This is a genomic window from Methylobacterium thuringiense, from assembly GCF_022179645.1.
Taxonomy (GTDB): Bacteria; Pseudomonadota; Alphaproteobacteria; order Rhizobiales; family Beijerinckiaceae; genus Methylobacterium; species Methylobacterium thuringiense.
In genome coordinates this window covers 1-56,090 of sequence record NZ_BPRA01000003.1, presented here as the reverse complement: position 1 = coordinate 56,090, position 56,090 = coordinate 1, and the positions used below count along the sequence as shown (strand labels likewise).

Genomic DNA, 56,090 nt, shown 5'->3' with positions numbered 1-56,090 from the left:
CGGCCCGGCCGGCAAGCAGGTCAACCGGCTCTACATCGAGGAAGGCGCGCAGATCGCCGCCGAGTTCTACCTGTCGATGCTGGTCGATCGCGAGACCGGACAGGTCGCCTTCGTCGTCTCGACGGAAGGCGGTATGGACATCGAGACGGTGGCCCACGACACGCCGGAAAAAATCGTGACCTTCTCGGTCGATCCGGCCACCGGCATCATGCCCCATCACGGCCGCGCGGTCGCCAAGGCGCTGGGCCTCACCGGCCCGCAGGCCAAGGAAGCCGCCGAACTCACCAGCAAGCTCTACGCGGCCTTCACGGCCAAGGACATGAGCATGCTGGAGATCAACCCGCTGGTGCTCACCGGCGACGGCCATCTCAAGTGCCTCGACGCCAAGATCTCCTTCGATTCGAACGCCCTCTACCGTCATCCCGACGTCGTCGCGCTGCGCGACGAGACCGAGGAGGACGCCAAGGAGATCGAAGCCTCCAAATACGACCTCGCCTACATCGCGCTCGACGGCACCATCGGCTGCATGGTCAACGGCGCCGGCCTCGCCATGGCGACGCTGGACATCATCAAGCTCTACGGCGAGGAGCCCGCGAATTTCCTCGACGTCGGCGGCGGTGCCTCGGAAGAAAAGGTCACCGCGGCCTTCAAGATCATCACCGCCGACCCGCAGGTGAAGGGCATCCTCGTCAACATCTTCGGCGGGATCATGAAATGCGACGTCATCGCCCGCGGCGTGATCGCGGCGGTGAAGGCGGTGGGCCTCGAAGTGCCGCTGGTGGTGCGCCTCGAGGGCACCAACGTCGAGCAGGGCAAGGACATCATCCGCAATTCGGGACTTAACGTGATCCCGGCGGACGACCTCGACGACGCCGCCCAGAAAATTGTTGCCGCCGTGAAGAAGGGCTGAGCGAGACCAATGTCCATCCTCATCGATGCGAACACCAAAGTCATCTGCCAGGGCTTCACCGGCAAGAACGGCACCTTCCATTCCGAGCAGGCCATTGCCTACGGGACGAAGATGGTCGGCGGCACCTCGCCGGGTAAGGGCGGGGCGACCCATCTCGGGCTGCCGGTCTTCGACACGGTCGCCGAGGCCCGCGAGGCCACCGGCGCGGAAGCCTCCGTCGTCTACGTGCCGCCGCCCGGCGCTGCCGACGCGATCTGCGAGGCGATTTCGGCCGAGATCCCGCTGATCGTCTGCATCACGGAGGGCATCCCGGTGCTCGACATGGTGCGGGTGAAGCGCGCTCTCGAAGGCTCGAAGTCGCGCCTCATCGGGCCGAACTGCCCGGGCGTCGTCACGGCCGGCGAGTGCAAGATCGGCATCATGCCGGCCAACATCTTCAAGCCGGGCTCGGTCGGCATCGTCTCGCGCTCCGGCACGCTGACCTACGAGGCGGTGTTCCAGACCACCACCGCCGGTCTCGGCCAGACGACGGCCGTCGGCATCGGCGGCGATCCGGTAAAGGGCACCGAGTTCATCTCCATGCTCGAACTGTTCCTCGCCGACGACAGGACCGAGTCGATCGTGATGATCGGCGAGATCGGCGGATCGGCCGAGGAAGAAGCCGCGCAGTTCCTGGCCGACGAGGCCAAGCGCGGCCGCAAGAAGCCGATGGTCGGCTTCATCGCCGGCCGTACCGCGCCTCCGGGCCGCCGCATGGGCCATGCCGGAGCGATCATCTCCGGGGGCAAAGGCGGCGCCGAGGACAAGATCGCGGCGATGGAGCGGGCCGGCATCCGGGTCTCGCCCTCCCCGGCGCGACTCGGATCGACCCTCGTCGAGGTCCTTAAGGGCTGAAGCCTGGCCTGCGCGCCTGTGTTGCAGCGCACGCAGTACCGCAAGGCCCATGTAGGAGACCGGGGATGAGGGCATCCCCGGTTCGAGAGAGAGGCGGTCGCACCGGCGGCCGAGTTTGAGGACACCAAGCGATGGCACGCCAGGACGCGAACGACGCCTTCCTCGAAACCTCGTTTCTGTACGGCGGCAACGCCGCCTACATCGAGGAACTCCAGGCGGCCTACGCCCGCGATCCGAACTCGGTCGATCCCGAGTGGCAGCGCTTCTTCAAGGACCTCGGCGAAGACGACGGCCTCGTCCAGAAGAACGCGGCCGGCGCCTCATGGGAGAAGCCGCACTGGCCGATCGCCCAGAACGGCGAGATCGTCTCGGCGCTGGACGGCGACTGGAGCAGCCTCGAAAAGGCCGTCGGCGACAAGATCCAGGCCCGCGCCGGCAAGCCCGCGGACGCCCCTGCCAAGGGCGCCGAGATCGTCGCCAAGACCGGCGTCTCGGTGGAGCAGGCCACCAAGGATTCCGTGCGCGCGATCATGCTGATCCGCGCCTACCGCATGCGCGGACACCTCCACGCCAAGCTCGACCCGCTGGGTCTCTCGAAGCGCGGCGACCACGAGGAGCTGCATCCGCAGCATTACGGGTTCCAGGAAGCCGACCAGGACCGGCCGATCTTCCTCGACAACGTGCTCGGCATGGAATTTTCGACGATCCGCGAGATCGTGAAGATCCTGGAGCGCACCTACTGCCAGACGCTCGGCGTCGAGTTCATGCACATCTCCGATCCGGAGGAGAAAGCCTGGATCCAGGAGCGCATCGAGGGCAAGGACAAGGAGATCTCCTTCACCCCCGAGGGCCGGCGCGCGATCCTCAACAAGCTGATCGAGGCCGAGGGCTTCGAGAAGTTCCTCGATACGAAGTACACCGGCACCAAGCGCTTCGGACTCGACGGCGGCGAGTCCATCGTTCCGGCATTGGAGCAGATCATCAAGCGCGGCGGCGCGCTCGGGGTCGAGGAGATCGTGCTCGGCATGGCCCATCGCGGCCGGCTGAACATCCTCACCAACGTGATGGCGAAGCCCTTCCGGGCGGTGTTCAACGAGTTCAAGGGCGGCTCGGCCAACCCGGCCGAGGTCGAGGGCTCGGGCGACGTGAAGTACCATCTCGGCGCCTCGTCCGATCGCGCCTTCGACGACAATCACGTCCACCTGTCGCTGACCGCCAACCCGTCCCACCTCGAGATCGTCGATCCGGTGGTGCTTGGTAAGGTGCGCGCCAAGCAGGACCAGCTTGCCAAGCCGAATGTCGAGCGCCGCAAGGTGCTGCCGCTGCTGATCCACGGCGATGCGGCCTTCGCCGGCCAGGGCGTGGTCGCCGAGTGCCTCGGCCTGTCGGGCCTGAAGGGTCACCGCACCGGCGGCTCGATCCACTTCATCATCAACAACCAGATCGGCTTCACCACCGATCCGCGCTACTCGCGCTCCTCGCCCTATCCATCCGACGTGGCGAAGATGGTGGAGGCCCCGATCTTCCACTGCAACGGCGACGACCCGGAAGCCGTGACCTTCGCCGCCAAGGTCGCGACCGAGTACCGCCAGAAGTTCGGCAAGCCCGTCGTCATCGACATGCAGTGCTACCGGCGCTTCGGCCACAACGAGGGCGACGAGCCGGCCTTCACGCAGCCGAAGATGTACCAGCTCATCCGCAAGCACCCGACGGTGCTGGAAACCTACGGCAGGAAGCTCGTGGAGCGGAGCGACCTCACGCAGGAGCAACTCGACGCCCGCAAGGCCGAGTTCCGGGCCATCCTCGACAACGAGCTCGACGTCGCCGGCAGCTACAAGGCCAACAAGGCGGACTGGCTCGACGGACGGTGGTCCGGCTTCAAGTCGGTCCGCGAAGACGTCGACGACCCGCGCCGCGGCCAGACCGGCGTGCCGGAGGCGACGTTGCGCGAGATCGCGCAGAAGATCACCACGCCACCGCCGGGCTTCCACCTCCACCGCACGATCCAGCGCTTCTTCGACAACCGCGCCAAGGCGGTCGACACTGGCCAGGGCATCGATTGGGCCACCGCCGAGGCCCTCGCCCTCGGCTCGATCCTCATCGAGGGAAACCGCATCCGGTTCTCGGGACAGGATGTCGAGCGCGGCACCTTCTCGCAGCGCCACGCCGTGGTGATCGACCAGGAGAACGAGCAGCGCTATACGCCGCTGAACTCCGTGAAGGAGGGCCAGGCCCGCATCGAGGTGATCAACTCGATGTTGTCCGAGGAGGCGGTGCTCGGCTTCGAATACGGCTACTCGGCTGCCGAGCCGAACGCGCTGGTGCTGTGGGAGGCGCAGTTCGGCGACTTCGCCAACGGCGCGCAGGTCGTCATCGACCAGTTCATCTCGAGCGGCGAGCGCAAGTGGCTGCGCATGTCCGGCCTCGTGATGCTGCTGCCGCACGGCTACGAGGGCCAGGGACCGGAGCATTCCTCCGCCCGGCTGGAGCGCTACCTGCAGATGTGCGCCGAGGACAACATGCAGGTCGCCAACTGCACGACGCCCTCGAACTACTTCCACATCCTGCGCCGCCAGCTGAAGCGCGACTTCCGCAAGCCGCTGATCCTGATGACGCCGAAGTCGCTGCTGCGCCACAAGCGCGCCGTCTCGCGCCTTGCCGACATCGCCGACGACTCGACCTTCCACCGCGTGCTCTGGGACGATGCCGAGCACGAGGATAATGGGATCAAGCTCGTCAAGGACGACAAGATCCGCCGCGTCGTGCTGTGCTCGGGCAAGGTCTATTACGACCTGTTCGATGAGCGCGAGAAGCGCGGCGTCAACGACGTCTACTTGATGCGCGTCGAGCAGCTCTATCCGTTCCCGCTCAAGGCGCTCGCCAACGAGATGAGCCGCTTCCGCAACGCGGAGGTGATCTGGTGCCAGGAGGAGCCCAAGAACATGGGCGCCTGGGCCTTCGTCGACGACTATCTCGAATGGGTGCTCGGCCAGGCCGGCTCGTCGGTGAAGCGCGCCCGCTATGTCGGCCGGCCGGCCTCGGCCTCCACCGCCGTCGGCCTGATGTCGAAGCACGTCGCCCAGCTCCAGGCCTTCCTCAACGAGGCCCTGACGGTCTGAGCATGGCCTACTTCCTGCTCAGGCTCTCGCCGCCGCGTCCGAGCTTCCCGTTCGACGCGACGGAGGCGGAGAAAACGCTGTTCGCGGAGCATTCCGGCTACTGGCTCGACAAGGCGAAGACGGGCGAGGCCGTCGCGGTCGGCCCGGTCTTCGATGCCGCGGGTACCTGGGGCCTCGCCCTCGTCGAGGCCGAAGACGAAACCGAAGCCAAACAACTCGGCGATGCGGATCCCGTCATCCGGGCGAATGCCGGCTTCGCCTATACGCTCGCGTCGATCCCATCCCTGATCCTGCGGCAGCCCTGATGCCTGCCCGCACCCTGAATTCCAGAGGAGGTCCCCGCCTAGGGGGCGATTGATCCATGGCCACCGACATTCTCGTCCCGACCCTCGGCGAATCCGTGACCGAGGCCACGATCGGCCGCTGGTTCAAGCAGCCCGGCGACACCGTCGCCGCCGACGAGCCTCTGGTGGAGCTCGAGACCGACAAGGTCACGCTCGAGATCAACGCTCCGGCCGCCGGCGAACTCGGCGAGATCCTGGTCAAGGACGGCGAGACCGTGGAGCCCGGCGCGCTGCTCGGCTCGATCGTCGAGGCCGGCAAGGGCGGCGGCGCGAAGAAGCCGGCGGCTGCCAAGGGCGCCGAGAAGTCCGAGCAGAAGGCCGAGAGCCGCAGCGAGGCGCCGGCGAAGTCAGGGGCGGACAAGGAAGGGACCGAGGCGTCGCCGCCCCAGGAATCCTCCGCCTCCTACGGCAGCCACGGCGACGCCGCGCCGCAATCGCGTCCGAACGACGAGAACGGCCCGGCCGTCGGCAAGATCGCTCGCGAGACGGGCATCGACCCCGCGACGCTGAACGGCAGCGGCAAGGACGGCCGCGTCACCAAGGGCGATATGCTCGCCGCCAAGGACGGAAAGGGCGCGCCGGCCGCGAAGTCCGAGGCGCCGGCTCAGGAGGCCAAGCCCCCGGCCCCGCCGCGCCCGGCCTCCGCACCGGACGATGCCGCACGCGAAGAGCGCGTGAAGATGACGAAGCTCCGGCAGACCATCGCCCGGCGCCTCAAGAGCGCGCAGGACAATGCCGCGATGCTCACCACGTTCAACGACGTGGACATGGGCGCCGTGATGGCGATGCGCACCCAGTACAAGGACATGTTCGAGAAGAAGCACGGCACCAAGCTCGGCTTCATGGGCTTCTTCACCAAGGCGGTGATCGGCGCCCTCAAGGACGTGCCGGCGGTCAACGCCGAGATCGACGGGCAGGACCTCGTCTACAAGAACTACTACCATATCGGAATCGCCGTCGGGACCGATAAGGGCCTCGTCGTTCCGGTGGTGCGCAACGCCGACGACCTCTCCATCGCCGGCATCGAGAAGACGATCTCGGGTTTCGGCAAGAAGGCCCGCGACGGCAAGCTCTCGATCGACGAGATGCAGGGCGGCACCTTCACCATCACCAACGGCGGCATCTACGGCTCGCTGATGTCCACTCCGATCCTCAACGCACCCCAGTCCGGCATCCTCGGCATGCACCGGATCGAAGAACGGCCGGTGGTCCGGGCCGGAAAGATCGAGGCGCGGCCGATGATGTATCTGGCGCTGTCCTACGACCACCGCATCGTGGACGGGAAGGAGGCCGTAACCTTCCTGGTGCGGGTGAAGGAGGCGCTGGAGGACCCGGCGCGGCTCGTGCTGGATTTGTAATCGGACTGGATTGCAGCCCGCATTCTTCCCAATCGAACACGTCTTTCGATGGTGGCGGCACCTGCCATCGCACTCTTGAGCCGAGAACTGAATGTCCTACGATCTCGTCGTCATCGGCACCGGCCCCGGCGGCTACGTCTGTGCGATCCGCGCGGCGCAGCTCGGTCTCAAGACGGCCGTCGTCGAGAAGCGGGCGACGCATGGCGGCACATGCCTCAACGTCGGCTGCATCCCGTCGAAGGCGCTGCTGCACGCCTCCGAGGCCTTCGAGGAGGCGACCAAGCACTTTCCGGATCTCGGCATCCAGGTCGGGACGCCAAAGCTCGATCTCGCGAAGATGCAGGCGTTCAAGCAGAGCGGCGTCGACGGCAACACCAAGGGCGTCGAATTCCTGCTGAAGAAGAACAAGGTCGACGCCTATCACGGCATCGGGCGCATCGCCGGCGCCGGCCGCGTCGAGGTGATCTCCGAGGACGGGGGCAACCAGATGCTGGAGGCCCGCAACATCGTCATCGCAACGGGCTCGGACGTGACCCGACTCCCCGGCGTCGAGATCGACGAAAAGGTCGTCGTCTCATCCACCGGCGCGCTCGAGCTGGCCAAGGTGCCGAAGAAGCTCGTGGTGATCGGCGCCGGCGTGATCGGCCTCGAACTCGGCTCGGTCTGGCGGCGTCTCGGCGCCGAGGTCGTAGTGATCGAGTATCTCGACCGCGTGCTGCCAGGCATGGACGGCGAGGTCGGCAAGCAGTTCCAGAAGATCCTGGCCAAGCAGGGCATCGCATTCAAGCTGTCCTCGAAGGTGACGGGCGTGGAGGCGGCCAAGGGCGGCGCGACCGTCACCGTCGAGCCAGCGGCCGGCGGCGAACCCGAGAAGATCAAGGCCGACGTGGTGCTCGTGGCGATCGGGCGTGTGCCCTACACCCAGGGCCTCGGCCTCGAAGAGGCCGGCGTCCAGATGGACGACAAGGGCCGCGTCCAGACCGACAGCCACTACGCCACCAACGTCACCGGCATCTACGCCATCGGCGACGTGATCGCTGGGCCGATGCTCGCCCACAAGGCCGAGGACGAGGGCGTGGCGCTGGCCGAGATCCTGGCCGGCCAGTCCGGCCACGTAAATTACGGCGTGATCCCGAACGTGGTCTACACCTTCCCCGAGGTCGCCTCGGTCGGCCGCACCGAGGAGGAGTTGAAGAAGGACGGGGTCGCCTACAACACCGGCAAATTCCCGTTCACCGCCAACGGCCGCGCCAAGGCCAACGGCACCACGGACGGTTTCGTGAAGATCCTGGCCGATGCCGAGACCGACAAGGTGCTCGGCGTCCACATCGTCGGCGCGGATGCGGGCAACCTCATCGCCGAGGTCGCGGTGGCCATGGAATTCTCGGCCTCGGCCGAGGACATCGCCCGCACCTGCCACGCCCATCCGACGCTGACCGAGGCGGTGAAGGAAGCGGCGCTCGCGGTGGGCAAGCGCGCGATTCATATCTGAGCGCGGGTCAACAAACGCACCGCCGTCATCGCGAGCGCAGCGAAGCGATCAAGGCTATACCTACGCCGTCGGGAAGTGGCCCTGGATTGCTTCGGCTTCGCCTCGCAATGACAGTTTCAGGTCTCGACGAGACCGCTGCTCGATCCGGAGGCCTCGGAATGTCCGCCGCCATGCGGAAGTCCGAGGTATTCGTTCGACCGCATCTCGATCAGCCGCGAAACGGTACGCTCGAACTCGAAGGCCTCGCGGCCTTCCGTGCCGGTGTAGAGGTCCGGCGCCTCCGCCGCGGCCGAGGCGATCAGCTTCACGTGGGCGTCGTAGAGCGTGTCGACCAGCGTGATGAAGCGCTTGGCCTCATTCCGGGTCTCGGGACTCATCACCGGAATGTCCGAGACGACCAGCGTGTGGAACGTGTTGGCCAGCGCCATGTAGTCGGAGGCCCCGAGCGGCCGCGCGCAGAGATCCTCGAACGAGAACCGTGCCACGCCGCCCGCCTCTTCCGGCACCGGGACCTCGCGCCCCTTCACGCGTACGGAGCCGGGCTTGCCCTTGGCCTTGCCGGTGAGCGCCTTGAAGGCCTCGTCGAGCGCCGCGTTCGCGCTCCCCTCCCCGGTCAGGTGGTAGACCGAGCTGCCGCCGAGTTTCTCCAGCCGGAAATCCGTGCGGGAATCGAGGCGCAGCACGGCGACGCGCTCCTGCAATTCGGCGATGAAGGGCAGGAACAGCGCGCGGTTGAGACCGCCCTCGTAGAGCCGGTCGGGCTCCACGTTGGAGGTGGCGACCACCGTGACGCCGCGCTTGAACAGGGCCGCGAACAGCCGGCCGAGCAGCATCGCGTCGGCGATGTCGGTGACGGTGAATTCGTCGAAGCAGAGCAGCGTGGCTTCCGCCGCCAGCGCGTCGGCCACCGGCGGGATCGGGTCGTCGCCCTTGGCCTGACCCGCCTTGACCGCCTGCCGGTGGGCATGGATGCGCTCGTGCGCGTCGGCCATGAAGCCGTGGAAATGGATACGCCGCTTCGGTGCCGGGGCGGCCTCGTGGAACAGGTCCATCAGCATGGTCTTGCCGCGGCCGACCGAGCCCGAGATGTAGAGCCCCTTCACCGGCCCGGCATCGTCGTCCTTGCGGCCGAACAGCCAGCCGAGCGCGCTGCCCTTGCTGGCGCGCTTGCGCCGCCCGAGATCGACCGCCAGCCGGTCGAGGGCTTTCACCAGCTTGATCTGGGCCGGATCGCTCTCGATCGCGCCGGATCGTGTCAGGGCCTCGTAGCGGTCGAAGACCGGACCCGGGGAGACGGCGCCGGCTCGGGCCTGCTCCGAGGGAGACGCCATCGGGCTCACAGTCTGACTCACGACGAAACGCCCCTGCCCCGCGCGGCGCGATCCCATCCCGCCACGGAGGATCCGTAAGGCCGACGGGATCGAGAGCAACCTGTGCCGCGCGGATCCGGCCGGATCAAGCCCGCGATGGTGCGCAGCCCCTATCCGACGCGGACGCCCGTCGCGGCTTCGGGGTCACGGGTCCGGCGGCGCGTTCGCGTTGCCGTCGCTCCGGTCGCGGTAGGCGGCGGCGCGGCCGAGCAGGATCAGGGTGATCGGCGTCGTCACGGTGAGAAACAGGCCGATCAGCAGGTCGCGCAGGACCGGGCGGCCGTCGGCAGCCGAGAAGTAGACGATCGAGGCCGCCAGGATCATGGCCATGCCGAGCGTCGCCCCCAGGGTCGGGGCGTGGACGCGCTCGTAGAAGGTCTTCAGCCGGATCAGGCCGACGGCGCCGACGAGCGAGATGCCGGCACCGGCGAGGGCCAGCGCCGACACCAGCCACGCGGCCCAATCGGGCAGGTCGCCGGGGCTCACCGGATCACCTCGCCGTGGACCAGGAACTTGGCCAGGGCCACGGTCGCCGCGAAGCCGAGCATGCCGATCACGAGCGCGGCCTCGAAATACAGGCCGCTGCCGGTGCGCATGCCGTGCACGACGATCGCCAGCATGCCGTTGAGGTAGAGCGTGTCGAGGCCGAGCACGCGGTCCTGGGCGCGGGGGCCGCGCAGGATGCGCCATGCCGCGATCGCCATCGCCAGCACCAGCATCGCCTGGGCGAGGCCGAGGCCGTAGGCGAGGACGAGGGCAGCGCTCACGAAAAGACCTCCATCAGCGGGCGCTCGTAACGGTCCTTGATCCGGCGGACCCATTCGTCGCCGTCGACGAGGTCGAGCACGTGCAGGAGCAGGTGCCCGGTATGGGAATCGTACTGGATCCAGAGCGTGCCGGGTGTGGCCGTCACGATGATCGAGAGGACCGCGAGGCCGTAGCGGCTGCGCAGGTCGAGGGGAATCGAGACGAAGCCGGCGCGCCGGTCGCCCCGGCGCAGGCCGAGGATGACTTTCGCGACGTCGCGGTTGGAACGCAGCACGTCGTAGAGCACGAGCACGGCGAGCTTCAGGATCGTGCCGGGCGCGCGGACATGGACAGCCTCCGGCTCCAGGGTCCGCATGACGGAGGGTACGACGAGCCCGACGAGCACTGCCGACAGGGCGGTCGCGGGGGTCACCGGCGCGTTCAGGAGCAGCCACGTCACGGCGAGGCCGAGCGAGAGCAGCGGATGGGGCAAGATCCGTCTCATGATGCCCGGCTCATGACGCGCCTCCGCCGAGCACCGCGTGGATATAGTCGGCGGGGGCTGCCAGCCATTCCACCGTCCTGTCGGCATAGGCGAGGCCCGTGCCGGCCCAGAACGTCAGGGCGAGGCAGGCGGCGAGCAGCCCGGCGAGCGCCGCGAATTCCGGGGTGCCGACCACCGGATCTGGATCGTCGCTCGGGACCCAGAAGCCGAGGATGCCGAGCCGCACCAACGGCATCAGCGTACCGAGGCTGGAGGCGGTGAGCACGCCGACGAGCGCCCAGGCGGAAGCGGACATCGCACCGGCGGCGAGCCCCGAGAATATCGCGAGCTTGCCGACGAAACCGGCGAGCGGCGGCAGCCCTGCCAGCATCAGCGTGCAGAGCAGGAAGCCGCCGCCGAGGATCGCCACGGCGGCCGGGACCACGCGGCCGACCTCGCTCTCGCCCGCATCGTCGAACGGATCGGTGTACTCGTCCTCGAATACCGCCTGCGCCGCGGCGGCCGGGTCGCGGCCGCGGCGCAGGATCTCGGCCAGCAGGAACAGCGCACCGGCCGCCAGCGTGGAGCCGACGAGATAGTACAGCGCACCCGCAAGCGCAGGCCCGCTCCCGGTGCCCAGTGCCGCGAGCACAGTGCCTGACGAGATCATCACGGCGTAGGCGGCCGCCCGCGACAGATCCCGGGCACCGAGGATGCCGATGGTGCCGTAGGCGACGGTCGCCAGCCCGGCGGCGAGCAGCCAGGACAGGCCGAATCCGGCGGACGCGCCCGCGCCGAACAGGAGCGACTCCAGCCGCACCACGACGTAGATTCCGACCTTGCTGAGGATGGCGAGGATGGCTGCCGCCGGCGCGCTCGCGGCCGAATAGGTCGGCGGCAGCCAGAAACCGAGGGGCCAGGCGCTGCACTTGATCAGGAAGGCGATGCCGAGCACCGCGCATCCGACCGCGAAGAGCCCGGCTTCGGGACTGGGCGGACCCGAAAGCCGCCGGGCGAGATCGGCCATGTTGAGCGTGCCCATGGTGCCGTAGATCAGGCTGACGCCGATGAGGAAGAACAGCGACGCGATCAGGTTCACGGCGATGTAGGCGAGGCCCGCCTTGATCCGCGCCGCGCCCGAGCCGTGCAGCACGAGGCCGTAGGACGCCGCAAGCATCACCTCGAAGAATACGAACAGGTTGAACAGGTCCCCGGTGAGGAAAGCGCCGTTCACGCCCATCAGCAGCAGCAGGAACAGGGCATGGAAGCGCGGCCCGGCCCGGTCCCAGCGGGCCAGGGAGAACACCAGGGCGCAGAGACCCAGCACGCCCGTCAGCGCCAGCATCATGGCCGAGAGCCGGTCGACGACGAGGACGATACCGTAGGGCGCGGCCCAGTTCCCGAGCCGGTAGACCTGCGGCTGCACGGCCGCGGCCTGCAGCAGGGCGAAGGCCGCCGCCAGAAGCACCGTGACGGTGGCGAGGCTGATCGCCGCCTTGAGGCCGCTGCGGCGCTCGTCCAGCAGCAGCATCGCCCCGGCCGAGGCAATGGGCAGGACCACCGGCAGGACGACGAGGTGGTCGGTCCAATGGGTCATGGGCCGGGCTCGCCTCCGTCGACATGGTCGCTGCCGGTGATGCCGCGGGCGGCGAGCAGGACGACGAGGAACAGGGCGGTCAGCGCGAAGCTGATCACCAGGGCGGTGAGGACCAGCGCCTGCGGCACCGGGTCGGAGACCTGTGCGCCGACGGCGCCGGCATCCAGCACCGGCGGCGCATCGACCCGCAACCGCCCCATCGCGAAGATGAACAGGTTGACCGCGTAGGTCAGCAGCGACAGCCCGAGCACCACCTGGAAGGTCCGCGGCCGCAGCATCAGCCACACGCCCGAGGCGGCGAACACGCCGATGCCGAGGGACAGCACGATCTCCATCAGGCTTGCGTCTCCGCCGCGGCCTCGGTGGACGCTTCGCGCTGGCGGCGCAGGGATTGCCGCGCCAGGGCGACGAGCATCAGCACAGTCGCCCCGACCACCAGCACCACGACGCCGAGATCGAACGCCACCGCGCTGGCGAGCGGGATCTTTCCGAGGATCGGCAGCTCGGCATACTGGAAGGACGCGGTGAGGAACGGGTTGCCGAACAGCCACGGCACGGCGCCGGACAGCACCGCGACGAGCAGCCCGACCCCAATCCACGCGATCGGCCGGATGCGCAGGCGCTCCTCGACCCATTCGGCCCCGCAGGCCATGTATTGCAGGACGAAGGCGATCGAGAGCGCGATGCCCGCCGCGAAGCCGCCGCCCGGAAGGTCGTGCCCGCGCAGGAACAGGTGCAGCGCGAGCACGACGACGAAGGGAAACAGCCAGGTCATCACCACGCCGGGAATCAGCATGGTATCGGCGGCGGTGTCTCCGACCTCGCGGTGTTCGTGGGCGTGGTCGGCGGCCTCCTGACGGAGCTGCTGCTTCGGCCGTTCCAGGCTGTCGGCGGCCGGACGGAACCGGCGCAGCAATGCGAATACCGTCAGGCCGACCACGCCGAGGACCGAGATCTCGCCGAGCGTGTCGAAGGCGCGGAAATCGACCAGCAGGACGTTGACGACGTTGCGCCCGCCGGCCTGGGGATAGGCCTCGTCGACGAACCAGCGGGCGATGCCCTCGGGCGCCGGGCGGGTCATCACGGCGTAGGCGAGGCCCGCGAGCCCCGCGCCGAAGGCCGTCGCGATGCCGAAATCGGTGATCCGGCGGCGACGCGCCCGCGCCTTCTCGGCGGCGGGGGCCGGAATTTCCTGCTTGCGCTTGGGCAGCCAGCGCAAGCCGAGCAGCAGTAGAACGCCGGTGACGACCTCGACGAGAAGCTGCGTCATCGCGAGGTCGGGTGCCGACAGCCAGACGAAGGTGAGGCTGCCGACGAGGCCTGCCCCGCTCGTGAGCATGACCGCCGAGAGGCGATGATACTTGGCGCGCCGCGCCGCCCCCACGGCACAGGCCGCGCCGACGAACCAGAGCAGCGCGAAGACCGGATCGATGCCGGCGAGAGGCGCCGGCGAGAGCGTCGCGCCGGGCATCGCGAAAAACCCGGCGCCGAACGCGGCCGCGACGGACGCCGCCAGCGCGACGAGGAACAGGGCGCGCAGCTGCCCCTGCAGGCGCGTCGCGCCGAGGACGACTTCGATACGGCGCGCGCCGTGCACGAGGCCGCTCATGCCGCGCTCGAACAGCCAGCCGCCGTCGAGCCGGTCCATCAGCCAGGGGCCGCCGCGCGGATTCGAATTGATGCGCCTGCCGAATGAGACGTAGAGCGCTACGCCTCCGGCCAGCGCCCCGACGCTCATCGCCAGGGGCGCGTTGACGCCGTGCCAGATCGCGAGGTCGTAGGCGGGCGCGGCATCGCCGAACACGGCGCGCACGGCGCTCTCCAGGGCCGGGCCGATGGTGAGGTTCGGGACGAGCCCGATGGCGACGCAGGCGAAGACCAGCAGCTCGATCGGCAGGCGCATGTAGCGCGGCGGCTCGTGCGGCGCCTTCGGCAGGTCGTGCGGCGGGGGCCCGAAGAAGGCCTGCCGGATGAAGCGCAGCGAGTAGAGCACGGTGAAAGCCGAGGCCAGCGTCGCCAGCACCGGCAGGGCGAGGTGCAGCGGGTGTTCGCCCAGGTTGTCGACGGCCTCCGACAGGAACATCTCCTTGGAAAGGAAGCCGTTCAGCAGGGGCACGCCGGCCATCGCGGCCGCCGCGACCATGGCGAGCGTCGCGGTATACGGCATCGCCCGCCACAACCCGCTGAGGCGGCGCATGTCGCGGGTGCCGGTCTCGTGGTCGATGATGCCGGCGGCCATGAACAGCGACGCCTTGAAGGTCGCGTGGTTCACGGTGTGGAAGATCGCGGCCACCACGGCGAGCGGCGAATCGAGCCCGAGCAGCAGCGTGATCAGCCCGAGATGGCTGATGGTGGAATAGGCCAGCAGGCCTTTCAGGTCGTGCTGGAAGATCGCGCTCCAGGCGCCGACCAGCATCGTCGCCATGCCGGCGCTGCCGACGATCCAGTACCAGGCGTCGGTGCCCGACAGCACCGGCCAGAGGCGGATCATCAGGAAGATGCCGGCCTTCACCATGGTGGCCGAGTGCAGGTAGGCGCTGATCGGCGTCGGCGCGGCCATGGCGCGGGGCAGCCAGACGTGGAACGGGAACTGCGCCGACTTGGTCAGCGCGGCCATCAGGATCAGCAGCACGGCCGGCAGGTAGAGCGGGCTCGACCGGATCGCGTCGCCGGAGGCGAGAACCACGGCGAGATCGTAGCTGCCGACGATGCGGCCGAGGATCACCGTGCCGGCGAGCAGGCACAGCCCGCCGAGCGCCGTGATGGTCAGCGCCATGCGCGCGCCGTCGCGGGCCGAAGGGTTGTCGTACCAGTAGCCGATCAGGAGGAACGAGAAGACGCTCGTGAGCTCCCAGAACACCACGAGCTGGATCAGGTTGCCGGACAGGACGATGCCGAGCATCGCGCCGACGAAGCTGAGGAAGAACGCGAACAGCCGTGGCACCGGATCGTCGGGCGCCATGTAGTAGCGGGCGTAGAGCACCACGAGTGCGCCGATCGCGAGCACCAGCACCGCGAACAGCCAGGACAGCCCGTCGAGCCGGAAGACGAAGGCCACGCCGAGCGTGGGCAGCCAGTCGATGCGCTGCACCACGGTGCCGCCCCCGGCGACCTGCGGATAGAGCGCCGCGATGCAGCCGAGGCTCGCCAGGGTGACGACACCGGCCAGGAGGGCGGCGGTGGTGCGCGCGTTCCGCGGCAGGACGGCCGCGACGGCGCTGCCGAAGAAGGGCAGGAGCGCAGCGGCAGCGAGAAGGAACTCGGCGGACATCAAGGGCGGCAAGGCTCGGAGCCGGCGATCATACGCGTCCTGTGCACGCGTTTTCGGCGTTTGTCGCGCCCGCTGCCCCGATGCGGGCGCACGGGTCGGTTGATGCGGGACCATCGGGGGACGGAAAGACGCAATCCTCGCGCGTCGTGACGTCGGAGACCAAAAAACGCAACCGGACCGTCACGGTGCGCCGAGCGCGGCGACCACCTCCGCCATCAGCGGCCGGTCCTTCGGGTCGGGTTGGGTACAGGCCCGCGCCAGCGTGCCGATGTCATCACGCCCGGCCTCGCAGCGCGCCAGAAGCTCGCCGAGCAGCAGGCCCCAGGCCTTCACCTCGATCCGCTGCAGCGCTTCGCCGGCAGGGCCCGGCGGCAGCATCGAGGCGGCGCCGAAATCGCTCAGCACCGCCGCCCCGGCCGTGCCGTCCCATAGCAGGTTGTGGGCGTAGAGGTCGCCGTGAAGCAGGCCGCGTTCATGGAGATGCGCCGCGGCCGACGCCGTGGCATGGGCGATCCGAAGTGCCACGCCCGGATCGAGCCGCAACGCCGGATCGTAGACATCGCGGCTGCACGACGAAAGGCTCGGCGGGCCGGCGAGGACGCGCCAGTGCGACGGCAGCAGGCGCAGCGCCAGCCCCTCCATCCCATCGGGATGGCCGACGAGCCGGCCGAGGCCGCCAGTCAGGTTCGGATGGTCGCCGGCCGCGAGGCAGGCCGCCATCTCGCGCTCGGGCAGGCCGTCGCTGGTCATCGCACCCTTGAACAGCTTGAGCGCCACCGGCCGCGCCTCGCCCCCGCCCCGCCAGAGCGCGCGATGGATGACGCCCGACGCGCCCTCCCCCAAGCGCTCGCCGAGGTCGAGATCGGCCCACGGCACCAGCGCAATGTCCTGGGGCGGAACCTCTCCTTCGAGCGGATTTCCGGCGAAGGACAGCCAGGCGAGGCTAGGCAGCGCCGTCAGCCAGGGCGGCAGCCCCGCGAAGCGGTTGGCGGACAGGCGGATCAGTTCGAGATTCTCGGCGTTTGCGAGGCTCCCCGGCAGGTCCCGCAGCCGGTTGCCGGCCAGCAGCAGTTTCTGGAGATGCGGACGCTCGCCGAGTGCGTTCGGCAGCCGCTCGATGCGGTTATCCGTGAGCGTCAGCCAGCGCAGGCGCGGCGGCAGCGCCTCGCCCGGCACCTCGCGCGTCCCGGTGCCGCGCATGCCGATCTGGCTGAGCGCCGCGCAGTCGCCGAGGGCCGGCGGCATCCGATCGAAGCGGTTGCCGGAACAGAACAGTACGCGGAGGTTCCGCAGCCGGCCGATGTCGTCGGGCAACCTGGTGAGGGTGCCGCCGCTGAGGTCAAGCACCTCCAGGCTGTCCGCCAGCCCGAAGATCTCCTGAGGGAATTCATCGAGGCAGCCGGGCAAGCGCAGTTCCCGCACTCCGGCGAGATCGCCGCGGCGGAGTGCGGTCAGCGTGTCGGTCGATGAGAGACGCATCGTGCCGCAGCCGCTCACGCCAGCGGGCGCCGCCGCGACATCGGGTTGCGGTCGGCCTCGGCCTCGCCGTGGCTCGCCGCCTCGTAGGCGGTGACGATGCGGCGGACGAGGTCGTGCCGCACCACGTCGACGTCGCGGAAGCGGACGCGGCCGATGCCCTCGACGCCGTCCAGGATACTCACCGCCTCGACGAGGCCGGATTTTTGGCCCGGCGGCAGGTCGATCTGGCTCGGATCGCCGGTGATGATCATGCGCGAGTTCTCGCCCAACCGGGTGAGAAACATCTTCATCTGCATGGAGGTGGTGTTTTGAGCTTCGTCGAGCAGCACGACGGCGTTGGTGAGCGTGCGCCCGCGCATGAAGGCGAGCGGCGCGATCTCGATCACGCCGGTCTGCAGGCCGCGATCGACGTGGCGGGCCTCCATGAAGTCGTAGAGCGCGTCGTAGATCGGGCGCAGATACGGATCGACCTTTTCGCGCATGTCGCCCGGTAGGAAGCCGAGGCGCTCGCCGGCTTCCACCGCCGGGCGCGACAGAATCAGCCGCTCGGCGTGGCCCTGCTCCAATAGCGAGACCGCATGGCCCACGGCGAGCCAGGTCTTTCCGGTGCCGGCCGGGCCCTCGGCGAAGACGAGTTCGTTCGAGCGCAGCAGCTTGATATACTCGCTCTGCGCCGCGTTGCGGGCGCGCACGGCCCCACGGCGGCGGGTGGCGATCTGTTCGAAATGCTCGCGTTCCGGCTCGGCGGCGACCTCGGCCGAGGGAAACAGGTTGCCCTGGACCGTAACCTCCTGGATCACCCCGTCGACGTCGCCGAGCGTCAGGGCCGTACCGCCCTTGGCGACGCGGCCGTAGAGCCGTTCGAACACCCGACGGGCCTTCTCGGCGGCATCCGGCGGCCCCTTCAGGACGAGGTGGTTGCCGAGCGCGGTCGCCGTGACCTCGAGCCGGCGCTCGATGTGGGCGACGTTCTGGTCGTATTGGCCGAAGACCAGGCTCGCGAGCCGGTTGTCCTCGAAGGTCAGCGAAACCTCCACCGTTTCGGCGAGGCCGCTGCGGGCGGCCGATCCCCGGGCCTTCAGCCCACGCCCGGCGTCAGTCGGCACGCGATCGATCCTTCAAGCGCTCGTCCTCATGCAGTGGTCACGCGGCGGCCGCCGCATCGGTTTCCAACGCGCCGAACAGGCTGTTGGAGCCGCAACGCACGATCCGCACGCTCTGCAGCGTGCCGATGGTAGAGGTGGGAGCGTCGAACTGCACCATCAGCAGGTGCGGCGTCTTGCCGGCGACCTGACCCGGATGCCGGCCGGCCTTCTCCACCAGCACCTCGACGGTGCTGCCGACGGTCGCGGCGTTGAAGGCGTGGCGCTGCGCGTCGAGGAGGGCCTGAAGCCGTGACAGGCGCTCGCTCATCACGCTCTCGGGCACGGCGTCCGTACGATCGGCGGCCGGCGTGCCGGGGCGGGGGCTGTACTTGAAGGAGAAGGCGCTGGCGAAGGTGAGGTCGGCGACGAGCCGCATCGTCTCCTCGAACTCGGCATCGGTCTCGCCGGGGAAGCCGACAATGAAGTCCGAGGACAGGGCGATGTCGGGCCGCACGGTGCGCACGCGTTCGATGATGCGGCGGTAGTCGTCGGCGGTGTGCTTGCGGTTCATCGCCTGCAGCACACGAGTCGAGCCCGACTGCACGGGCAGGTGCAGGTAGGGCATCACCAGCGGGTTGTCGCCATGGGCGGCGATGAGGTCGTCGCCCATGTCGTTGGGGTGGCTCGTCATGTAGCGCAGGCGCTTGAGGCCCGGCAGGTCGGCGAGCGCGCGCATCAGCCCGGCGAGCGTCGCGGTGGCACCGCCGACCCCCTCGCCGTGATAGGCGTTCACGTTCTGGCCGATCAGGGTGATTTCGCGCACGCCCCCGGCGACCAGCGCCTCGGCCTCGGCCCGGATCGCCGCGACCGAGCGCGAGACCTCGGCGCCGCGGGTGTAGGGCACCACGCAGAAGGCGCAGAACTTGTCGCAGCCTTCCTGGATGGTGAGAAAGCCGGTGACGCCGCGGGTACGGCGGGCCGGCAACCGCGAAAACTTGTCCTCGATCGGGAATTCGGTGTCGACGACGCGGCGGCGATGCGACTCGGCGAGGAGTTCCGGCAGGCGGTGGTAGCTCTGCGGCCCGACCACCACGTCGACGGCCGGGGTGCGCGCCAGGATCTCGCGCCCTTCCGCCTGCGCAACGCAGCCCGCCACGACGATCCGGGTATCTTGGCCCCGCTCGGCCCGCTCGGCCTTGAGCACGCGGAGCCGCCCGACCTCGGAAAACACCTTGTCGGCGGCCTTCTCGCGGATGTGGCAGGTGTTGAGGACGACGACGTCCGCCTCCTCGACCACCTCCGTCGCGGCATAGCCCTCGGCCGCGAGCAGGTCCGCCATGCGGCCCGCATCGTAGGCGTTCATCTGGCAGCCGTAGGATTTGACGAAGGCTTTCTTCAACGTGTCCTGCTTCAGCGCGTCTTGGCCGTGTGGCATTGTTTCAACCGTTCGGCCCGCGCCGACGGTCGCTCGATCAGGCAGCCGCCTTAGCATGCTTTCACGCGCGCGTCGCCGAGGGGAAACGGAGGAGACCGGCATTCCCGACCTGACCACGGACCCGGGCTTTTTCGAGCTCCTGACCGGCAGCCATCGCCGTCTCGTCGGCCGGCCGCTACTTCCGGACGGGGCGGATGCGGACTGGGCTTACCGGCTGGCGCCCTTCGCGCTCCTCGCGCACGACACCGCCCCCGACCCGTGCTTCGTCTATGCCAACCGCATGGCACAGGAGAACTTCGGCTATTCCCGCGACGAACTGATCGGCATGCCCTCGCGGCTCTCGGCGGAAGCGCCCGACCGGGCCGAGCGCGACCGGCTGCTCGCGGCCGTCGCCCGCAATGGCTGCGTCGCCGGCTATTCCGGAATCCGCATCGCGAAGTCGGGCCGGCGCTTCCCGATCGTAGATGTCGTGGTCTGGCAGTTGATCGACGCGGACGGCGTAACGCACGGACAGGCGGCGACGTACCGGCTGCCGCCGGGCGGTTGAAGCGTTCAGACAGCCGCGACCCCCGGGGCCGACACGTCGGCGCCCTCGCGGCCGCTCTCGCGCTCGGCGGCCTCCGCCATGCGTGCACCGTTCCCCGCCGTCGGCCTCCCGGCAATCGCATGCCGCAGCGATTGCCGCACGGCGGCTTCGGCCTGGGCGGTGGCGGCCTTGCGATCGGTGCCGGGCTCGAAGGCGATCGGCGCGCCCCACACCACCTGCAGGTCGATCGGGCCGCGCCGCGCGAACAGGTCGAGATGGGGCGCGAGCTCCATGTCGCCGTACCAGGCGACCTCCGGGCGCTCGATGCGCGTCAGCGGCAGGCCGGCGCGGCCGGTATAGGCCAGGGCCAGGGGCTGCAGGCGGATGCGGGCAAGGCCTCCGGTTCCCTCCGCGAGCGCCTCGCGGGCGGCGCCGACGAGGGAGGAGCGGAACGGCAGCAGGCGCAGGCCGTCGCCGGTGGTGCCCTCCGCGAACAGCACGACGAGCTCGCCGGCGGAGAGGCGTTCGCCGATCATGGAGTTGACGGTGGCCGTGGCGCCGCGGCGGGCGCGGTCGATGAAGACCGTGCGCTGGAGCCGCGCGAAGGTTCCGATCACCGGCCAGCCGGCGATCTCGGATTTCGCCACGAAGGAGAGCGGACGCAGGGAGCCAAGCACGACGATATCGAGCCAGGATACGTGGTTGGAGAGCACCAGCGCCGGCTCGCCGACCTCCGGCGGGGTGCCGCTCTGCGTGACGCGGACCGAGAACAGCCACAGGAAAAGACGGTGCAGCAGCATCGGCAGGCGGCCGGCGAGACGGCCGCGGCCGTAGCGCAGGCTCAGCACGTGCGGCCCGACGATCGCCGCGAAGAACAGCGCGTAGACGACGAGCCGCGCGATGAACACGATGCGCGTCATGGCGCTCAGATCGCGGTGCGCCCGCTCACGCCAGCGTCGCGCGCATGGTGAGCGCCGTGGCGCGGCTACCGTCGGGGCGGGCGTAGTAGCCGGTGCGCTCGCCGGTCTTGGCGAAGCCGTGGCGGGTGTAGAGCTTCAGCGCCGGGGCGTTGCCCTCGTCGACCTCGAGATGGACGTTGCGCACGCCGGCGAAGCTCAGCGCCGTCAGATGCTCGCGCAGCAGGCGATGACTGTGGCCGCCGCCGCGGATCGCGGGCGACAGCACGATGGTCAGGATTTCGGCCTCGTCCTCGACCTTGCGCGAGAGCGCGAAGCCGTGGACGCCGTTGCCGCGCCAGAGCGCATGCGCCTCGGTGGAGCGTTCGCAGAGCATGCGCTCGAATTCGTGTGCGTCCCAGGGCCGGGCGAAGGCGGTGGCGTGGAGGCGCGAGAGCGTGGCCGCCTGGGCGGGATCGCGCAGGGGCGCGACGTAGGGCGTCGGGCCCCAGGCGTCCCACCAGGCGGACCACCAGTCGAGGGCCCAGAAGGGCGACAGGGCGCGCGTCATCGCAGGGCGATCCTCGCATGATCCTGGGGCTGGGCGTCGACGCCACGCAGGTAGAGCGGGCGCGGCAATGCCTGTTCGGGATCGGCCACCAGCCCGAGTTGGGCGACCCAGCCGATCTGCGGCGGGCCGGTCTCGGCGACACGGACGGCGATGCCGCGGGCCTTGGCTACGGCCGCGAGCGCCGGTGCGCCGGATCCGACGAGGGTGACGCCCTCCGAGAGGTCCTCCGCCGAGATGCGATCCACCGCCTGCTCGATCGCGAGGCGGGACGGCGCCACCGCGACGCCCGCGCCGCTGATCGCCTGAAGATAGACGGCGCCGTGGCGCGCATCGATCGCGGCGATCACGAGCCCGTCGGCATTGAGCGCGAGTTGCGGCGCGAGCAGCGCCGACAGGGTCGTGACTCCGACGACGGGGATCTTGGCGGCGAGACCGATGGCGCGGGCGGCGGAAAGGCCGACGCGCAGGCCGGTATAGCTGCCGGGGCCAACGGTGACGGCCACGCGGTCGAGGCTCTCGAAGCCGCCGTCGATCTGCGCCATCACCCGCTCGATCAGCGGCAGCAGCGCCTCGGCATGCCCGCGGGCGAGCGTCATCGTCTCCACGCCGAGAAGCTCCTCGCTCTCGTCGTTGGCAACGCAGGCGCTGCAGGCGTCGAGCGCCGTATCGATGGCCAGGATGCGCACCGTGTCTCCGTTCCGGACCGGCGGTGCTCGCGTTCACCGCCCGTAGCGATCACGTTTAAGACACAAACGGCCGCCCCGTCAGTGCGGGGCGGCCGATGAAGCGTGATTTGTCGGGGCAGTGTTGCCCGACTGCCCGAAAAAAATCAGATCGCCTGGACTTCGCGCACACTCGGCAGGAAGTGGCGGAACAGGTTCTGCACGCCCTGGCGCAGGGTCGCGGTGGAGGACGGGCAGCCGGAACAGGCGCCCTTCATCTCGAGGTAGACCACGCCTTCCTTGTAGCCGCGGAAGGTGATGTCGCCGCCGTCGCTGGCCACGGCCGGGCGCACGCGGGTCTCGAGCAGGTCCTTGATGGTGACGACGGTGTCGTGGTCGGCCTCGTCGTAGAACTCCTCCTCGGAGGTCTCGCTGAGCACCGTGCCCTCGGCCATGACCGGCGCGCCGGACTGGAAATGCTCCATGATCGCGCCGAGCACGGCGGGCTTCACCTGCGGCCACTCGCTCTCGCCCTCGGCCTTGGTCACCGAGATGAAATCATGCCCGAAATAGACGCCGGAGACGCCGGGCACGGCAAACAGCGTGGTCGCAAGCGGCGAGCGCGCGGCGCTCCCGGCATCCTTCGCTTCGAAGGTCGATTCGGACAGCACGACGCGGCCGGGCAGGAACTTGAGGGTGGCCGGATTGGGGGTGGCTTCGGTCTGGATGAACATGGCTCTGCGAAATCCTCGTCCGCTGGCGCCGGTTCAAGGCCGGCCGGGAACGGCACCGGAGCGATCCGGCACCGTACTCCATGTGGACTCGAATCGCGCGTTTCTCAACAGCGGGAGGTGCGCGTCCCGTGCTCCGCGGTGGCATACGGGCGGTCGGGAAGCGCTACGGCGACCCGGTGAGGCGCGGTAGCCCGGCGTGACAACGGCCCCCGCCTCCTGTATGGGCCAGCCCAACTCACAACAGGATGCCGAAATCCTGACGCCCGTCGTCCATCCGGGACGATGCGGCTCAACGGCCGGAGCTATGTCTATGAACATCATCCAGCAGCTCGAGCAGGAAGAAGTTGCTCGTCTCGCCAAGACCATTCCCGACTTCCAGGCAGGCGACACGCTCAGCGTGAACGTGAAGGTCAAGGAAGGCGAGCGCACTCGCGTCCAGGCCTACGAGGGCGTCTGCATCGCGCGCTCCGGCGGCGGGCTCAACGAGAGCTTCACCGTCCGCAAGATCTCCTACGGCGAGGGCGTCGAGCGCGTCTTCCCGGTGCATTCCCCGATGATCGACTCGATCAAGGTGGTCCGTCGCGGCAAGGTCCGCCGCGCCAAGCTCTACTACCTGCGCGACCGCCGCGGTAAGTCCGCCCGCATCGTCGAGCGGGTCGACCGGACGCGGGCCAAGGGCGCTCAGAAGGCTGCAGCCCCCACCGCCGCCGAGTAATTTTTGGAGCTCGCCTTGGCGGGCTTCCTATCGAAAATTCAAAAGCCCGCTCCGATACTTCGGAGCGGGCTTTTGCGTGATCGGAGCTGACATCCGAACAGTAGCCTGGCTGGGCCTCAGCCCCCCAAGGCCTGCAGCACCTTGCCGCCCGGCCGTCCCGTCAACGGCATGCCGAGGCTGCGCTCGACTTCCTTGATCGCCTGCCGCGTCTTCTCGCCGACCTTGCCGTCCGGCTCGCCGACGTCGAAGCCCTTCTGGGTGAGCCGGACCTGCAGGTCGCGGCGCTCGGCGCGCGACAGCGGCGGGTCGTCGGTCGGCCACGCGGCCTGGACGCCGGCCCGGCCACGCAGGCGGTCGGAGAGGACGGCAATGGCCAGCCCATAGGACTCGGCGGCATTGTAGGAATAGATCGAGTCGAAGTTCTTCGTCACCAGGAAGGCCGGCCCGTTGGCGCCGGCCGGCGCCAGGATGCCGACCGGGCCGGAAGCGCTGAGCGCGCTGCCGTCGATCTTGGTCACGCCGAGCGAGCTCCAGTGCCCGACCGGATGCTTGCGGGTGCGGCCGGCGGCGGAGGTGTTGAAGCCGCGCGGCAGCTTCACCTCGTAGCCCCAGCCCATGCCATTGGACCATTTCGCGGCGCGTAAAAAATTGGCGGTGGAGCCGACGGCGTCGGCGGTGGAATCCACCACGTCGCGGCGGCCGTCGCCGTCGAGGTCGACCGCGAGGCGCTGATAGGTCGAGGGCATGAACTGGGTCTGGCCGAAGGCGCCGGCCCAGGAGCCGGTGAGGCGCGAGGGTTCGATGTCGCCGCGCTCGATGATCTTCAGCGTCGCCAACAGCTCGCCGCGAAAGAAGTCGCGGCGGCGGTTGCCCGAGCAGGCGAGCGTCGCAAGCGACTGCACCAGCGGCATCGTGCCGAGGTTCTTGCCGAAATTCGACTCGACGCCCCAGACGGCGGCGATGACGTGGCGGTCGACGCCGTAGCGCTGCTCGGCCGTCGCCAGCGCCTGCGCGTTGCGACGCATGGCGGCCTTGCCGTCCTCGACGCGCTCGTCGTCGACGAGCGCCGCCATGTAGTCCCAGATCGGCGTCTTGAACTCGGGCTGCTTCTGCGAGAGCTCGATGACCTTGTCGTCGTAGACGATGCCATTGGTTGCGGCACGAAACGCCTGTGCCGAGACGCCGGCCGCCGCAGCCTGGCTCTGGATGCCGGCGAGGCAGCTGTCGAAGTCGGCGCGGGCCGCACCGGTGGTGGCGACGCCTGCGAGACAGACGAGGGCGGTGAACGTGGCGCGCGAGGTCATCGGAGCGTCTCCTGCCGGCTCTGCTTTCGCCGCGGCATTCGACGACGAACCGGAACCCAGTTCGTCGGATGATGCGCTGGCGATTTCGCAGATTTAAGGCGCCCGGATGGTAAAGACTTCGTAACGAGGCCTTCGCCTTATGCCCAACCCCGCTCGGCCTGCCGTGCCTCGTAGCCGTCGATCGCCGCACCGCGCTGCATCGTCAGGCCGATCTCGTCGAGGCCGTTGAGCAGGCTGTGCTTGCGGCCTGCGTCGATGTCGAAATGCAGCGTGCCGCCATCCGGCCCCTTGATGGTCTGGGCGGCGAGGTCGACGGTCAGCGTCGCGTTGGAACCGCGCTCGGCATCCTCGAACAGTTTCTCGAGGTCTTCGGGCGAGACCACGATCGCCAGGATGCCGTTCTTGGCGCAATTGTTGAAGAAGATGTCGGCGAAGCTCGTCGAGATCACGCAGCGGATGCCGAAATCGGCCAGCGCCCAGGGCGCATGCTCGCGCGACGAGCCGCAGCCGAAATTGTCGCCGCAGACCAGAATCTTCGACTGCCGATAGGCCGGCTTGTTGAGGACGAAGTCCGGGTTCTCCGAGCCGTCGTCGCGATAGCGCATCTCGGAGAACAGGCCCTTGCCGAGGCCGGTGCGCTTGATCGTCTTCAGGTACTGCTTCGGAATGATGCGGTCGGTGTCGACGTTGATGATCCGCATGGGCGCCGCGACGCCCTCCAGGGTCGTGAATTTGTCCATTGTTTTGCAAGCTTGCCGATGAGCCAGAATTGACGTGGTTCTATCAGCAGCAGCGCTCGCTCGGAAGGCGCGCCTCGCGCTCGTCGCATTGCCCGACTATGGTCGCGCCACCGGAACGGACAGGGCGGCCATGAACGACACGACCAACACCTTCAAGAAGGCGCCCAAGCGCAAGGGCGACAAGGGCCGGAGGGTCACGATGTCGCCGGAAGCCAAGCAGGCCTATGCGGACCTGATCCAGCATCGCCAGGACCAGGAAGAGACCTACAAGCGTCACCTGCCCTCGGATGCCAAGGGCAGGTGAGCGGAGTCGATCAGACCTCGGCCTTCTTCGGCCCGGCCTCGATCACGTCGTCGACGGTGCGCAGGCCCGCCTTCGTCGCGTTGACGAGCACCGCCATGTTGCCGGGCGGATGCTTGTTCTCCCACATCAGGGTATGCGCCGCCGGGATCTTCTCCCAGGGGTAGACCTCGCTCATGCAGGGGTCGACGCGCTGGTCGATCACGAAGCGGTTGGCGGCCGAGGCCTGCTTGAGGTGGGCGAAGTGCGAGCCCTGAATGCGCTTCTGGCGCATCCAGACGTAGCGGGCGTCGAAGGTGATGTTGTAGCCGGTGGTGCCGGCGCAGAACACGACCATGCCGCCGCGCTTCACCACGAGGCAGGAGACCGGGAAGGTCGACTCGCCCGGGTGCTCGAACACCATGTCGACGTCCTTGCCCTTGCCGGTGATCTCCCAGATCGCCTTGCCGAACTTGCGGGCTTCCTTGAGCCAGGTGTTGTACTCGGGCGTGCCGACCTTGGGCATCTGGCCCCAGCAGTCGAAGTCCTTGCGGTTGATCACGCCCTTGGCGCCGAGGCTCATGACGTAGTCGCGCTTCGACTCGTCCGAGATCACGCCGATGGCGTTGCCGCCGGAGGCCGCGATGAGCTGGACGGCGAACACGCCAAGACCGCCGGAAGCGCCCCAGACCAGCACGTTGTCGGAGGGCTTCAGCTGGTGCGGCGGGTGGCCGAACAGCATGCGGTAGGCGGTGGCGAGGGTCAGCGTGTAGCAGGCGGCCTCTTCCCAGGTCAGGTGCTTGGGGCGCGGCATCAGCTGGCGCGACTGCACCCGGCAGAACTGCGCGAAGGAGCCGTCCGGCGTCTCGTAGCCCCAGATGCGCTGGGAGTTCGAGAACATCGGGTCGCCGCCGTTGCACTCTTCGTCGTCGCCGTCGTCCTGGTTGCAGTGGATGACGACCTCGTCACCGACCTTCCACAACTTCACCTTGCGGCCGACCGCCCAGACGATGCCCGACGCGTCCGAGCCGCCGATGTGGATATCGCACTTGTGCGAATCCATCGGCGAGACCGGCTCTCCGAGCGAGCCCCAGACGTGGTTGTAGTTGATGCCGGCGGCCATGACGTAGACCAGCACGTCGTCGTCGCCGATGTCCCAGGTCGGAACGACCTCGACCTTGTTGGCGCTCTCCGGCGGCCCGTGGCGCTCCTTGCGGACCACCCAGGCATACATGTTGGCCGGCACGTGGCCGAGCGGCGGAACCTCGCCGAGGTCGTAGAGGTCCTTGATTTCCACGGTCCCGCCTTTTCCGGCCGGGGTAACCGCTGCGCTCGATGCCATCGTGGCACTCCTTGGTGTGGGTTTTGCGACGCTATAGCGACGTTCCCTGGGGCCTCCAAGTGGGCCGAAAGGCCAAGATCATGCGGTAATCCACGTAAAAAGGCGCCGATGGAGACCGGCGCCCTTCTGCATTCAAAATTATGGTCGAAACCCTACTCGGCGGCGACCCGGCCCGCGTCGATCCCGAGGCCCTTGGCGACGCCCTGACCGAAGTCGGGATGCACCTTGTACCAGTGCGCGATCATGCGATCCTGGATGTGGCGCGGGCTGTCGCCCATCGAATCGACGATGTTGTCGACGAGCCGCTGGCGGCCGCCGTCGTCGAGCACCTTGGTCCAGAAGATCTTGGGCTGCCCGTAGAGATCCTCGTCGTCCCCCGGCCAGCCGTAGCGGCCGGCATCGCCCTTCAGACGCAGCGGCGGTTCGGCGAAGGACGGATCCTGCTTCGGCCCCCCGAAGGAATTCGGCTCGTAATCGACCTGTGCGCCGTGGTTGCCGTCCGTCCGCATGGTGCCGTCGCGATGATAGGTCTGCACGGCGGCTTTCTTGGCCTGGTTCACCGGGATCTGCTGATAATTCACGCCAAGCCGGTAGCGGTGGGCGTCGGCGTAGGAGAGCACCCGGTTCTGCAGCATCTTGTCCGGCGAGAAGCCGATGCCGGGCACGATGTTCGACGGCTCGAAGGCCGACTGTTCGATCTCCGCGAAGTAGTTTTCGGGGTTCCGGTTCAGCTCCATCTCGCCGATCTCGATCAGCGGGTAGTCGCTATGCGGCCAGACCTTGGTGAGGTCGAACGGGTTGATCTGATACGTGTCGGCATCGGCCTCGGGCATGATCTGCACGTCGACCCGCCATTTCGGGAATTCGCTCTTCTCGATCGCGGTCGAGAGATCGGCGGCAGAGTAGTCCGGGTCCTCGCCGGCGATCTTGTCGGCCTCGGCGGACGAAAAGTTCTGGATGCCCTGCTTGGTGTGGAAGTGGAACTTCACCCAGTAGCGCTCGCCCTTGTCGTTCCAGAGCGAATAGGTGTGCGAGCCGTAGCCGTTCATGAAACGGGCGGATTTCGGGGTGCCGCGGTCCGAGTACAGGAACATCACCTGGTGGATCGCCTCGGGGCTCAGGCCCCAAAAGTCCCAGCGGCGCCAATGCGGCTTCAGGTGGGTGCGCGGGTCGCGCTTCTGGGTGCGGATGAAGTCCGAGAACTTGATCGCGTCGCGCACGAAGAAGATCGGCGTGTTGTTGCCGACGAGATCCCAGTTGCCCTCCTCCGTGTAGAACTTGAGGGCGAAGCCGCGTGGGTCGCGGGCCGTGTCGGCAGAGCCGGATTCGCCGCCCACCGTCGAGAAACGGGCGACCATCGGCACCTCCTTGCCGACCTCGGTCAGCACCTTGGCGCGGGTATACTGCTCCAGGCTCTTGGTCAGCCGGAAGGTGCCGTAGGCGCCGTAGCCCTTGGCGTGGACGACGCGCTCCGGAATCCGCTCCCGGTTGAAATGCGCCATCTTCTCGATGAGGTGGTAGTCCTGCATCAGGACCGGCCCGCGCGAGCCCGCCGTGATGGAATTCTGGTTGTCGGAAACCGGGTTTCCGAAGGCCGTCGTCAGTCGCGGGCTTTGGTCTGCCATCGCGTTCCTCTCCGTGCTCATACGTATTCGACCGGTGGCGGCGCGGGTTGCGCACGACACGATCGTCCGCGTGCAACGCACGGGATCGCGTTTGGAGCCGTTCGAAACAGCGGATCTCGTCGCTGATCTCCCGACTCCTCAACCGTGGCTTCCGGTCATGAAGCCGGAGCCCGACACCGCACCTCGGGACACGACCGAAGTCTCCCGCCTGTTCAAGCTTGTGCCGTTGGTGCAAACGGGTCGCATCGTCCGCTCCTGCCGCGCCCTGCCCGTGTCGACACCCGCCATCGAAGATTTCCGCCGCGTCGTCCTGAAGGTCGGTTCGGCCCTGCTCGTCGACCGGGCGCGCGGCCGCCTGCGCCATGCCTGGCTCGCGGCGCTCGCTGAGGACATCGCCGAGCTTCATGCGGGCGGCGTCGACGTCGTCGTGGTCTCCTCCGGCGCGATCGCACTCGGGCGCACCGTGCTCGGCCTGCCGCCCGGCGTGCTGCGGCTGGAGGAGAGCCAGGCCTCGGCCGCCGTCGGGCAGATCGCGCTGGCGCGACACTGGACCGAGGCGCTCGGGCACCACGACATCGTCGCCGGCCAGATCCTGGTCACGCCGAAGGACACCGAGGAGCGCCGCCGCTACCTCAACGCCCGCGCCACCGTGCAAAAACTCTTGGAAGTCCGCGCGGTGCCCGTCGTCAACGAGAACGACACGGTCGCCACCGTCGAGATCCGCTACGGCGACAACGACCGCCTCGCCGCCCGCGTCGCCACCATGATCGGCGCCGACGTGCTGGTGCTGTTTTCCGACATCGACGGGCTCTACACCGCGCCGCCGCACACCGATCCGGCCGCCCGGCACCTCGCCGTGATCGACCGGATCACCCCGGAGATCGAGGCCATGGCCGGCGGCCCGGCCTCGGAGCTGTCGCGCGGCGGCATGCGCACCAAGGTCGAGGCGGCCAAGATCGCGGTCTCGGGCGGCACCCACATGGTCATCGCCGACGGGCGCGGAAAAAATCCGCTGCGTGCGATCCGCGAGGGCGGGCGCTGCTCCTGGTTCCTGTCCGGCTCCACCCCGACGGCTGCGCGAAAAACCTGGATCGCGGGCGCGCTGGAACCGAGCGGCACGCTGGTCATCGACGACGGCGCGGCCCGCGCGCTCCAAAGCGGCGCGAGCCTGCTGCCGGTGGGCGTGACGGCGGTCGAGGGCGCCTTCGGCAAGGGCGACGCGGTGCTGATCCGCGACCGTTCCGGCCGCCTGCTCGGCCGCGGGCTCGTCGGCTTCGACAGCGGCGAGGCCCGGCGCATCATCGGCCGGCCGAGCCGCGAGATCGAAGGACTGCTCGGCTATTCCGGCAGAGCCGAGATCGTCCACCGCGACGACCTCGCCACCGCCGGATCGTTCGATCCGATCTGATCGCGGCGGCCGCCTTATCCGAACCGGGCACGCCGGCGCTTGTTTCGGAATCGCCCGGCATGCGATGAGTCGTCGAGAGTATCCTGCGCCCCGCGCGCATTCCCGATGACGGAAACGGAATCGTGCCTGTCTTGAACCTCCGGTCGGAGTTCTCGGATTCCGACGACCTGCCGACTCTGATGGCCGCGATCGGCCGCCGGGCGCGGGCCGCCGCGCGCGGCATGGCGCTCGCCTCGGCGCACACCAAGGACATCGCGCTGCGCGCCATCTCGGAGCGCATCCGCGCCAACGCCGCCGAGATTCTGCGCGAGAACGCGCGGGACGTCGGCGCCGCCAAGGCCGCCGGGCAGAGCAAGGCGCTGATCGACCGGCTCACCCTCGACGAGCGGCGCGTCGCCGGCATCGCCGAGGCGGTGGCGCAGGTCGGCGCGCTGGCCGATCCGGTCGGGCGCCAACTCGCGGCCTTCGAGCGGCCGAACGGCCTCCTGATCGAGCGCATCTCGGTGCCGCTCGGCGTCGTCGGCGTGATCTTCGAGAGCCGCCCGAACGTCACGGCCGACGCCGGCGCACTCTGCCTCAAGGCCGGCAACGCCGCGATCCTGCGGGCAGGCTCGGATTCGCACCGCACCGCCACCGTCATCGCCCGCGCCATGAGCGAGGGCTTGGCGCAAACCGGCCTGCCGCCCGATGCGATCCAGCTTGTGCCGACCCGCGACCGCGCCGCAGTCGGCCTGATGCTCACCGGTCTCGACGGCTGCCTCGACGTGATCGTGCCCCGCGGCGGGCGCAGCCTCGTCGAGCGGGTCCAGGCCGAGGCGCGCCTCCCGGTCTTCGCCCATCTCGACGGCATCAACCACGTCTATGTCGGAGCGAGCGCCGATCTCGACATGGCCCGCAATCTCCTCCTCAACAGCAAGATGCGCCGCACCGGCGTCTGCGGCGCGGCCGAGACGCTGCTGGTCGATCGTGCGGTCGCCGAAACGCACCTGGCGCCCCTGATCGCGGCGCTGCTCGATGCCGGCTGCGCGGTGCGCGGCGATGCGGCGACGATGGCGGCCGACCCCCGCGTGACCGCCGCGGACGAGGCCGACTGGCGCACCGAATATCTCGATGCGATCATTTCGGCGCGGGTGATCGACGGGCTCGACGCCGCGATCGAGCACATCGAGAACCACGGCTCGCACCACACCGACGCGATCGTCACCGAGGACAAGGAGGCGGCGGCCCGCTTCCTCGCCGAGGTCGATTCCGCCATCGTCACGCACAACGCCTCGACGCAGTTCGCTGACGGCGGCGAGTTCGGCTTCGGCGCCGAGATCGGCATCGCCACCGGGCGGATGCATGCGCGCGGCCCGGTCGGCGTCGAGCAGCTGACGACGTTCAAGTACCGCGTCCACGGCAGCGGACAGACGCGCCCGGTCTGAGCCGCGCCGGACCGGCCGAGGATGGACCCGCCAAAGCTGCCGCCGGCCGCCCCCGGCATGCGGATCGGCCTGTACGGAGGCTCGTTCAACCCGGCCCATGCCGGCCACCTGCATGTCAGCCGCATGGCCCTGAAACGGCTGCGGCTCGACCGGGTCTGGTGGCTGGCGACGCCCGGCAATCCGCTGAAGGATCGTCGTGAACTCGCGCCGTTGTCTGAGCGGCTCGCAATCGCCGGAACCGTGGCCGATAATCCGCGCATCGCGGTGACGGGCTTCGAGGCGGCGATCGGCGCGCGCTACACCGTCGAGACCCTGCGCTGGCTGCGCCTGCGCCGTCCGGCCCTGCGCTTCGTCTGGATCATGGGCGCCGACTCGCTGACGAGCTTCCATCGCTGGGAGCGGTTCCGCGAGATCGCGTCGCTGATGCCGATCGCGGTGATCGACCGCCCCGGCCACACCCTCGCGGCACCCAACGCCCCGGGCGCGCGGGCGCTGGCGCGCTGGCGCATCGACGAGACCGATGCGCCGCTGCTGGCGGAGCATGCGCCGCCGGCCTGGGTCTTCCTGCATGGCCCACGCTCGTCCCTGTCATCGACGGCGCTGCGGAAGCGTGTATGAGAGGGGTCCATCAGTCCGCACCATTGACATCGGCGGACGAACCCTCACGTTTTCGTGTAAGACGAGAGCCGCCTCGGACGAGGCCGCGCCAGAATCAGGAACCGATCCGCTGAGCGATCACGACACCCAGGGAGCCGACGGCTCCGACGCTCTGAAGGCCCTCGCGCTCGGGTGCCTCGACGACATGCAGGCCGAAGAGACCATCGCCATCGATCTCGCGGGCAAGACCTCGCTCGCCGACACGATGATCATCGCCTCGGGCCGCTCCCAGCGCCATGTCGGCGCCATCGCCGACAAGATCCTCCAGGATCTCAAGGCCAAGGGCTACGGCACCGCCCGCGTCGAGGGCATGCCCGCCTGCGACTGGGTGCTGATCGATGCCGGCGACCTCCTGGTCCACATCTTCCGGCCGGAAGTGCGCGGCTTCTACAACCTCGAGAAGATCTGGGGCGAGGACCGTCCCTCGGCGCATCTCGGCGGCTGATTTTTCGCAGGTTCGCGCGGCGCAGGGATCGGCGGCTGCATACGTTCACCTCACCGTCAGTCCGGGGTCGCCAGAGGCGAGAACCCGGAATCCATGCGCGATGCGACCGCCGGCCATCGCGCCGGGGTTCCGCTTCGCGGCCCCGGAAGTACGACGAAGGTCGTTCAGCATCCGGCTCCACCCGAAGCCACGCTGTCCCGGAACTCCGCCTCCTGACGGATCAGCAGGCCGAGCAGCGGGTGGCGCAGGTCGAGGACGAAGCGGAACGTGCCCCCCTCCGTCTCGGCATGGCTGACGCACAACGCGCCCGGCGACAGCCAGCGCGGCAGGTGGAGCCGCACACCCAGACCATCCCAGAAATAGCGGCGGCTGCGAAACACCAGGGCGCCGTCTTCTACCGCGACCGTCAGCGACATGCCGAGCCCCGCGCCGACATGCTCTTCGAGGCCAGTCGGACCGGCGAAGCGCTTGGCCGAGTGGATCATCTGCGGAAAGCCGCGGGGCCGGGCGTAGAGCCGCGTCCAGATCTACCCGCCGCGGCGCGGGTCTTCGGTGACCGAGACGACGCTCGCCATGCCGGCCGCGCGCGAGACTGGCAGCGGCGCGCCGACGCCGCGCGCCGCCTGCGCCAGCAGCCATCCGGCGACGCTCATCCGCGTGGCGACGACATGCCCGGCATAAACGGCGCTGGCGCTCTGCGGCAGGCGCTTCGAGAAGCGGCGGCGCACGGCCGGCGGCAGCGTGTTCCACTGCGCGTCGGAGATCAGGGCCCGGAAGCGCAGGTCGAGGAGGTCGGTCGGCGCGGGCGCGGCGGCGGACGGGAGCGGCCGGGATCTTGCGAGGGCTGTCATCGGGTCAGCCCTCCGGCTTAGAGGGCAGGAACTTCACGATGCGGCTGCCGAGCCGGATCAGCTTGGCCAGCGTCCCGTGCGGCACATGCAGCATCTGCGCGTACCAGCCCTCCATGGTCTGCGTGAAATCGAGCATCGCATTCAGCCGCCGCCGCGCCACGGCGCCGACAGCGGGATCGTCCTCGGCCTGGACCGCGCAGACGCGGAGCGCCGCGATGGCCGGATCGATCTCGCGCTCCTTGCGGCCGGCGGCGATGCGCGTCGCCATCTCCCACAGGTCGGTCTCGGCGACGAAATGATCGCGCCGGTCGCCGGCCACCGGGACCCGCCGGATCAGGTTCCAGCCGGTGAGTTCCTTCAGCGAGTTCGAGACGTTGGAGCGCGCGATGCCGAGCGCGTCGGCGATCTCCTCGGCCGTCAGCGGCTTCTCGGAGAGGTAGAGCAGCGCATGGATCTGCGCGACGGAGCGGTTCACGCCCCATTGCCCACCGAGATTGCCCCAGTGCATCACGAAGCCTTCGATCGCGGCCGGCAGCTTGGATGGGACGTCTGTTATTTCTGTCATGACAGAAATAACAGACCGGATCGAGTGCCATGTCAAGCGGTCGTGCGCCGACCACCCTACCGGTAGATCCGGCCGTCAGCGCGTCTCGCCGACGCCCGCGATTACGAAGCGGATGTAATCGACGGATCGCGCGAACCGGTCGGGCGCCATGCGGTCGAGACGTCCCTCACGTGCCAGCAGGGCGTCCTCGATCACGGGCCGCCAGTCCGGCGGATAGGTCCGCAGGGCCCAGCGGCCGGCCTCGGTCTTCGAGACGATGTCGCCGGTGGCGACGGTGCGCGCGATCCGGGTGACGCCGAGCACGCCCCAGCCGAACGAGGATGCGGCCATGTCCTCGTCCGGGCGCTTGCGCGCCAGGGCTGCTTCGGCCTGCGCGATCCAGCCCATCCAGTAGCTGTTGAGGTTGGCGATCTGGAAGCGCCGCGTCGACTCGGCATCGCTGGCGATGCCGAGCTGTATCGGCTCGGGTCCCCGGACGGTGATCCCGTGCCGGGCGAGACACGTCCAGAGCAACGGATTGATCTCGAAGCAGCGCGCCTGCGCCTGAAGATCTCCCTCGACGACGAAGGTCGCATATTCGATGTCGCCCGGGATCCGGGTGAGCCGGTCCGGCGTCAGATAGATCCCGTCGAAGAACGGCGGCGCCAGCGCCGCCATCTCGGCATGGACGCGCGCGAGGCCATCCAGCTGCTCCAGGCTCGGCCCCGCCGGGACCAGCGCGACAACATCGATGTCGCTGATGCCCTCGCGATAATCGCCGAGGGCTACGGAGCCGACGAGGTACAGCCCCGTGACGAATCCGGGCGCCACCCCGTCGACCCGCGCGAGATAGGCGCGGACCGTGTCGGTGACGGAGCTCGGCAGCCCATCCACGCCTACGCCACCGAGAACCGATAGGTCGAGGTCGACATAAAGGGGGCGCCCGGCCTCAGTACGGCGGAAGGAAATTCCGGGTGGTTCGGGGCGTCGGGGAAACCTTGGGTCTCGAAGCAGACGCCATCGCCGGAGCGGTAGATGCGGCGCGAAGGGCCGGCGAGTGTGCCGTCGAGGGTGTTGCCGGTGTAGAGTTGCAGCGCCGGCTGCGTGGTGGCGACGTCGAGGCGGCGGCCGCTCACCGGGTCGAGGCAGGAGGCGGCGGGGCGCAGGACGCCCGCCTGTCCCCGGACGACGAAATTGTGGTCGTAGCCCTTGGCCCAGACGATCTGCGGGTCATCGTCGCGGATGCGCGCGCCGAGCGCCGTGGCCGTGCGAAAATCGAAGGGCGTGCCCTGCACGGAGCGGATCTCGCCGGTGGGGATCTGGTGCGCGTCGGTCGGCGTGTAGGCGTCGGAGGCGAGTTCGACCACGTGGCCCAACACGTCGCCGGAGCCTTCGCCGGCAAGGTTGAAGTAGCTGTGGTTGGTCAGGTTGAGCGGCGTCGGCTTGTCGGTCCAGGCCCGATAGTCGATGCGCAGCACCCCGTCCTCGGGCAGGCTGTAGACGACTTCGAGGTCGAGGTTGCCGGGAAAGCCCTCCTCCCCGTCGGGGCTGCGCCGCATCAGCACGACGCGCCCCGCATCCGCCGACAGGACCCGGAACAGGCGCTTGGCGAAGCCGGTCACGCCGCCGTGCAGGGTGTTCGGCGGGTCGTTGATCGGCAGTTCGTAGGCCTGCCCGTCGAGGCTGAAGCGCCCCTTGGCGATGCGGTTGGCGTAGCGGCCGGCGAGCGCGCCGAAATGCGGGCTGAGCGTTTCGTAGCCCTCGACCGTCTCAAGCCCGAGCACGACGTTGGCGAGCCGGCCCGCGCGGTCCGGCGTCTCGATCGTGGTGACGATGCCGCCGAGATCGAGGATCTGGACGCGAAAGTTTCCGCGCTCCAGCGTCAGGCGGGTGACGATCTCGCCGCCCTTGGTCTTGCCGAAGATCTCGCCTGCCATCGGTCTCTCCTGGCGCTGAGTGGACGGTCCCCGAAGCTCAGACCGCAGCCGGAACCGGCTCATCCGACAATTGCAGCCGGTGCAGCCGGGCATAGGTCCCGCCAGCTGCGACCAGCGCCTCGTGCGTGCCCGTCTCGATCACCCGGCCGGCCTCCATCACCGCGATCTGCCCGGCATCGCGCACGGTGGAGAGGCGGTGGGCGATGACCAGCGTGGTGCGGCCGCGCATCAGCCGGACGAGGGCCTCCTGCACGAGCTGCTCGGATTCGGAATCGAGGGCGCTGGTCGCCTCGTCGAGCAGCAGGATCGGCGCGTCCTTGAGGAAGGCGCGGGCGAGGGAGATGCGCTGGCGCTCGCCCCCCGAGAGCCGCCCGCCCGCCGGGCCGACGCGAAAGTCGTAGCCCTCGCTTAGGCGCGAGACGAAGCCGTGGGCGGCGGCGGCCTCGGCGGCGGCCTCGATCTCGGTCCGGCTCGCCCCCGGCCGGCCGAAGCCGATATTGGCGGCGATGGTGTCGTCGAACAGCACGACCTCCTGCGAGACCACCGAGACGGCGGCACGCAGCGAACCGATCGTCACGCCGCGGATGTCCTGGCCGTCGATGAGCACGCGGCCGTCGGTGACGTCGTAGAGACGCGGCACCAGGTTGAGCAGCGAGGATTTTCCCGAGCCCGAGCGGCCGACGAGCGCTGTCGTGGATCCGGCCCGCACCGTGAGGTCAATGCCTTCCAGGGCCGGCGCGTCCTCGCGGTAGCGGAAGCGCAGGTTTTCGAATGTGATCTCGCCCTGCGTCACCCGCAGCGGCACGGCGTCCGGCGCCTCCCGGATGGTCGGGTGTTCGTCGAGCAGGGCGAAGTAGCGGGTGAGCGCGGCGGCGGCCTCCTGCAGGATGGCGTTGAGGGTGCCCAGCGCGCGGGCGGGCTGCGCGGCAAGCAGTAGCGCGGCGACGTAGCCGGTGAAATCGCCGACGGTCTTCTCGCCCGACATGACCCGCTGGCCGACGATCACCAGCACGGCCGCGACGGCGAAGCCGCCGCCGATCTCGAGCAGCGGGTCGAGCCGGCCGCGGGCGTTGGCCGCCTTCATCTTGAGCCGGCGGACCTCGTCGAGGGCGTCCGAGGCGCGGCCCTTGAGGTAGCCCTCCAGCGAATAGGTCTTGGCGATGCGCGCGCCCTGCAGGCTCTCGCTGATGAGGCTCGCCATCAGCCCCATCTGCTCCTGCGTGTTGGTAGAGACGTGGCGCAGCTTCTTGCCGACGCGGCCGATCGGCCCGGCGACGAACGGCACGGTGATGCCGGCCACCAGCGTCAGGACCGGGTCCATCCAGACCAGGGCGATCACCAGCGCGATCAGCATGGCGATGTCGCGCAGGAGCACGGTGGAGATGCGGGTCAGCGCCTCCTTGATGAAGGCGAAATCCGTAGTGAAGCGCTGCGTGAACGAGGCGGCGCTCTCGCGCCCGAGCTGGGCCATGTCGGCCTCGATCAGGTGGGCGTAGAGCGCCCCCTGCATATCCGCCTCGACCCGCGTCACCACGCGGTTCGTCAGGATGGTCTGGCCGAACAGGGCGAAACCGCGCACGGAGGTGACCACGATGACGACGAGCGGCCCGTAGGCCAGCGCCCGCTGGTCCTTGGCGTCGAAGGCGTCGAAGGCGGCCTTGATCAGCGCCGGGTAGAGGCCCGTCGCCGCGCCGACGATAGCGATCAGCACCAGCACGACGGCGAGCGTCGCCCGGTGCGGCGAGAGCCACTCGCGCCAGAGCCGTCGCAGGAGAGGGAGGGTGTCGCCCCTCAGGAGCGGGCGCCGCGCCATGCCGGTCCAAAATCTTCCGTCGATCCGCCCCAACGGGAGAAGGGCCAGCGGTGTGTGCAGCCGCCGTCCCGCAGGATCAAGCGAAACCCGAAGAGATCAGTCGTCGTCCCGGCCCCCCGGCCCGTCGCGCTCGCCCTTGCGATGGTGCCAGCCGCCGCCATGCGGGCGCATCGGGCGGGCCAGGATCGCGGCGCGGCGCTTCTGGCCGTCGTCGAGGGTGGCGTAGAGCGGCGCGGTGGCGTCGGCGAGCTTCCGGAGCGCCTCGCCGCGGGCGGTGGCCGCGTCGGCCATGCCGCGCAGGCGCGCCGGGGCGTCCTCGGTCGCCGGGCCGCCTGCGCGGCGGGCCTGCATCCGGGTCTCGCGCTGGCGGGCGAGGTCGCGGATGGCGGTCTCCACCGGCGGCCAGAGCTTGTCCTGGTCGGGGTTGAGTTTCATGCCGGCATGCAGCGCGGCGATGCGCGCGTCGGCGAAGGCCTCGCGATCCTCCGGCGAGAGCGCGCTCCAGCGGCCGTGCCCGTGGCCCGGGCCGCCCCAGCCGTGCAGCTCCCCAGCCCGCGCCGAGGCCACCGCCCCCGCGCCGGCGAGCCCCGCCAGCAGAACCGCAACGATCACACGTCTCGACATGGCCGAACCTCGTCTCACGAGAAGGGACCCCACCCAGGCCCGGATCCTACGCAGGGCCGTGTATCCGGCATGTGTCCGGCGGATTGCCGAGGGTTCACAATCAAACCGGGATACCGCGGCACCGGGATTGGCAGTGTGATAATGTTACATTACAGGGTCACGATGCCACGGGAGCAGAGGGACCGATGACGGCGAACGGACGAACGCGGATCGGGCCGGCTGCGGCGTGGCTGCTCCTGATGCTGGCCGTGCTGGTGCCGGCCGCCGCCTCGGCCGATGACCGGATCAGGGCGGTGGCGACGTTCTCGATCCTCGGCGACCTCGTGCGGCAGGTCGGCGGCGTGCGCGCGGAGGTGACGAGCCTCGTCGGGCCGGACGCGGACGCGCACAGCTTCAGCCCCGCCCCCGAGGATGCCCGGCGGCTCGCCGCCGCCGACATCGTGTTCGTCAACGGCCTCGGCTTCGAGGGCTGGATCGAACGGCTGATCCGGGCGTCCGGCACCAAGGCTCCGGTGGTCGTCGCCTCGCAGGGCGCCAGGACCATCGCCGGCTCGCGCGACCCCCACGACCAAGGCCATGACCACGGGCACGACCACGGCGCGGCGGACGATCACGCCGACCCGCATGCCTGGCAGAGCGTCGCCAACGTCAAGCTCTACGTCGCCGCGATCCGCGACGGGTTCTCGCGGATCGATGCGCCGCATGCCGCGCTCTACGCGGAGAACGCCAGGGCCTATTGCGAAAGGCTCGACGCCCTCGATGCCGAGATCCGCGAGACCATCCGCAGCATTCCCGAGGCACGCCGGCGCATCATCACCAACCACGATTCCTTCGGCTACTACACCGACGCCTACGGCCTGCGCTTCATCGCGCCCCAGGGCGTCTCGACGGAGAGCGAGGCCGGCCCGAAGGACGTCGCCCGCATCATCCGGCAGATCCGCCAGCAGAAGATTCCGGCGGTTTTCCTCGAATCCATCGCCGATCCGCGCCTGATGCAGCAGATCGCCCGCGAAAGCGGGGCAAAGCTCGGCGGCAAGGTGTTTTCGGATGCGCTGAGCGGAGCCGACGGACCTGCCCCGGACTACATCGCGATGATGCGCGCCAACCTGCGGGCGTTCCGCGAGGCGCTGGGGTAGCCGCCTCCGTCATCGCGCGTCCAAGACGTTGCGATTCGCAGTCGAGCGCCGACGATGCGGGTGGAGGCCCGGATGCCTTCGCTGAAAGCGAGTAGAACGATTTCCCTGTCCAGGCAGTATTTTTCCGAGAGGCGGTGAGGATTTGCGTCTCACAGACACATCCACACAAGCAGAAGGTGCATGATTCACCGAAATTTCACGTCTTCGTATCAGATGAAAATAGATAACATCTGAGAACAGACATGACTTTTCTTTCCAAGCTGAGTGTGCGTCTTCCTGCGGCCACGATCGGGCTGGCCCTGTTGAGTGCCACGGCCATGGGCGGGTTCAGCTGGTATTCGGCCAAGAGCGGGCTCGTCGCGGCCGCCGACGAGCGGCTTCAACTGGCGGCGACCTTGCGCAAGGACGGGATCGAGCTCGTCGCGGACCGTCTGCGCGCCGATTTCCTGGCGACGGCCATCCATCCGCAGATTGCATCGAATTTTCCGGATCTCATCGAAAATCTCGATCCGGCCAAGCCCGACTCCGCCAAGATCGTCGACGCGTTGCGGGCCCTGACGACCCCGGAGGCCAGGATCGCGTTCGACCTGGGCACGACCGGGACCATGTACGGGCGCCGGCATGCCAAGGTGCAGGACATGGCGCGCAAGATGATCGGGCAGGTCGGATATGCCGACCTGATGTTCCTCGATGAGAACGGCCGCATCGTCTACACGACGACCAAGGACGAGGATTTCGGGAAATCCGTGGCCGACCCCGCCCTGCAGGGGACCGGCCTCGCCCGTCTCGTCGCGCGCCTGAAGGCCGCAGCCACGGATTCGGACCTGTTCGAGGATTTCGCGGCCTATCCGGTGGGGACCGGGCCGTCCGCCTTCATCGGCATGCCGATGACCAAGCGCGCGAACGTCGCCATGGGGACGGCCCAGGCGGCCGAGCGCATCGGGTTCATCGTGTTGCGCGTCACGCCGGCCCTCTTCGACCAGACCCTGTCGAAGCGTGCCGGCCTCGGCGAGACGGGCCAGGTCCTCGCTACCGGGGCCGATGGGCTCCTGCGCAGCAACCCGCCCTTGGACGAGGGCACGAAGGCCGGCGCACCCCTGACCACGCTCGGCATGCGCGCCTCGCAGATCACGGGCGGCGCCAGCTTCGCCTACGCCGCACCCGACGGCCCGCACCTGGCCGCCACGTCGCCGGTCAGCGTGCTGGGCGCGTCCTGGACCATCGTGGCCGAGCAGAGCCAGGGCGAGGCCGTCAGCGCGGTGGAGACGCTGTCGCGGACCCTGACCATGATCGGCCTGTGCATCCTGTTCGGTACGGCCGTGCTCGGGCTGCTGCTGGCCCGCTCGATCGTCCGTCCCCTCGGGGCGTTGACGCGGGCGCTCGCATCCCTCGCCGCCCGCGAAACCGTGGCGGAGGTGCCGGGAAGCCGCCGCCGGGACGAGATCGGCGACATCGCCCGGGCGGTCGTGACCATCCGCGACGTCTCGCTGGAGGACGCCGCGCAGCAATTGCAGACGACGGAGGCCGTCCGCCTTCGCGAGGAGCAGGCCCGTCGCACCATGCTGCGCGACCTCGCGGATCGGTTCGAAGAGACCGTGGGCGGCATCGTCGGAGAGCTCACCGGCGCGGTCGAGGGGCTGCAATCCTCCTCCGGCATCATGGGCTCGGCGGTCGAGGAGACGTCGCAGCGCTCGACGAACGTCGCCAGCGCAGCGCATCAGACCGCCGGCAACGTGAACGCGGTCGCATCCGCGGCCGAGGAACTCGGGACGACGGTCCAGGAGATCGGACGGCAGGTCGAGCAGGCCGCCGGTCTGTCGGCGAGCGCCGTCCAGGGCGCCCTGAGCACCGAGCAGACGATGGCCGCCCTGGCGACGGCTGCGACCCGCATCGGCGACGTCGTCGGCCTGGTCTCGACCATCGCCGGCCAGACCAACCTGCTGGCCCTGAACGCGACGATCGAGGCCGCGCGTGCCGGCGATGCGGGCCGGGGCTTCGCCGTCGTCGCCGCCGAGGTCAAGGAACTCGCCGGTCAGACGACCCGCGCGACGGACGAGATCGCCCGACAGGTCGCCGCCATCCAGACCGCGACGCATGGGACCTCCGATGCCATCCGGGACATCACCGCGCAGATCGAAGCCATGAACCGCGTCACGACCAGCATCGCCGCCGCGGTCGAGGAGCAGGGTGCCACCACGCAGGAAATCGTCCGAAGCATGGTCCAGGCCTCGAACGGCACGAGTGAGATGACGACCGACATCGCCGAGGTCGCTCGGGTTGCGGACGAGGCCGGATCCGCCGCCGCGTCCGTCGCCCAGGCATCGGACCAGCTCGCGCTCCAGTCCGGCCAGCTTCGATCGGAGGTCGAGCAGTTTCTGGCCAACGTGCGGGCGGCTTGAAGCCGACTGTCTGCGCCGTTCTCGCCGGGATCCGTGAGAGATTCTGGCGACGCGGCACGGGCGAGAGGCGGTCGCGTGGACCGCGACGCCTCTCGGGATCGTGAACCGGATCAGACCAGCTTCGGCTCGCGCTCGCGGGCCGGGGTGCGGCTGAGGTTCTGGATCACGCGCGGCGGACGCCCGGCCTTCTCGGCGATCTCGGCTTCCTGCTCCTCGATCATGGTGCGCGCCGGCTCGTCGCCGTCGAGGCCGCCGAGGATTTCCATCGGGATGCGGCGGTTGGAGGCGAGGCTGCCATCCTCGAAGACGACATCGAACAGAACGAACCCGCGCTCCTGCGGCTTCGACTTCACGCGCTTGGCCATGGTGGGGGTGTGACTCGTACGATCGGTCGCGGCCACGAAAAGGGGCCGGCGACACTGGGACGTCCTGAAGGACCTGAGAGCGCGAGGGACCGGACCGGATCCGGGCCTCGCTTCGGGCGCCTGCATAGCGCCGCCCGCCGCCGCCGCCTACCCCGGAGGACACCGGGTCTGCTAGTCACGCCCGGCCACGCTTCAAACTCGCTCCGAATTGCCCATGCCCGACACGACCGCCTGGACCGAAATCGACGTCGGCGCGGTGCCGGGCACGCCCGACACCATGCGGCTGATGCGGCGCAGCGACGGCTTCACCATCATGGTGGGCAAGTGCGAGCTGATGAGCGACCTGTTCTGCGCCTCCGAGCGGGCGCTGGCGACGATCGCCTGCGACCATCTGCGCGACAGGCCGGAGGCCCGCATGCTCATCGGCGGGCTCGGCATGGGCTTCACCCTCGGCGCCGCCCTCGAAGGGCTCGGGCCGCAGGCGAGCGTCGTCGTCGCCGAGCTGGTGCCCTCCGTCGCGGCCTGGGCGCGCGGCCCGCTGGCGCATCTCTTCGGCGGCAGCCTGGACGATTCGCGCGTCGAGATCCGGGTCGAGGACGTCAACCGCGTGATCCAGGCCGCGCCCGCCGCCTACGATGCGATCCTGCTCGACGTCGACAACGGCCCGGAGGGCGCGACCCGGCGGCAGAACGACCGCCTCTACGACGCATGGGGCCTCAAGCGCGCCCGCTGGGCGCTGCGGCCCGGCGGCATCCTCGCCGTCTGGTCGGGGCACCCCGACCGCAAGTTCAAGGCCCGGCTGCGCCGCACGGGTTTCGCGGTGGAGGAGATCCGCATCCGCTCCAACATCACAGACGGGCGGCGGCACGTCCTGTGGATCGCGACGCGGATCGAGGACCCGAACGCGGCCTGAGACGCCCCTTTTCGCGCTTCAGTGGTCGTGGTGGTCGTGCCCGGCGTGATCGTGATCGTGCGGCTCATGGTGGCCGTGATGCGCATGCCCGTGTGCATCATGGCGATGGCCGTGACTATCCAGGGCAGCATCGTGGGCTTGCCCGTGGTCGTGGTGGTGATGCGCGTGATCGTGGCTGTGGTCGTGCCCGCAGGTGCTGTGGTCGTGGGCCTCCTTCTCGGGCTTGAAGGCGCGGGTGACAGGGCTCGCAGAGCAGCCCGAACCGCGCACCAATTCCGCCGCGCTCTCAGGCACATAGAGGACATCGGGGCCGACCTCCGCCGGCACGTGGCTGCCGCCGAGCTGCCAGGCGAGGCGGACCAGCCGCGCCGGATTGCCGGCGCGCACTTCGAGCAGCGCCTCCTCCGCCGCCTTCACCGCGACGAGCCGGCCGTCGTCGAGGCGGAAGGCGTCGCCGTCCTCGACCTGCACGGTCTTCTCCAGGGCGAGGTCGAAAACCGTTCCGCCCGAGGCACTTAGCCGGCCCGTCGCAGCTTTCCGCGCGGCATGGTCGAGCACCACGGCGTCGACGACCTGCTCCGGCCGGACGGCGGCCTTGCGGACGATCAGGGTGGCTTTCGACATCGGATCCTCGACGATTTCGGTGTGTTTGCGCAACAGCTTGGGCGTCAGATGGCGCGTCGCGCGGGAAATGTCATGCCCCGCGCGCCCGCTGCCCCAATCTTGACCGTATCGCGTGACCTGCCTGCGTGAGAAGGCCGGTGACGGCCTCGAGGTACGCCACGGCGAAAACGGCCGGGCGGGCCGATGCACAAGGGAGTCGTACGACCATGAAGAAGATCACAGCGGCCATCCTGGCCTGCACCCTGGCGCTCTCCGTCGGCGCCTGCAACACCCCCGGCGAACGCGCGCTGGGCGGCGGCGCCCTCGGCGCCGGCCTGGGTGCTGCGGTCGGCGGCTTGGCCACGGGCCGCGCCGGCGGCGCGCTCGCGGGTGCGGCCATCGGCGGCGCTGCCGGCGCCATCGGCGGTGCGGCCACCGCCCCGCGCTGCCCCTACGGCACCTATCGCGACGCCTACGGCGACGTGTACTGCCGCTGACACCACCGACGCTAAACCGTTGTCGGAACTGGAGAAGGCCGGGGCATACGCTCCGGCCTTCTTCGTAGGGGGAGGAGCGGCCAGCCGGGCATTCGGCTTGCGCCCGGCCCGGCATTCGGCTTTAGCAACCGGCCCCGAACCGTGCCGTCCAGCGAATGCCCGTGCTCCATTCTCCCCGCCCCCGGCCCGCCGCCGTGCCGCACAGAAGCCCCGCCCGATGAGCCTCGGCATCTGGGGCAAGATCGGCGGCGCGGGCCTCGGCGCCCTCGTCGGCGGCCCGATCGGGGCACTCGCCGGCTCGGTCGCCGGGCATTTCCTGGTCGACCGCGAGGGCGCGCCCTTCGGCGCGACGCCGCGCGACGTGGTCTTCACCACCGGCCTCGTGGCGCTGGCCGCCAAGATGGCGAAATCCGACGGCGTGGTGACGCCGGCGGAGGTCGAGGCCTTCGGGCAGGTGGTCGAGGTCGAGCCGGGGGCGCGGGCCGGCGTCGAGCGCCTGTTCGACCTCGCTAAAGCGACGACCGACGGGTTCGAGGGCTACGCCGGACAGCTCGCCAGCACGTTTCACGACGAGCCGGCGCTGCTGGAGGACGTGCTCGACGGGCTGTTCCACATCGCCAAGGCGGACGGGGCGATCCACGAGAACGAGGAGCGCTACCTGCGCTCCGTGGCCCGCATCTTCGGCCTCGACGACGCCGCCTTCGCGCGCCTCGCCGCCCGCCACGTCCGGCTCGCCGACGACCCGTACCTGGTGCTCGGCCTCGACCGCGAGACCGACGACGCGGCGTTGAAGGCGCGGCAGCGGGCGCTCGTCATCGAAAACCACCCCGACCGCGCCATCGCCCGCGGCCTGCCACCGGAAGCGGTCGCGATCGCCACGCGCCGGCTCGCCGCGATCAACGCCGCCTGGGACCGGATCGCGGCGGAGCGGGGCCTGAAGTGAGTTTTTCGGCCGACAGCCCGCTCGTCGCGCGCGTCGCGCCCTCGCCGAACCACGGCGAACGGGCCGGCGGCCCGCCGGACATGCTGATCCTGCACTACACCGGCATGGCGACCGCCGAGGTCGCCCTGGAGCGGCTTTGCGACGCCGCGGCGCAGGTCTCGGCGCATTACTTCGTGTTCGAGGACGGCCGCATCGTGCAGCTGGTGCCGGAGCGCCGCCGCGCCTGGCATGCAGGCCTCGGCTGCTGGGGGCCTGAGCGCGACATCAACTCGCGCTCGATCGGCATCGAGATCGCCCATCCCGGCCATGTCGGCGGCCTGCCGCCCTATCCCGACGCGCAGATCGACGCGGTCGTTGCGCTCTCGCGCGACATCCTCGACCGCCATGCGATTCCCGCCGTGCGCGTCCTCGCCCATTCCGACGTGGCGCCGGAACGCAAGGAAGACCCCGGCGAGAATTTTCCGTGGGATCGCCTCGCGGCGGCCGGCATCGGCCATCGCGTCCCGCCGGCCCCGATCCGCGACGGCCGCTTCTTCGCACCGGGCGACAGCGGCGAGCCCATCGAAGCCCTGCAGGCGATGTTCGCGCTCTACGGCTACGATCAGCCGGTGACGGGCGTATTCGATGCCCGCACGCTGGCGGTGGTGACGGCCTTCCAGCGGCATTTCCGGCAAGCGCGGGTCGACGGCGTCGCCGATGCCTCGACGATCACCACCCTGCGGGACCTGATCGCAGCGCAGCCGGCGGGCTGAGCCTCCTCAGGCCCGGTGCGTCGCTTCTTTCGGCTCGCTCGCGACACCCCGCGTCCGCCACAGGCTGTAGACGACGCCCACCGTCAGCAGCGCCAGCGTCACCGCGAGCGATACCCAGGGCGGCAGGTCGACGAGGCCCAGCGTGTCCGCGATCACGATCTTCGCGCCGATGAAGATCAGGATGAAGGCGAGCGCCGTCTTGAGATAGGCGAAGCGGTCGACCATCGCCGCGAGCGCGAAATAGAGCGAGCGCAGGCCGAGGATGGCGAAGATGTTCGACGTGTAGACGATGAACGGGTTGGTGGTGATCGCGAAGATCGCCGGCACGCTGTCGACGGCGAAGATGACGTCGGCGATGTTGACGGCCGTCAACGCCAGTGCGAGCGGCGTCAGCCACAGGACGAGCTTGCCGGTCTTGGGATGAGGCTTGCGCGTGACGAAGCGCTGGCCGTCCGGCTCCTTGGTGATGCGCAGGTGCTTGCGCAGGAAGCGCAGCGAGGCGCTGTTCTCGATGTCTGTCTCGCTCTCCTCCTTGGAGAAGAGCATCTTGAGCCCAGCATAGATCAGGAAGGCGGCGAACAGCGACAGCACCCAATGCGCCTGCTCGACCAGCGCCGCGCCGAGCCCGATCATCAGACCGCGCAGCAGCACGGCGGCGAGGATGCCCCAGACGAGCACGCGGTGCTGGGCCGAGCGCGGCACGCCGAGCGCCGTCAGGATCACCGCGATCACGAAGACGTTGTCCATCGACAGCGAGTATTCGATGACCAATCCGGTCACGAACTCCTCGCCCGCCGTCCGGCCCATGTACCACCAGACCCATCCGCCGAAGGCGAGGCCGAGGACGAGATAGCAGGCGGTGAGGGTCAGGCTCTCCTTCACCCCGATCACGCGACCCTTGTCGCGGTGGAGCAGGCCGAGATCGAAGGCCATCAGGCTCAGGACAAGGACGTGGAAGCCGAGCCACATCCAGACCGGCTGGCCGAGCCATTGAGCGTACAGAAAATCCATCGTTGCGCGGAGCCCACTGCTTCACTGAAGAGAGCATCGGCTCCGACATCACGGAAGCCTGAGAAGGCGTCCCGCCAGAGGGGCCCGCAGCCGATGGCCGCGACGTAGCGAGCGAAGTTCGGCGAATCAAGGGCAGCGCCCCGCGGGAGGGAACGCCGAGCCATGGCTTGACAGCCACCCCCTTGCCGCGGCCTGCCGCTGCGATGGAACGAGACGAGAGCATCGCAGTGGTCGGCGGCGGTCCGACTGGGCTAGCGGCGGCCGAAGTGCTGGCCGAAGCGGGACACCGCGTGACGGTCTACGAGCGGATGCCGTCGGTCGGGCGTAAGCTGCTGATCGCCGGGCGGGGCGGGCTGAACCTCACGCATTCCGAGCCGCTGCCGGCCTTTCTCGACCGCTACCATCCGCAGCACGCTTCCCTGCGCTCCGCCGTCGAGTCTTTTCCGCCCGAGGCCTTGCGCGCCTGGTGCGAAAACCTCGGTCAGCCGACCTTCGTCGGATCGAGCGGCCGGGTGTTTCCGAAGAGCTTCAAGGCCTCACCGCTGCTGCGGGCCTGGCTCGTGCGGCTCGCCACGCTCGGCGTCGCGATCCGCACACGCCATCGTCTGACGGCTTGGGACGGAACAGCGTTGACCTTCGAGGCGCCCGAAGGCGCGGTCACGATTCGACCGCGCGCCTGCCTCCTCGCCCTCGGCGGCGCGAGTTGGCCACGGCTCGGTTCGGACGGGGCCTGGGTCGGGCTGCTCGAAGGCCGCGGCGTAGCGGTCGCACCCCTGAAGGCCGCCAATGTCGGATTCTCGGTGGCTTGGTCGGAGCACTTTTCGGGGCGCTTCGCCGGGGAGCCGGTCAAGCGCATCGGCCTGAGGCTCGGCGACCAGGAGGTGCGCGGCGAAGCGGTGATCACCGCCGAGGGCATCGAGGGTGGCGCGGTCTACGCGCTCTCGCGACACATCCGCGAGGCGATCAGCGCGGGCGACGGGGCGAAGCTCGTTCTCGACCTGCGCCCCGACCTCGACGCCGCAACCCTCGCCCGCCGTCTCGGCGATCCGAAGCCCGGCGCGTCTCTGGCGACGCGGCTGCGGAAGGCCGCCGGACTGAGCCCAGTCGCCGCCGGGCTTCTGCGCGAGGCGCACGGTCTGCAGCTGCCGGACGCTCCCGAAGCACTCGCGGCGATGATCAAGGCTGCGCCCCTTCGGTTCCTGGCGCCGAGACCGATCGCGCGCGCCATCTCGACGGCCGGCGGCGTCTCCTTCGACGGGCTCGACGGGCGCTTCATGCTGCAGGCGCATCCCGGAACCTTCGTGGCCGGCGAGATGCTCGACTGGGAGGCGCCGACCGGCGGCTATCTCCTCCAGGCGGCCTTCGCCGGCGGGCGCGCCGCCGCGACCGGGATGATCGGCTGGCTGCGCGAGACCGGCGGCTGAACCGGCATCAGGGCTTGGTGCAAAACGCCGCCATGCCCTCGCCGCCCGCCGGGCAGGCGGCAGTGGCAGAACCGCCAGTGCCCGCTCGGTAGGTCGGGCTGCCCCTGCCGAGACAATAGGCCGAGACCAGCACCTCGCCGCTGTCGCAAGCGAGCTCGCAGCCCGTCTCGGGGCAGGCGCCGGACCGCAGTGCACGAAGGGACGCGGCCGGGGGGTCGGCCGTACCCTGCGCGCCTGTCTCACCTTTGGGACCGGCGTCACCTTTGGAACCGGGATCCCCCTTGGGACCGGGATCGCCTTTCACACCCGACGCACCGGCTAGCCCCGGCGCTCCTTCGGCGCCCTGTGGGCCGGGCGGCCCCTGAATCCCGGCCATGCCTTGCGGCCCGGTCGGCCCCGGCTCGCCCTTCGAGCCCGCCTCGCCCTCAGGGGCGCAATTGGCGATGACCGCCTCGCGCTCGTCCTCTTCGACCTTCAGCGCCGCGACGCATGTCCGCGGGCGATAGGGCAGCTTGAAGACGAAGCGGCCGCGGCTGTCGGCGGCCGCAGAGATCTCGTCGTCGAGCACGACGACGAGGCCGCCCTTGCGAACGCTTCCGGAGATGCGCAGGTCCCCCGCCTCGATGCGGGCGTCATAGACCATGATCGGCTGCGCCGGCTGCTGCGGCCGGCGAGCGCGAGATTTCGGAGGCGACGCGGCCGGCTGGGCCTGGAGCGCCTGTGCCGACGGCTGCTGAGCGAGGGCGGGAGATCCCGCCAGGAGCACCAGCGCCAGGGCTGCAACCACGCGGTCGATCATGGCATCGAATCCCTCACCCCAATGGGACCGCACCTGCGGCTCGGCTCGCGCCCGGGTCAAGCCTGCAGCGCGGGGTCGGGAGCCCGACGAAACGGCCTCGACTTCGGGCTGGGCCTGCGTAAAGAGTGCGGGCATGATCCGCACTGCCCTCGCCTGCCTCCTTCTCCTGTCGACCGTCGCCCGGGCCGACGAATGCGACGCCCTCGTCGGGCAGATCGCCCAGGCGACCGGCGCCAAGAAGGTCGGGCGGCGGGTCGGACCGAGCGTCGACGTGAAGGCCGCCAGCGGGCTCAAGATCGACATAACCTGCCGGGCCGAGCCGATCGTCCAGGTCGCCTCCTCCGAGCCGAGCCCGTCTGCCGCCTATTATCGCGATCTGTCGATCGCCGGTGGTCTCGCGATCGGCGTGCCGCCGGCCACCGTCGAGGCCGCCCTGGTGCGCGCCTACGAGACGGCGCTCCGCGAGCGGCGCAAATCCTTCATCCAGCAGAGCGGCTGGTCGGCGAGTTGCTACGCCGATCCGGGCTCGTCGTCGCTGCGCACGCTCTGCTCCGTCGGCCGCATCCCGCCGGGCTGACCTTTCGCGAGACTTGAACGCGGCGGAGAACCGCGCCAAGCCGGTCGGCGGGACCTGAAACGCCGGCGACACGCCCATGGCCAATCACCTCTTCGACCTCGTGCGGGCGCATTTGCCGCCGGAGCCGGCCCAAAAGACCGTCATCGCGACGCCCGACGGCACCCGCCACAGCTATGCCGACCTGATCGCGCGCTCGGCCGCCTATGCCTCGGCACTCGTCGCGCGGGGCGTGCGTCCCGGCGACCGGGTGGCGGCGCAGGTCGAGAAGAGCCCGGAGGTCGTTTTTCTGTTTCTCGGTGCCGTGCGGGCGGGGGCAGTCTTCCTGCCGCTGAACACCGCCTATACCGAGCGCGAGATCGCCTACTTCCTCGGCGACGCCGAGCCCACGGTCTTCATCTGCGATCCCGGCCGCGCCGACACCCTCGGCCTGGTCGCGCGCGAGGCAGGCGTCGCGAAGCTGCTCACCCTCGGCGCCGACGGCCGCGGCAGCCTGAGCGAGGCGGCCGATGCGGCCGCAACCGACTTCGCCGACGTGGCGCGCAAGGCCGACGACCTCGCCGCGATCCTCTACACCTCCGGCACCACGGGGCGCTCCAAGGGCGCGATGCTGAGCCACGCCAACCTGGCCTCGAACGCCCTGACACTGGCCGAGGTCTGGCACTTCACCGCCGACGACGTGCTGATCCACGCGCTGCCGGTGTTTCACACCCACGGCCTCTTCGTGGCGACCAACGTCGCGCTCGTCGCCGGTGCGACGATGCTCTGGCTGCCGAAACTCGATGCGAAGCAGATCCTGTCGGTGATGCCGCGGGCGACCGCGATGATGGGCGTGCCGACCTTCTACACGCGCCTCCTCAAGGAGCCCGGCCTGACGCGGGAGGCGACCCGGCACATGCGCCTGTTCGTCTCGGGCTCGGCACCGCTACTCGCCGAGACGCATCGCGACTGGGCCACGCGCACGGGCCACGCGATCCTCGAGCGCTACGGCATGACCGAGACGAATATGAACACCTCGAACCCCTACGATGGCGAGCGCATCGCCGGCACCGTGGGCTTCCCGCTGCCGGACGTGGCCTTGCGCGTGGTCGATCCCGAAACCGGCACACCGCTACCGTGCGGCGAGGTCGGCATGATCGAGGTGAAGGGCCCGAACGTCTTCAAGGGCTACTGGCGCATGCCCGAGAAGACGATGGCCGAGTTCAGGGCCGACGGTTTCTTCATCACCGGCGATCTCGGCAAGGTCGACGCCCGCGGCTACGTCCACATCGTCGGGCGCGGCAAGGACCTGATCATCACCGGCGGCTACAACGTCTACCCGAAGGAGATCGAGTCCGAGATCGATGCGCTGCCGGGCGTGGTCGAGTCCGCGGTGATCGGCCTGCCCCATGCCGATTTCGGCGAGGGCGTCACCGCCATCGTCGTCGCCGGCCCGGAGGCGCGCGACGAGCGCGCGATCCTTCAGGCCCTCGAAGGCCGTCTCGCCCGCTTCAAGCAGCCCAAGCGCGTCCTCTTCGCCGACGACCTGCCGCGCAACGCCATGGGCAAGGTGCAGAAGAACGTTTTGCGGGATAGCCACGCGGCGTTGTACGCGGACGCCGAACCGGCGTGACACGGCCTTTTGCCGGTCGACGCGACCGGCCGCCGTGGACCGACACGTCCGTTCGGCAAACCGGACATTCGGGACGGACGTCCCGCCTGTCCCGGGCCGTCCCACGGACCGGAACGCCATCGAACGGTTCCGCTTCGGCTCGCGCGCGCCAAGGCCGTCGCGAAAGGGTTGACGGCGTGACGCTTGTCTGCTATTATTCCTATGCACTAAGAATTTAGTCGTACCGCTATGGTTCGCTGCGCCATGCGTCATGTTTCAGTTCGAAATGGGCTCGCTCGACAGGCTGCTTTCGATCCCATCGAGGATACAGAAGACCACCCTGACCTCTCGAAAGCGGCCATTCGTCGGCTCTCTGGTAATCTCGGCTTGGGGTGGGGTGCGGAAACTGGGTTTTCGCCCCGAAGCGGACGTTCCGCCTCCGACTCAACTCGGCTGTTGCGCCGCTACCAACGCCGCGTGATGCGGCCAACATTCGTCAATGGTTGCCGGCCATTGCCTCCCGGCAAGCTGCGAAGATAGCTGCGCCGTCCGGCGTGAAGCGGGCATGCGCCACGACCGTCTCCAGTCCCGCCGCGTAGCTCGCCGTATTGCGCGCGATCTTCGTAGCGACCGACGCTCTCTCTGCTGGAGATAGCTCCGGGTGTTCGCGCAATCGCTCCAGGCAATAGTTCATCCGCGCCAGCACGTAGGTTGCGTGGACGATGCCTTCGATCGGGCGCGGATCAGGCCGCAGGGGCGACCCGTAGCGCTCGCTCGGATCGTTTGTAGTCAGGTCGGCACCGAGCGTCATTCCGAACAACAGGGCATGCGCAGTCTCATGGGCAAGGCTTTCGACCAGTGTCACCCGGTCGGGCACGCGGTCGGGGTTGAGGATCACCGCCCCCCAAAGAAACACGGTGGCCGCACCGCCGAAGCCACCGCTGGCGTTGGTGGCGAGCACGATCTGATGGCCGAGCGTATCGATTTCGTCGAGCAGCGCAGGGTCAGTGCGATCAAGCAAGGCGCGCCCGGCATCGACCAGCGCCTGAATGCGGCGGACTTCATCCACCTCGACCGGCTGCAGATTGAGCGGCCGCCCCGGGTCGCTATCGATGACAGCTCGATAGCGGAACGCGTCATCGCGCCCGAGATCTGCGTCCGAGATGGTCACGATCGTGCCGGGTTGTCCCGCGCGGTCGGGCCGGCGCGCGAGGAGGTCGGCCGCTAGTGCGGGCACCGCGTCCGCATCTCCGCGCAGGATCGCCTGGACGAGGTCATGGTAGCAGGCCCAGAGCTGCGGCGGTGCCCCGCGTGTGGCGAGCAGAGCCTCGTGCCACGCCGCCCGGTCCGCCCCGTCGCCCAGGAGGTCGTGTCGTGCCGCCTCATCCAGCACGCGGGCGACGCTGTCGTCCAGCGCGCGCCGGATCGCACCGTCCATGGCAGCCGTGCGCGTGACATCGGGTCGGAAAGCGAAGGGATCCACGGTCTGACTCGTTCAACGGATCCGACGAGCTTGAACGCGCCCGGGCTCGGAGACCAGCCTCGAATGTCCCTCCTTGCCGAAAGGCGAATGCCCCAGAAATCGGAAAAATTTCGTACGGCGTGACTCTGGGACGCTCGGTCAATGACTCATTCGTCAGCCAATGATAGACTCAAAGACGGCCCCACCACTTCTAGGCCAAGCCGATTGTTCTATAATGTTGCATTTACGGCACATAGTATAAAACTACAATATTCCGTGGATGCCATGTGTGTAGTCGGGATTGACGCCCGCTCGAGTCCTGGCCTTTGATCGAGACCATGGCTGACGCTGCGATCTCATCTGACCTCAAGCTGGTCCAGCTCCCGGACGCCAACACGGCGGTTGGGCTTGCCGTGCGATTTATGTCGGGTCGCACGGCTTACGCCGAATTGCCGTTTGGTTCCTGGAGCTCCGCAATCTGCAACCAGGTGGGCCGTGGGCACTATGCCTTCGTCACGGACAACACCGACAAGGTCGTGGGATACGCAGGCTGGGCGATGACGCCGGAAGCCAAGGCTGAAGCCTGGGCAGATCAGGGTGTCGAACTCTCCGATGCCGAATGCCGCGAAGGCGACTGCCTCATCATGAATACCTGGATTGCCGATACGCCCGCGGTCCATCGCTTCCTGGTCGATGCCGTCCGCGCGGGCGCCCGCGATAAGAAAACGATCTACTTCCGCCGTGTTTACGATGATGGGCGCCGACGGGTCGTCCGCATCGCAGTCAACGAATTCGTCACCGGCCACTTAGAGCGCAATGTCGAGGCTGCCTTGAGCGCAGCTACGCAGGATGCGCCCCTCTACAATCATTGAACGCCATCACGCGCGATCGAGGACACGATGACCAAGGCTTCGACGGCTCAGGATGCGACCGCCATGTTGGCGATGCGCACCGCTCTCGCGTCTGGCCCACTCCTGGGCTTCGATACCTCGGAATGGGCAGGCGATGGCGTGCCGCGCGCTAAACAGGCCTTCGTCGGCACGCTTGCTCCCACTAGGACGGTCATCTCGACCGCAGATACGGGGCAGGGCACGCTGCGCGAGGCGCTGCAGAATCAGGTGGACGGCCTCGTCATTAATTTCGACCCATCTCTCGCAGGGCAGACGATCCAGCTCGAGGGAAATCTGAGCATCACCGAAGGCGTCACCATCAATGGTGCGATCGGCAACAGCAGCATCACGATCAGCGGCACCGCTGCCACGAATCCCAATTCCAGTCAGCCCACGGCCGGAATTTTCAACGTTCGTGCGAATCAAGAAGACACGGTTACTCTACGAGGCCTCAATCTTACCAACGGTAAGGCCGAGGGTGTGCCGAGTATCGGTGGTACAACCGGCGGGAGCGCTGGTGGTGCCATTCGTGCCGCGTCCGGCAGCCTCGTTCTTGAGAATATTACGTTCTCGAACAACACCGCCGTCGGCGGCCGCGGCAATGACGCCCAAGATACGAGTTCCGGCGATCCGGACAAGGCGGCTGGGAATGGCGGCAACGCGGCGGGTGCCGTCTACGTCGAATCCCGCGTCACGGTGGCCGCGAGCAACCTTGTGTTTAGCAACAACAGCGGTTTCGCCGGATCAGGTGGCGCCGCTAGCCTAGCCTCCCCGGAGGCGGGCCTGGCTGGTACGGGCGATCAGGATTCGAACAGTCAGACCGTTCGAGATGCCGCGGTCTGCTACGCCTCCGGCACGCGAATTCTGACGGCTGCCGGCGAAGTTGCCGTCGAGAACCTCACCGTTGGCGACCTCGCCGCGACGGCCTCCGGCGCCTATCGCCCGATCCGCTGGATCGGTCACCGCACGAGCGATTGCCGCAGCCATCCGGCGCCGCAGGACATCCTGCCCGTGCGCATCAGTGCCGGCGCCTTCGGGGAGAACCGCCCTGCGCGCGATCTCGTCGTCTCGCCCGGCCATTCCATCTGCCTCGACGTGCTCGGTGAGGTGCTGATTCCGGCCTCCGCGCTGGTGAACGGCACAACGATCACGCAGCAGGACGTCGAGACGGTGACCTACTGGCATATCGAACTCGAAAGCCACGACATCCTGATCGCCGAGGGCCAGCTGGCCGAAAGCTATCTCGACATGGGCAACCGCGGTTTCTTCGCCGAGAGCAGCGTAGTCGACCTCGGCGCGACGCCGGATGTCAACGCCGCCGCGCGCACCCATGCCGATTTCTGCCGGCCTTACGTCGCCGACGGCGTCGTGCTCGATGCGGTCCGCGCGCAGGTCCAGGCCCGCGCCGAGCAGCGCGGCTGGCGGCTCGACGACGCGCCCTGGGCGGACATGCACCTGATGGTCGACGGCGTGCGGGTCGAGGCCGACACGCACGGCCTCACCGCCCGCTTCGTGCTGCCGGCCGAAGCCAAGGACGTCTGGCTGATCTCTGAGACCAGCGCGCCTAGCCAGATCTCGAACAACCGGGATCCGCGCCAACTCGGTCTCTGCATCCAGGGCATCACGATCGACGACGGCGTCGGCGAGAAGCGCTCTGTCGCGCTCGACGATCCCCTGCTGTGTGTTGGCTTCCATGACTGCGAGGATGGCGTGCGTCGCTGGACGGCGGGCCGTTCGCGGCTGCCGGCCAAGCTGTTCGCCGGCTGCCGCGGCACGGTATTCCTGCGCCTCGACTTGGTGCGGCCGGCCCTGCCGCGCTGGGTCGCGCCTCAGGCCGCTGTCGTCGAACCGGCCGAGCACGAGGCGCCGCGTCTGAGCCTCGTCGCCTAATACTGCTTCGTTGACTTGCCCAGCCCCGGCCCGAAAGATCAGCTGGGGCCGGGCTTTGGAGCAAAAAGCAAATCGTATTGGCCGTATGACACCTACCAACCCGACCAGCGTGTAAGCGGACGTTCCCGGCTTCTGCAAAGGGTCCAGGCCGTGTCAAA

52 protein-coding genes and 1 pseudogene (1 of these 53 running past the window's edge) are annotated in these 56,090 nt (G+C 69.0%); 24 read left to right on the top strand and 29 right to left on the bottom strand.

All coding sequences use genetic code 11. The annotated features are described in order from the left end of the window. From sucC to lpdA, 6 genes are all read left to right on the top strand, one after another. Positions 1–910, top strand: partial view of an ADP-forming succinate--CoA ligase subunit beta gene (sucC, locus tag MFF07_RS03630; RefSeq protein WP_147813486.1) — the 3' portion only. 287 nt of this gene lie to the left of the window's left edge; 910 of the gene's 1,197 nt are visible here — the last part of the coding sequence; its start codon lies beyond the left edge, outside the window; it ends in the stop codon at positions 908–910. A gap of 9 nt (positions 911–919) precedes the next feature. Beyond that, the gene (sucD, locus tag MFF07_RS03625) at positions 920–1,804 is read left to right on the top strand and encodes a succinate--CoA ligase subunit alpha (RefSeq protein WP_147813484.1); all 885 of its coding nucleotides are present in this window, start codon (positions 920–922) and stop codon (positions 1,802–1,804) included. 131 nt (positions 1,805–1,935) lie between these two features. After that, positions 1,936–4,923 (top strand): 2-oxoglutarate dehydrogenase E1 component, encoded by a 2,988-nt coding sequence (locus tag MFF07_RS03620; protein WP_238230715.1) that lies wholly within the window; start codon positions 1,936–1,938, stop codon positions 4,921–4,923. A 2-nt stretch (positions 4,924–4,925) separates the two neighbouring features. Then, a complete protein-coding gene (locus tag MFF07_RS03615) occupies positions 4,926–5,228 on the top strand; it encodes a YciI family protein (RefSeq protein WP_147813480.1) in 303 nt (100 codons plus the stop codon). 56 nt (positions 5,229–5,284) lie between these two features. Beyond that, positions 5,285–6,625, top strand: a complete 1,341-nt coding sequence (odhB, locus tag MFF07_RS03610; RefSeq protein ID WP_147813478.1) for a 2-oxoglutarate dehydrogenase complex dihydrolipoyllysine-residue succinyltransferase — start codon at positions 5,285–5,287, stop codon at positions 6,623–6,625. A 91-nt stretch (positions 6,626–6,716) separates the two neighbouring features. Then, positions 6,717–8,117, top strand: coding sequence for a dihydrolipoyl dehydrogenase (gene lpdA / locus MFF07_RS03605; protein ID WP_147813476.1), 1,401 nt, complete (start codon positions 6,717–6,719; stop codon positions 8,115–8,117). Positions 8,118–8,233: 116 nt separating this feature from the next. On the opposite strand, the gene zapE is transcribed toward lpdA, so the two are convergent. The 10 genes from zapE to miaB form a co-directional block, all read right to left on the bottom strand. Then, on the bottom strand, positions 8,234–9,448 hold the full coding sequence (gene zapE, locus MFF07_RS03600) for a cell division protein ZapE (protein ID WP_147813474.1): 1,215 nt from the start codon (positions 9,446–9,448) through the stop codon (positions 8,234–8,236). 183 nt (positions 9,449–9,631) lie between these two features. Further along, the gene (gene mnhG, locus MFF07_RS03595; protein WP_147813472.1) at positions 9,632–9,973 is read right to left on the bottom strand and encodes a monovalent cation/H(+) antiporter subunit G; all 342 of its coding nucleotides are present in this window, start codon (positions 9,971–9,973) and stop codon (positions 9,632–9,634) included. Further along, entirely contained in the window at positions 9,970–10,254 is a 285-nt protein-coding gene (locus tag MFF07_RS03590; RefSeq protein ID WP_147813470.1) for a K+/H+ antiporter subunit F, read from the bottom strand. Before MFF07_RS03590 ends, mnhG begins: the two co-directional genes overlap by 4 nt. Further along, positions 10,251–10,739: a Na+/H+ antiporter subunit E gene (locus tag MFF07_RS03585; protein ID WP_147813468.1), complete on the bottom strand. Its 489-nt coding sequence runs from the start codon at positions 10,737–10,739 to the stop codon at positions 10,251–10,253. The genes MFF07_RS03590 and MFF07_RS03585 overlap by 4 nt, the downstream gene beginning before the upstream one ends. A 10-nt stretch (positions 10,740–10,749) precedes the next feature. Next, positions 10,750–12,315: a monovalent cation/H+ antiporter subunit D gene (locus tag MFF07_RS03580; protein ID WP_147813466.1), complete on the bottom strand. Its 1,566-nt coding sequence runs from the start codon at positions 12,313–12,315 to the stop codon at positions 10,750–10,752. Continuing rightward, positions 12,312–12,650 carry a Na+/H+ antiporter subunit C gene (locus tag MFF07_RS03575; protein WP_147813464.1) on the bottom strand — a complete coding sequence of 113 codons (339 nt, stop codon included), beginning with the start codon at positions 12,648–12,650 and terminating at the stop codon, positions 12,312–12,314. Before MFF07_RS03575 ends, MFF07_RS03580 begins: the two co-directional genes overlap by 4 nt. Next, positions 12,650–15,586 (bottom strand): monovalent cation/H+ antiporter subunit A, encoded by a 2,937-nt coding sequence (locus tag MFF07_RS03570; RefSeq protein ID WP_238230713.1) that lies wholly within the window; start codon positions 15,584–15,586, stop codon positions 12,650–12,652. Before MFF07_RS03570 ends, MFF07_RS03575 begins: the two co-directional genes overlap by 1 nt. A 180-nt stretch (positions 15,587–15,766) precedes the next feature. Beyond that, a complete protein-coding gene (locus MFF07_RS03565) occupies positions 15,767–17,065 on the bottom strand; it encodes a leucine-rich repeat-containing protein kinase family protein (RefSeq protein ID WP_147813460.1) in 1,299 nt (432 codons plus the stop codon). A 14-nt stretch (positions 17,066–17,079) separates the two neighbouring features. After that, positions 17,080–18,147 carry a PhoH family protein gene (locus MFF07_RS03560; RefSeq protein ID WP_187272397.1) on the bottom strand — a complete coding sequence of 356 codons (1,068 nt, stop codon included), beginning with the start codon at positions 18,145–18,147 and terminating at the stop codon, positions 17,080–17,082. A gap of 61 nt (positions 18,148–18,208) precedes the next feature. Further along, the gene (gene miaB, locus MFF07_RS03555; RefSeq protein ID WP_147813710.1) at positions 18,209–19,549 is read right to left on the bottom strand and encodes a tRNA (N6-isopentenyl adenosine(37)-C2)-methylthiotransferase MiaB; all 1,341 of its coding nucleotides are present in this window, start codon (positions 19,547–19,549) and stop codon (positions 18,209–18,211) included. Between the two features lie 91 nt (positions 19,550–19,640). Between miaB and MFF07_RS03550 the strand changes: the two genes are divergently transcribed. Continuing rightward, on the top strand, positions 19,641–20,132 hold the full coding sequence (locus MFF07_RS03550; RefSeq protein ID WP_147813456.1) for an MEKHLA domain-containing protein: 492 nt from the start codon (positions 19,641–19,643) through the stop codon (positions 20,130–20,132). 5 nt (positions 20,133–20,137) lie between these two features. On the opposite strand, the gene MFF07_RS03545 is transcribed toward MFF07_RS03550, so the two are convergent. The 4 genes from MFF07_RS03545 to MFF07_RS03530 all read right to left on the bottom strand — a co-directional run bounded on the left by MFF07_RS03545 (position 20,138) and on the right by MFF07_RS03530 (position 22,974). After that, positions 20,138–21,031 (bottom strand): lysophospholipid acyltransferase family protein, encoded by an 894-nt coding sequence (locus MFF07_RS03545; protein WP_147813454.1) that lies wholly within the window; start codon positions 21,029–21,031, stop codon positions 20,138–20,140. A gap of 25 nt (positions 21,032–21,056) precedes the next feature. Continuing rightward, positions 21,057–21,578 (bottom strand): GNAT family N-acetyltransferase, encoded by a 522-nt coding sequence (locus MFF07_RS03540; protein WP_147813452.1) that lies wholly within the window; start codon positions 21,576–21,578, stop codon positions 21,057–21,059. Beyond that, complete coding sequence (gene tsaB, locus MFF07_RS03535; RefSeq protein WP_147813450.1) at positions 21,575–22,264, bottom strand: tRNA (adenosine(37)-N6)-threonylcarbamoyltransferase complex dimerization subunit type 1 TsaB; 690 nt, start codon at positions 22,262–22,264, stop codon at positions 21,575–21,577. Before tsaB ends, MFF07_RS03540 begins: the two co-directional genes overlap by 4 nt. Positions 22,265–22,407: 143 nt before the next feature. Then, the gene (locus MFF07_RS03530; protein ID WP_147813448.1) at positions 22,408–22,974 is read right to left on the bottom strand and encodes a NifU family protein; all 567 of its coding nucleotides are present in this window, start codon (positions 22,972–22,974) and stop codon (positions 22,408–22,410) included. A 310-nt stretch (positions 22,975–23,284) separates the two neighbouring features. On the opposite strand from MFF07_RS03530, the gene rplS reads away from it, so the two are divergent. Next, entirely contained in the window at positions 23,285–23,689 is a 405-nt protein-coding gene (gene rplS / locus MFF07_RS03525; RefSeq protein WP_147813446.1) for a 50S ribosomal protein L19, read from the top strand. A 116-nt stretch (positions 23,690–23,805) separates the two neighbouring features. On the opposite strand, the gene MFF07_RS03520 is transcribed toward rplS, so the two are convergent. Continuing rightward, positions 23,806–24,993: a lytic murein transglycosylase gene (locus MFF07_RS03520; RefSeq protein ID WP_147813444.1), complete on the bottom strand. Its 1,188-nt coding sequence runs from the start codon at positions 24,991–24,993 to the stop codon at positions 23,806–23,808. A 137-nt stretch (positions 24,994–25,130) separates the two neighbouring features. Further along, the gene (leuD, locus tag MFF07_RS03515; RefSeq protein WP_147813442.1) at positions 25,131–25,733 is read right to left on the bottom strand and encodes a 3-isopropylmalate dehydratase small subunit; all 603 of its coding nucleotides are present in this window, start codon (positions 25,731–25,733) and stop codon (positions 25,131–25,133) included. A 130-nt stretch (positions 25,734–25,863) separates the two neighbouring features. Between leuD and MFF07_RS03510 the strand changes: the two genes are divergently transcribed. Then, positions 25,864–26,037 carry a hypothetical protein gene (locus MFF07_RS03510; RefSeq protein WP_187272385.1) on the top strand — a complete coding sequence of 58 codons (174 nt, stop codon included), beginning with the start codon at positions 25,864–25,866 and terminating at the stop codon, positions 26,035–26,037. 10 nt (positions 26,038–26,047) lie between these two features. Here the strand turns inward: MFF07_RS03510 and ccrA are convergent, their stop codons facing one another. After that, positions 26,048–27,355 carry a crotonyl-CoA carboxylase/reductase gene (gene ccrA / locus MFF07_RS03505; RefSeq protein ID WP_147813440.1) on the bottom strand — a complete coding sequence of 436 codons (1,308 nt, stop codon included), beginning with the start codon at positions 27,353–27,355 and terminating at the stop codon, positions 26,048–26,050. 152 nt (positions 27,356–27,507) lie between these two features. Further along, the gene (locus tag MFF07_RS03500) at positions 27,508–28,980 is read right to left on the bottom strand and encodes a catalase (protein WP_238230711.1); all 1,473 of its coding nucleotides are present in this window, start codon (positions 28,978–28,980) and stop codon (positions 27,508–27,510) included. Positions 28,981–29,137: 157 nt separating this feature from the next. On the opposite strand from MFF07_RS03500, the gene proB reads away from it, so the two are divergent. The 4 genes from proB (at position 29,138) to rsfS (ending at position 32,914) form a co-directional block, all read left to right on the top strand. After that, positions 29,138–30,388 (top strand): glutamate 5-kinase, encoded by a 1,251-nt coding sequence (gene proB, locus MFF07_RS03495; protein WP_147813436.1) that lies wholly within the window; start codon positions 29,138–29,140, stop codon positions 30,386–30,388. A 122-nt stretch (positions 30,389–30,510) separates the two neighbouring features. Continuing rightward, positions 30,511–31,812, top strand: a complete 1,302-nt coding sequence (locus MFF07_RS03490) for a glutamate-5-semialdehyde dehydrogenase (RefSeq protein WP_238230708.1) — start codon at positions 30,511–30,513, stop codon at positions 31,810–31,812. Positions 31,813–31,869: 57 nt separating this feature from the next. Then, on the top strand, positions 31,870–32,430 hold the full coding sequence (locus tag MFF07_RS03485; RefSeq protein ID WP_238230821.1) for a nicotinate-nucleotide adenylyltransferase: 561 nt from the start codon (positions 31,870–31,872) through the stop codon (positions 32,428–32,430). Between the two features lie 151 nt (positions 32,431–32,581). Continuing rightward, a complete protein-coding gene (gene rsfS / locus MFF07_RS03480; RefSeq protein WP_373322242.1) occupies positions 32,582–32,914 on the top strand; it encodes a ribosome silencing factor in 333 nt (110 codons plus the stop codon). 164 nt (positions 32,915–33,078) lie between these two features. On the opposite strand, the pseudogene MFF07_RS03475 reads toward rsfS, so the two are convergent. The 6 genes and pseudogenes from MFF07_RS03475 to MFF07_RS03450 form a co-directional block, all read right to left on the bottom strand. Beyond that, positions 33,079–33,765, bottom strand: a pseudogene (locus MFF07_RS03475) (DUF4166 domain-containing protein). A 4-nt stretch (positions 33,766–33,769) separates the two neighbouring features. Then, positions 33,770–34,330 (bottom strand): GbsR/MarR family transcriptional regulator, encoded by a 561-nt coding sequence (locus tag MFF07_RS03470; RefSeq protein WP_147821674.1) that lies wholly within the window; start codon positions 34,328–34,330, stop codon positions 33,770–33,772. Positions 34,331–34,405: 75 nt separating this feature from the next. Next, complete coding sequence (locus MFF07_RS03465; RefSeq protein ID WP_147821672.1) at positions 34,406–35,203, bottom strand: aminoglycoside adenylyltransferase domain-containing protein; 798 nt, start codon at positions 35,201–35,203, stop codon at positions 34,406–34,408. A 2-nt stretch (positions 35,204–35,205) separates the two neighbouring features. Next, positions 35,206–36,246 carry an aldose epimerase family protein gene (locus MFF07_RS03460; protein WP_147821671.1) on the bottom strand — a complete coding sequence of 347 codons (1,041 nt, stop codon included), beginning with the start codon at positions 36,244–36,246 and terminating at the stop codon, positions 35,206–35,208. Between the two features lie 37 nt (positions 36,247–36,283). Beyond that, positions 36,284–38,059, bottom strand: coding sequence for an ABC transporter ATP-binding protein (locus tag MFF07_RS03455; RefSeq protein WP_147821669.1), 1,776 nt, complete (start codon positions 38,057–38,059; stop codon positions 36,284–36,286). Positions 38,060–38,155: 96 nt separating this feature from the next. Then, positions 38,156–38,683 (bottom strand): Spy/CpxP family protein refolding chaperone, encoded by a 528-nt coding sequence (locus MFF07_RS03450; protein WP_238230707.1) that lies wholly within the window; start codon positions 38,681–38,683, stop codon positions 38,156–38,158. A gap of 239 nt (positions 38,684–38,922) precedes the next feature. On the opposite strand from MFF07_RS03450, the gene MFF07_RS03445 reads away from it, so the two are divergent. Together MFF07_RS03445 and MFF07_RS03440 are read left to right on the top strand one after the other, a co-directional pair. Further along, complete coding sequence (locus MFF07_RS03445) at positions 38,923–39,819, top strand: metal ABC transporter substrate-binding protein (RefSeq protein WP_238230815.1); 897 nt, start codon at positions 38,923–38,925, stop codon at positions 39,817–39,819. Positions 39,820–40,061: 242 nt separating this feature from the next. Further along, on the top strand, positions 40,062–42,218 hold the full coding sequence (locus tag MFF07_RS03440; protein ID WP_147820555.1) for a methyl-accepting chemotaxis protein: 2,157 nt from the start codon (positions 40,062–40,064) through the stop codon (positions 42,216–42,218). A 110-nt stretch (positions 42,219–42,328) separates the two neighbouring features. Here MFF07_RS03440 and MFF07_RS03435 read toward each other — a convergent pair whose 3' ends face one another. Beyond that, complete coding sequence (locus MFF07_RS03435; protein WP_147820556.1) at positions 42,329–42,583, bottom strand: hypothetical protein; 255 nt, start codon at positions 42,581–42,583, stop codon at positions 42,329–42,331. A gap of 214 nt (positions 42,584–42,797) precedes the next feature. On the opposite strand from MFF07_RS03435, the gene MFF07_RS03430 reads away from it, so the two are divergent. Beyond that, entirely contained in the window at positions 42,798–43,496 is a 699-nt protein-coding gene (locus MFF07_RS03430; RefSeq protein ID WP_373322234.1) for a spermidine synthase, read from the top strand. 18 nt (positions 43,497–43,514) lie between these two features. Here the strand turns inward: MFF07_RS03430 and MFF07_RS03425 are convergent, their stop codons facing one another. Further along, positions 43,515–44,120, bottom strand: a complete 606-nt coding sequence (locus MFF07_RS03425) for an urease accessory protein UreE (protein ID WP_147820558.1) — start codon at positions 44,118–44,120, stop codon at positions 43,515–43,517. A 206-nt stretch (positions 44,121–44,326) separates the two neighbouring features. On the opposite strand from MFF07_RS03425, the gene MFF07_RS03420 reads away from it, so the two are divergent. From MFF07_RS03420 to MFF07_RS03410, 3 genes are all read left to right on the top strand, one after another. Beyond that, complete coding sequence (locus MFF07_RS03420) at positions 44,327–44,596, top strand: YMGG-like glycine zipper-containing protein (RefSeq protein ID WP_238230705.1); 270 nt, start codon at positions 44,327–44,329, stop codon at positions 44,594–44,596. A 217-nt stretch (positions 44,597–44,813) separates the two neighbouring features. Further along, on the top strand, positions 44,814–45,539 hold the full coding sequence (locus MFF07_RS03415; protein WP_147819336.1) for a TerB family tellurite resistance protein: 726 nt from the start codon (positions 44,814–44,816) through the stop codon (positions 45,537–45,539). After that, positions 45,536–46,291 (top strand): N-acetylmuramoyl-L-alanine amidase, encoded by a 756-nt coding sequence (locus tag MFF07_RS03410; RefSeq protein ID WP_147819334.1) that lies wholly within the window; start codon positions 45,536–45,538, stop codon positions 46,289–46,291. The genes MFF07_RS03415 and MFF07_RS03410 overlap by 4 nt, the downstream gene beginning before the upstream one ends. 6 nt (positions 46,292–46,297) lie before the next feature. On the opposite strand, the gene MFF07_RS03405 is transcribed toward MFF07_RS03410, so the two are convergent. Then, on the bottom strand, positions 46,298–47,302 hold the full coding sequence (locus MFF07_RS03405; protein WP_147819332.1) for a TerC family protein: 1,005 nt from the start codon (positions 47,300–47,302) through the stop codon (positions 46,298–46,300). Positions 47,303–47,505: 203 nt separating this feature from the next. Between MFF07_RS03405 and MFF07_RS03400 the strand changes: the two genes are divergently transcribed. Further along, positions 47,506–48,726: a TIGR03862 family flavoprotein gene (locus MFF07_RS03400; protein WP_147819338.1), complete on the top strand. Its 1,221-nt coding sequence runs from the start codon at positions 47,506–47,508 to the stop codon at positions 48,724–48,726. Between the two features lie 7 nt (positions 48,727–48,733). Here MFF07_RS03400 and MFF07_RS03395 read toward each other — a convergent pair whose 3' ends face one another. Continuing rightward, complete coding sequence (locus MFF07_RS03395) at positions 48,734–49,525, bottom strand: collagen-like protein (RefSeq protein ID WP_147819330.1); 792 nt, start codon at positions 49,523–49,525, stop codon at positions 48,734–48,736. A 133-nt stretch (positions 49,526–49,658) separates the two neighbouring features. Between MFF07_RS03395 and MFF07_RS03390 the strand changes: the two genes are divergently transcribed. Then, positions 49,659–50,102 (top strand): hypothetical protein, encoded by a 444-nt coding sequence (locus MFF07_RS03390; protein ID WP_147819328.1) that lies wholly within the window; start codon positions 49,659–49,661, stop codon positions 50,100–50,102. 76 nt (positions 50,103–50,178) lie between these two features. Further along, positions 50,179–51,711, top strand: coding sequence for a malonate--CoA ligase (locus MFF07_RS03385; RefSeq protein ID WP_147819326.1), 1,533 nt, complete (start codon positions 50,179–50,181; stop codon positions 51,709–51,711). Between the two features lie 475 nt (positions 51,712–52,186). Here the strand turns inward: MFF07_RS03385 and MFF07_RS03380 are convergent, their stop codons facing one another. Further along, the gene (locus MFF07_RS03380; protein ID WP_238230703.1) at positions 52,187–53,173 is read right to left on the bottom strand and encodes an aKG-HExxH-type peptide beta-hydroxylase; all 987 of its coding nucleotides are present in this window, start codon (positions 53,171–53,173) and stop codon (positions 52,187–52,189) included. 305 nt (positions 53,174–53,478) lie between these two features. On the opposite strand from MFF07_RS03380, the gene MFF07_RS03375 reads away from it, so the two are divergent. Both MFF07_RS03375 and MFF07_RS03370 read left to right on the top strand, forming a co-directional pair. Further along, positions 53,479–54,024 carry a toxin-activating lysine-acyltransferase gene (locus MFF07_RS03375; protein WP_238230700.1) on the top strand — a complete coding sequence of 182 codons (546 nt, stop codon included), beginning with the start codon at positions 53,479–53,481 and terminating at the stop codon, positions 54,022–54,024. A 27-nt stretch (positions 54,025–54,051) separates the two neighbouring features. Then, on the top strand, positions 54,052–55,932 hold the full coding sequence (locus tag MFF07_RS03370; RefSeq protein ID WP_238230698.1) for a Hint domain-containing protein: 1,881 nt from the start codon (positions 54,052–54,054) through the stop codon (positions 55,930–55,932). Positions 55,933–56,090: the final 158 nt, after the last annotated feature.

Bases quoted from the DNA above. Each gene is read 5' to 3' on its own strand.
- MFF07_RS03615 (WP_147813480.1), top strand. From the start codon at position 4,926: ATGGCCTACTTCCTGCTCAGGCTCTCGCCGCCGCGTCCGAGCTTCCCG.
- sucD (WP_147813484.1), top strand. From the start codon at position 920: ATGTCCATCCTCATCGATGCGAACACCAAAGTCATCTGCCAGGGCTTC.
- MFF07_RS03485 (WP_238230821.1), top strand. From the start codon at position 31,870: ATGCGGATCGGCCTGTACGGAGGCTCGTTCAACCCGGCCCATGCCGGC.
- MFF07_RS03545 (WP_147813454.1), bottom strand. From the start codon at position 21,031: ATGACGCGCATCGTGTTCATCGCGCGGCTCGTCGTCTACGCGCTGTTC.
- MFF07_RS03550 (WP_147813456.1), top strand. From the start codon at position 19,641: ATGCTTTCACGCGCGCGTCGCCGAGGGGAAACGGAGGAGACCGGCATT.
- ccrA (WP_147813440.1), bottom strand. From the start codon at position 27,355: ATGGCATCGAGCGCAGCGGTTACCCCGGCCGGAAAAGGCGGGACCGTG.
- MFF07_RS03435 (WP_147820556.1), bottom strand. From the start codon at position 42,583: ATGGCCAAGCGCGTGAAGTCGAAGCCGCAGGAGCGCGGGTTCGTTCTG.
- MFF07_RS03530 (WP_147813448.1), bottom strand. From the start codon at position 22,974: ATGTTCATCCAGACCGAAGCCACCCCCAATCCGGCCACCCTCAAGTTC.
- MFF07_RS03575 (WP_147813464.1), bottom strand. From the start codon at position 12,650: ATGGAGATCGTGCTGTCCCTCGGCATCGGCGTGTTCGCCGCCTCGGGC.
- MFF07_RS03395 (WP_147819330.1), bottom strand. From the start codon at position 49,525: ATGATCGACCGCGTGGTTGCAGCCCTGGCGCTGGTGCTCCTGGCGGGA.
- MFF07_RS03565 (WP_147813460.1), bottom strand. From the start codon at position 17,065: ATGCGTCTCTCATCGACCGACACGCTGACCGCACTCCGCCGCGGCGAT.
- odhB (WP_147813478.1), top strand. From the start codon at position 5,285: ATGGCCACCGACATTCTCGTCCCGACCCTCGGCGAATCCGTGACCGAG.
- MFF07_RS03580 (WP_147813466.1), bottom strand. From the start codon at position 12,315: ATGACCCATTGGACCGACCACCTCGTCGTCCTGCCGGTGGTCCTGCCC.
- zapE (WP_147813474.1), bottom strand. From the start codon at position 9,448: ATGGCGTCTCCCTCGGAGCAGGCCCGAGCCGGCGCCGTCTCCCCGGGT.
- MFF07_RS03390 (WP_147819328.1), top strand. From the start codon at position 49,659: ATGATCCGCACTGCCCTCGCCTGCCTCCTTCTCCTGTCGACCGTCGCC.
- rplS (WP_147813446.1), top strand. From the start codon at position 23,285: ATGAACATCATCCAGCAGCTCGAGCAGGAAGAAGTTGCTCGTCTCGCC.
- MFF07_RS03420 (WP_238230705.1), top strand. From the start codon at position 44,327: ATGAAGAAGATCACAGCGGCCATCCTGGCCTGCACCCTGGCGCTCTCC.
- MFF07_RS03510 (WP_187272385.1), top strand. From the start codon at position 25,864: ATGAACGACACGACCAACACCTTCAAGAAGGCGCCCAAGCGCAAGGGC.
- leuD (WP_147813442.1), bottom strand. From the start codon at position 25,733: ATGGACAAATTCACGACCCTGGAGGGCGTCGCGGCGCCCATGCGGATC.
- MFF07_RS03425 (WP_147820558.1), bottom strand. From the start codon at position 44,120: ATGTCGAAAGCCACCCTGATCGTCCGCAAGGCCGCCGTCCGGCCGGAG.
- MFF07_RS03445 (WP_238230815.1), top strand. From the start codon at position 38,923: ATGCTGGCCGTGCTGGTGCCGGCCGCCGCCTCGGCCGATGACCGGATC.
- MFF07_RS03400 (WP_147819338.1), top strand. From the start codon at position 47,506: ATGGAACGAGACGAGAGCATCGCAGTGGTCGGCGGCGGTCCGACTGGG.
- MFF07_RS03585 (WP_147813468.1), bottom strand. From the start codon at position 10,739: ATGAGACGGATCTTGCCCCATCCGCTGCTCTCGCTCGGCCTCGCCGTG.
- MFF07_RS03520 (WP_147813444.1), bottom strand. From the start codon at position 24,993: ATGACCTCGCGCGCCACGTTCACCGCCCTCGTCTGTCTCGCAGGCGTC.
- MFF07_RS03470 (WP_147821674.1), bottom strand. From the start codon at position 34,330: ATGACAGAAATAACAGACGTCCCATCCAAGCTGCCGGCCGCGATCGAA.
- MFF07_RS03405 (WP_147819332.1), bottom strand. From the start codon at position 47,302: ATGGATTTTCTGTACGCTCAATGGCTCGGCCAGCCGGTCTGGATGTGG.
- MFF07_RS03440 (WP_147820555.1), top strand. From the start codon at position 40,062: ATGACTTTTCTTTCCAAGCTGAGTGTGCGTCTTCCTGCGGCCACGATC.
- MFF07_RS03540 (WP_147813452.1), bottom strand. From the start codon at position 21,578: ATGACGCGCGCCCTGTCGCCCTTCTGGGCCCTCGACTGGTGGTCCGCC.
- MFF07_RS03460 (WP_147821671.1), bottom strand. From the start codon at position 36,246: ATGGCAGGCGAGATCTTCGGCAAGACCAAGGGCGGCGAGATCGTCACC.
- lpdA (WP_147813476.1), top strand. From the start codon at position 6,717: ATGTCCTACGATCTCGTCGTCATCGGCACCGGCCCCGGCGGCTACGTC.
- MFF07_RS03570 (WP_238230713.1), bottom strand. From the start codon at position 15,586: ATGTCCGCCGAGTTCCTTCTCGCTGCCGCTGCGCTCCTGCCCTTCTTC.
- MFF07_RS03500 (WP_238230711.1), bottom strand. From the start codon at position 28,980: ATGGCAGACCAAAGCCCGCGACTGACGACGGCCTTCGGAAACCCGGTT.
- MFF07_RS03370 (WP_238230698.1), top strand. From the start codon at position 54,052: ATGACCAAGGCTTCGACGGCTCAGGATGCGACCGCCATGTTGGCGATG.
- MFF07_RS03620 (WP_238230715.1), top strand. From the start codon at position 1,936: ATGGCACGCCAGGACGCGAACGACGCCTTCCTCGAAACCTCGTTTCTG.
- MFF07_RS03450 (WP_238230707.1), bottom strand. From the start codon at position 38,683: ATGTCGAGACGTGTGATCGTTGCGGTTCTGCTGGCGGGGCTCGCCGGC.
- MFF07_RS03385 (WP_147819326.1), top strand. From the start codon at position 50,179: ATGGCCAATCACCTCTTCGACCTCGTGCGGGCGCATTTGCCGCCGGAG.
- MFF07_RS03455 (WP_147821669.1), bottom strand. From the start codon at position 38,059: ATGGCGCGGCGCCCGCTCCTGAGGGGCGACACCCTCCCTCTCCTGCGA.
- MFF07_RS03415 (WP_147819336.1), top strand. From the start codon at position 44,814: ATGAGCCTCGGCATCTGGGGCAAGATCGGCGGCGCGGGCCTCGGCGCC.
- MFF07_RS03430 (WP_373322234.1), top strand. From the start codon at position 42,798: ATGCCCGACACGACCGCCTGGACCGAAATCGACGTCGGCGCGGTGCCG.
- proB (WP_147813436.1), top strand. From the start codon at position 29,138: ATGAAGCCGGAGCCCGACACCGCACCTCGGGACACGACCGAAGTCTCC.